The following is a 57671-nucleotide window of genomic DNA, read 5'->3' on the forward strand; positions in this document are numbered from 1 at the left end:
AACAAATTATTCTTCACTGAAGATGAGTCTTTGGTAGCTGAGGTTATTGATAACACAACTTCAAGAGGAAGAACATTAAGATTCTTATTCGACGGTTCTTACGACGAATTCAGAACGAAATTAAAAGAATTGGGAGAAACTCCACTTCCAAAATATATCAAAAGAGCAGTAGAGCCGGAAGATGCAGAAAGATATCAGACAATCTATGCAAAAGTAGAAGGAGCAGTGGCTGCCCCTACAGCAGGTCTTCACTTCTCTAAGCATTTGATGAAGAGATTGGAGATCAAAGGAATCAATTTTGCTGAAGTTACCCTTCACGTAGGATTGGGAACATTCAACCCGATTGAGGTAGAAGATCTTTCTAAGCACAAAATGGAGTCTGAAGAAATTATCATTGATGAGAAAAATGCTGCGATCATTAATAAAGCAGTTGAATCTCACAGAAGAGTATGCGCAGTAGGTACTACTACCATGAGAGCATTGGAAACTTCTGTTTCTTCAAACAAAAAAATCTCTGCTTTCAACGGATGGACAAACAAATTCATTTATCCTCCTCACGATTTTGGAGTAGCGAACTCAATGATCACGAACTTCCACACACCGAAGTCTACTCTGATCATGATGATTGCTGCATTTGCCGGAAGAGATTTCGTAATGCACGCTTATGAAGAAGCCGTAAAAGAAAAGTATAAATTCTATTCTTATGGTGACGCAATGTTAATTCTATAAAAAAAAGTAAAAAGAGCCAAGTTAAAGGTAATAGAAGTAGAGATGAGACAAAATGATTTACTTATAAGAACTTTTACATTTGGAGTTGATTGTCTTAAGTTTTTAAGAACGCTTCCCAATGATTCTGAAAGTAAATTAATACGATTTCAGCTCGGAAAATCAGCTACTTCAATAGGCGCTAATTATGAAGAATCCCAGGCAGGATCTTCTAAGGCAGATTTTAAAAATAAAGTAAAAATTGCTTTGAGAGAAGCCAGAGAAAGTCATTTTTGGCTTAGAGTTTTAGAAGAATTAGATGGTTATGATTCTGAGGAATTTAAAGCTTTATTGAATGAAAGTAACGAATTGAAAAACATTTTGGCTGCAATAGTTAACAATACTAAACTTTAAACCTTTTACTTTTAACTTGGCTCTTTAATATTATGAAAGATATCCGTACATTATCACTAGACCAGCTTAAAGAATACTTTGTGTCTTTAGGAGAAAAGCCGTTTCGTGCGAAACAGGTCTATGACTGGCTATGGAGTAAAAACCTCCATTCGATTGACGAAATGACGAATCTTTCAAAATCACTTCGTGAGAGAATTTCGGAAGAATATACCATTAATCCTGTTTCCGTAGACCTTCTTCAGAAAAGCTCTGACGGAACCATCAAAAACGGAGTGAAACTTCACGACGGGCTGATGGTGGAATCTGTTCTTATTCCTACAGAAACAAGAACTACAGCCTGTGTATCTTCACAGGTAGGATGCTCATTAAACTGCGAATTCTGTGCTACGGCAAGGCTGAAAAGGATGAGAAACCTTGAAGTTGCTGAAATTGTAGATCAGGTAGCTCTGATTGACAGCCAGAGTAGAATGTATTTCGACAGACCGCTTTCCAATATCGTATTTATGGGAATGGGAGAGCCAATGATGAATTACAAAAACGTAGTGGAAGCCATCAAAAAAATTACCCAGCCGGAAGGTTTGGGAATGTCTCCAAGAAGAATTACCGTTTCTACATCCGGTATTCCTAAGATGATCAAAATGCTTGCAGATGACGAACTGCGTGTGAAGCTAGCTTTATCCCTTCACTCTGCTATCGAATCCAAGCGTAATGAGATCATGCCTTTCTCTGATAAATTCCCGTTAACGGATATTATGGAGGCTCTTCAGTACTGGTATCAGAAGACCGGTTCTGTTATTACATTTGAATACTGTGTATGGAAAGGAATCAATGACGGTGATGAGGACATTAAAGCTTTAATCAAATACTGCAAACAGGTTCCTTCAAAAGTAAATCTGATTCAATACAATCCGATCGGGGACGGAAAATATGACCAGTGCAACAAACAGGCAGAAGAAAATTACATCCGTCAGCTTGAAAATGCAGGGATTACTGTAATGGTCAGAAGAAGCCGTGGAGGTGATATTGATGCCGCTTGCGGACAGTTAGCCAACAAAACAACAGATTAAAATTTCCTTAAAAAAAGCCTAAAACTTTCTTAAAAAATAGCTTAAAACCCTACCTTTGCACAAATTATTTTGTGATGATGGATTTTCTTATGAGCGAGGACGGGCTGGAAAATGTGTATGCATGGGCAATCCCATTGCATGCCACTGTTATTTTAGCTGAAATGATTTACAGCCACGTTTCAGAAGCTAAGTTATATAGTGGAAAAGATCTTGCCACCAATGTTTATCTTGCATTGATGAACTTTGGTCTTGACCTTATCATGAAGGCATTTGCCATGGGCGTAATGTTCTTCTTTTACCATCACAGGCTTTTCTCTTGGGACCTTAGCGTATGGTACTTGCTGGCATGTTTTATCATCACAGACTTTGCCTATTATGTGCTGCATTATGTGGACCACCGTTCCAGAGCATTCTGGGCAGTACATATTACGCATCACAGTTCAGAATATTTTAATCTGACAACAGGATTCAGAAGCCCTGTATTACAGCCGCTTTACAGATATTTGTATTTTTCACCGCTTGCATTTTTAGGATTCAATCCCTGGCACATCATGGTGGCATACGCCATCGGACAAGTGTATGGGACATGGGTGCATACGCAGACTGTGAAGAGTATGGGATTTCTGGAATATATTCTGGTAACGCCTTCTCATCACCGTGTACACCATGCTTGTAACGTAAAATACCTGGATAAAAATATGGGAATGTGTCTCATTATCTGGGATAAAATATTTGGAACCTTCCAAAAAGAAGATCCGAATGTACCCGTGAAATATGGAATCTATCCAAAAATGCCGGATAACAGACCGGATACGGTATTATTTTATGAATGGAGAAAAATCTGGAAAGATCTTAAGCAGCCAGGACTAAAATTTACAGATAGAATCAATTATATCTTTAATTCTCCGGGATGGAGACATGACGGAACAGGAAAAACCGTAAGGCAGTACCAGAAAGAGTATTTTGCAAGACAGGCACAAAAGAAAGAACAACAGCAAAATCAGAAAGAGCAGAAAACTGCTTAACTTTTGATTTAAAATCAATAGAAATCTAAGTGAAAAACGGGCTATTTTAGTCCGTTTTTCTATTTTTAGAATTGACATTTTTCAAAGGCTATACAGTATTTATATTCCGCAGGAATCCACACTCTCCTCTCAAACCCGCATCCCACATCCCGATACCCGTATCTCGCATCACATGCAAACCCTCCAACTCTCTAACTCACAATAAAACCTTATTTTTGTCTTATGAAAAAACTCCTTCTGATTGTTGCTCTTTTCGTTGGCCAATCTGCATTTTCCCAGCGGACTAATTTTCTGAAAATAAAAAAATACAGAATAAACTACCTGGATGATAAAATTCAGGAAACTTCAGGACTGAATATTTTAAACGGAAGATTGTATACATTCAATGACAGTGGAAATCCTGCCGAACTTTTTGAATTGGATAAAAAAAGTGGCGAAATTATCAGGATACTGAAAACCAACTTAATCAATACAGATTGGGAAGCGTTAGCCAATGACGGAGAAAATTTTTATATCGGGGATTTCGGAAACAATACCGGAACAAGAAAGGATCTGACGATTTACAAAGTTCCATACGAACGTCTCGATGAGTCTAATGCCATTAAAATTCCAGGTTCGGAAAGGGCCTTAGATGGAACGAAAATTTTGTTTTATTATCCTGAACAGACCGAATTTATTGCTAAAAACACAAAGAACGATTTCGATGCAGAAGCTATGATTTATCTGAATGGAAAATTGCACCTATTTACCAAAGGATGGACTTCAAAAGCAACCTCGCACTATATTGTAGATCCTGAACTCTCAGAACTGCAAAAAGCAAAAAAAATAGAAACCTATAAAACAGGTTTTGTAGTTACAGATGCCTCTTATTTTGATAAAAAGCTTTATTTGATAGGATATACAAAGAAAACAGAAGTCTTTTTAGATATTTTTACAGAAACAGAACCCGGAATATTTTTTAAAGAAAAACCAAAGCACTATTACCTCGGGACTGCGCTTTCATTAGCACAGATTGAGGGAATAAGTGCAGATGAAACGGGAATTTATATTTCAGGGGAAAAGTTCAGATCTCCGTTGGGAACTACAAAACCTTCATTTTATTTTATCCCGAAAGAACAACTCAAAGATTAATTTGTCTTAAAATTGAGCGAAAAAAATTATCTTTGTGAGAATTAATAATTATTCACCCAGCATCGCAGATTGTGGCAAACATTGTAGAAGAGATTAAACAACCGATCAATGATGAAATGAAACTTTTTGAACAGAAGTTTTATGAGTCAATGCAGAGTAAAGTAGCTTTATTGGATAAAGTAACCCGTTTTATTGTTACCACCAAAGGAAAGCAGATGCGTCCTATGTTTGTCTTTCTTTGTGCCAAACTGGTGGGTGAGGTGACGGAAAAAACGTACCGCGGTGCTTCTATGATCGAACTGATTCACACCGCTACTCTGGTACATGATGATGTGGTGGATGAAAGTTTTAAACGTCGTAATTTCTTTTCAATCAATGCATTGTGGAAAAATAAAATTGCGGTTTTGGTGGGGGATTACCTTTTATCAAAATCAGTTTTACTATCTACAGATCACAAAGATTATGATCTGCTTGGGGTTATTTCCAGAACCATCCGTGAAATGTCTGAAGGAGAACTTCTGCAACTGGAAAAAGCAAGAAAACTGGATATCACAGAAGAGGTTTATTATGAAATTATCCGGCAGAAAACAGCAACTCTGATTGCTGCATGCTGTGAAATAGGAGTTCTTTCCAATAATGCAAACGAAGCTCTTGCCAAGAAGATGATGGATTTCGGTACTTTTACCGGAATGGCATTTCAGATCAAAGATGATCTTTTCGATTATTTAAGTTCAAACGTCATCGGTAAGCCTGTAGGAATTGATATTAAAGAACAGAAAATGACCCTGCCTTTAATTCATACCTTGAAAATAGCGTCTGAAAAAGATAGAAAGTATTATTTCGATACCATAAAACGATATAATAACAATCCCAAACGTGTAAAGGAGCTTATAGAATTTGTTAAAAGTTCAGGTGGATTGGATTATGCCATTACAGTGATGAAAGAATTTCAGCAGAAAGCAAAAGATATCCTGAATGAATTTCCGGATTCTGAAGCAAGGAAATCGCTGCATATTATGCTTGATTATGTTATTGAGCGAAAATTCTGACATTAATATTTTATCCGTTCTGATTTTTTTATTCATTTATTTTCTTCCCGTATGGTACGTAAATTTTATTGAAATAAATAGAGCTATCTTTCAATAATTCAATCAGTTGTGATTATCTGTGTGTTTTTATGATATTAAATTGCTGTAAACTAGCATTTTGCATAATTCACATAAAGTGCTTGTTAACAATTCATTGATGTTCCATATAATTTTTGTTAATTTGTCGTAAGAAAAAACAACAAATAATGAAAAAAATTCAGACAATGATGATAGCGTGTGCTATCAGCTCAAGCTTTATCACGTACGCACAAGTGGGAATAGGTACTCAAAATCCCCAAACAACTTTTCATATTGACGGCTCTAAAGACAATCCTGCAACAGGAATTCCTTCTGTGGCTCAACAGGATAATGATTTCAGTGTAACGTCAGGTGCAAAAGTAGGGATTGGCACAGTTTCACCCACTGAAAAATTAGATGTGGCGTCCGGAAATGCCCGTATTCGTAATATTAATTCAAATATCGGGGTCGGAGGAACTGACAGGGTGGTTGTAGCTGATGCTACCGGAGTACTGAAGACTATAGACTTTACTGCTTATTCACTGTTTCATGCGCGTTTAGCAGCGAATCAGAACATCAGTTCTTCTACGATCACGACTTTATTATTCGCTGCACCAATAGCAACTTCTCCTTTCTATTCCTATAATACCGGAACAGGAGTGATGACTTTTAACCAGCCTGGAAATTATCTGGTAACGTTACAGGCAAGTTTTACCAATATGCCTGCAGATACTCAGTTGCTTATTGGTATCAGACCTGTACCGGATGCTAATTACCTGGGAAGAGGAAGCCATTATAATGCAGTTGCTGCTTCAGGAACTGTAGGTGAGCTGATGAATTATACGACTGTAGTGGTAGCTCCCACAGCCGGATACCAGATTCGTTTTACAGCAGCTCCGAATCAAAATGCTACGATCATTTCAACAGAAACAGGATCTACTGGAAGTGGTAATGTCACCAATGTAACTGTTCAGAAGATATAAATCTATCTTTTATATTCAGAATCTGATATGGATTCAGTGTAAAAAATGAGAAAGAGCTTTTTATTGAATTCTCAAATTTTTATATGATTGCCCTTATGTATTACTCTAAATTACGGTATTGAGCGAAATTTTTAAATTAAATAATTTTCAGAGTTACAATAATAACGGCTAGAACTATACAAAATAAAGCGATTAAAAATAAATAATCCGCAATGTTCTCAAACGTAGATTCCCGCTTTCTATTACGAGTTCTGATCGCCAGAAATGAAAAGAAACAGCTACAGGCAAAAAGAATACAGGCAAATCCCGCAAATTCGTCCAAATACGTATTCTGACTGATCTTAGAGATTTTCAGTGACGTAATAATGATTAATGAAAATCCTAAAAGATTGCTGGACGCATTCAAGATATGGGGTGATTTTTTTTCCATCTTTTACAATTTTTTTCAAAATAAAGCACAATTTTTTTTATTATCAAATTTTTAAAAAAGATTATTAAAAATTAAAATTAATTTAAAAAGTGTATATTAGCAAAATACTTGAAGATTAAAAAACTTTTTTACTTAGCTATGCAAACAACCTATATTGAAACACAGCAAATATCCTTTCAAGATTTTAAAAATCAGATACTTGGAGACTACAGGTTAGGAAGGATCTCTCGTGAAATGTCTTATCTCGGAAGGAGAGAAGTACTCACTGGAAAAGCTAAATTTGGAATTTTTGGGGATGGAAAAGAACTTCCTCAGCTTGCAATGGCGAAAGTTTTCAGAAATGGAGACTTCCGTTCAGGATATTACAGGGATCAGACTTTTGCATTGGCAATAGATGCCTTAACAGTAGAAAGTTTCTTTGCACAGATGTATGCAGATACCAGTGTGGAAAGAGAGCCTGCTTCAGCAGGAAGACAAATGAACGGGCATTTCGCAACAAGAAGTTTAAATGAAGACGGAAGCTGGAAAGATTTGACAGCTCAGAAAAATATTTCTTCCGATATTTCTCCTACAGCCGGACAAATGCCAAGATTATTGGGATTGGCTCAGGCTTCAACGATCTATAAAAGCGTAAAATTTGATGGTTCAGAAAAATTCTCAAGAGAAGGTAACGAAATTGCTTTTGGAACTATTGGGGATGCTTCTACAGCAGAAGGACACTTCTGGGAAACTCTGAATGCAGCATGTGCTCTTCAGGTTCCTATGATCGTTTCTATCTGGGATGACGGATATGGAATTTCAGTTCCTACGAAAAATCAGAGAGCAAAAGCTGATATCAGTGAAATGCTAAGTGGTTTCCAGAGAAAAGAAGGAGAAAACCAGGGATGTGAGATTATCCAGGTAAGAGCCTGGGATTATCCTGCATTATTAGATGCCTATGCTAAGGCAGAACATTTTGCAAGAACAGAAAGTGTACCGGTGGTAGTGCACGTGGTAGACGTTACTCAGCCTCAGGGACACTCTACATCAGGATCTCATGAAAGATATAAAAACGAAGAACGTCTGGCTTGGGAAGCAGAGTATGACGGACTGGCAAAATTCAAAGAGTGGATTCTGAACTATTCTATCGAAATTGATGGAAAAGAAGAAGTAATTGCTACTGCTGAAGAATTGGAGGCGATAGATGAAGAAGCGAAAAAAGCAGCAAAAACAGGACAAAAAGTAGCTTGGGAAAACTATCAGAAAGCTATTTCAGAACTTATTCAGTCTATTTTACCTTTAGTAGAAAATCTTAAAGGACAAAATGCTGAAGTGGAAACTTATATTGCTCATTTCAACAAATTAGTTTCAAAAGCTAAGAAAGATATTTTCCATTTGGTAAGACAGACTTTACTGGCGACAAGAGGAACAAATTCTGCGGAAAGAAATCAGCTGATGCAGAAATACAATGAAGTATCTGCTGTTGAAAAAGACAACTATTCTTCTCACTTATATTCTCAGTCTGAATGGAAGGCTGAAAACGTACAGGAAATCAAGCCTGTATATTCTGACAGCTCTGAGGATGTAGACGGAAGAGTGGTGATCAGAAACAATTTTGACAAAATTTTTGAAAAATATCCTGAAACTTTAATCTTTGGAGAAGATACCGGAAACATTGGTGACGTGAACCAGGGATTGGAAGGAATGCAGGAAAAATACGGTGCTCTACGTATCGCTGATACAGGAATCCGTGAAGCAACAATTCTTGGACAGGGAATTGGGATGGCGATGAGAGGTTTAAGACCAATCGCTGAAATCCAATACTTAGACTATGTTCTTTACTGTTTACAGGGAATGAGTGATGACCTGGCAACGGTACATTACAGAACAAAAGGAGGTCAGAAAGCTCCGTTGATTATCAGAACGAGAGGGCACAGATTAGAAGGAATCTGGCATTCAGGTTCTCCAATGGCTGGTATTCTGAACCTTTCAAAAGGTATTTTGGTATTGGTTCCTAGAAACCTTACGAAAGCAGCAGGATTCTACAACACAATGCTTCAGGCTGACGAACCTGCGATCATCGTAGAATGTCTGAACGGATACAGATTGAAAGAAAAGCAACCGGATAACTTAGGCGAATTCACTGTTCCTGTAGGGAAAATTGAAGTAACAAAAGAAGGAAAAGATGTTACTTTGGTCACTTATGGATCTACATGGAGGATTGTAACGGAAGCAGCTAATGAATTGGAAAAATTAGGAATTTCTGCTGAAGTAATTGATATCCAGTCGTTAATCCCTTTCGATTTATCTCACGAAATTGCTGAAAGTGTTAAGAAAACCAACAGATTAGTCGTGATTGACGAAGATGTGGAAGGGGGAACTACAGGATTCATCCTACAGCAGATCCTTGAAAAGCAGAAAGCATTCAGATATCTTGATTCAGATCCGTTGACGATCTCTGCCAATGATCACAGACCAGCATATGCAAGTGATGGTGATTATTTCAGTAAGCCGTCTGCAGACGATATGGTAGAAAAAATCTACGCAATGTTTAATGAAACAAATCCTCAGAAATATCCAGCGATATTCTAATCGGGATTTTAGATAAATTTTAAACCGCTTCCTTTTTGGGAGCGGTTTTTGTTTGCTAATCTTCTTCCGCCAAAACAATTCTCAATTTATTCAAAGTATTCATCAAAGTTATACTTGCGGTAAGCTCTACAATCTCTCGTTCTGAAAATTGGTCTATCAGCTTTGCTTTGGTGCTTTCCAAATTATCTTTGCTGTAAATGACAGCTTCTGCCCATTCTAAAACAAGCTTTTGTTGGTCATTAAAGACATTGGTGTGTTTCCAGCCCGAAAGTCTGTTGATGACATCTTGTTCAAAGCCAAAATCAGAGAGCTCTTTAGCATGATAACTACAGCAATAGGCACAGCCATTGATCTGAGATACCCGAAGCTCCACCAATGCAATCAGTTTTTCATCAATACCGGATTTTCTAATGCTGTTATGGGCTCTGTACAGATTTCCAACCGTTTCTTTTGCAATTTCTTTGTAATTCATAATGCAATTTTTTCTGCAAATTTGAATCAGAAATGGTTTTGAAACTATATACTTACATTTTGGTGATATACTTACCTTTTTGAAAGTGTTATCCAAGATAAAAGGCTATCACACATTGACAGCCTTTTTATTTTTTACATCTTCATTCAGAAAAGCACAATCTTTATCTTCATGCTGTCCTTTCACCTGATATTTTGCTTCCCACTCTTCCAGCAAATATAAAATCGGCAGCAGAGCCAATCCTTTTTCTGTAAGAGAATATTCCACTCTTGGAGGAAGTTCTTTAAACTCTTCACGAATAACCAATCCATCGGTTTCCATTTCTCTAAGCTGATCAGTCAGTACCTTTCTGGAAATAATATTAATACGTACTGCCAGTTCCCCGAAACGTAACTTCCGGTCCTTGATAACAAGAACTATAATGGGTTTCCATTTGCTTCCCAAAGCGGCCATTGCCTTACCCAGAGGGCAGCTGTATTGCATTAATTCATTCTTTTTCATAGAGAGATCTTTATTTTAATATCATATGAAACTGCAGTTTCATATGTTACTTTGATGTTACTAATGTAAGTTACTGCGAAGTTACCACTATTTTTATATAAAAGATACAAAAGTGAACTATTATTAGTTACTTTGTGTAACAATTATAAAATATAAATTTAAATATGAGCACATCATCATTATTTAAACCGTTTCAATACAAGAATTTACAGCTTAAAAATAGAATTGTAATGGCTCCAATGACCAGAGCACAGTCTGACAATGGAGTTCCTACACAGAACATCGCAGATTATTATGGAAGAAGAGCCGCTTCAGAAGTAGGATTGATTCTTTCTGAAGGAACTGTGATCAACAGACCGGGATCAAAAAATATGCAGAATATTCCTGATTTCTATGGTACAGAAGCTTTAAACGGCTGGAAAAATGTTATTGATACTGTACATCAGAATGGAGGTAAAATGGGACCTCAGATCTGGCACGTAGGAGATACGAGAATGTCTGAAGACTATCCGTTGGTTCCAATGGAAAAGGCTTCAACAATGACTATTGAAGATATTCAGGATACCATTGCGCAGTTTGCAGCATCTGCAAAATCAGCAAAAGACCTTGGTTTCGACTGTATTGAAATTCATGGTGCACACGGATACCTTATCGACCAGTTTTTCTGGGAAGTAACCAATACCAGAACCGATGAATATGGCGGTAAAACATTGAAAGAAAGAAGCAGATTTGCTGTAGAAGTAGTAAAAGCGATCAGAGCAGCAGTGGGAGAGGATTTTACCATTATTATCCGCCTTTCACAATGGAAACAACAAGATTATAAAACCAGACTGGCATTTACTCCTAATGAAATGGAAGAGTGGTTATTACCATTAAAAGAAGCTGGAGTAGATATTTTCCATTGTTCACAGCGTCGTTTCTGGGAACCGGAATTTGAAGGTTCTGACTTAAACTTTGCAGGATGGGCAAAAAAAATTACCGGGCAGCCAACTATTACCGTAGGTTCTGTAGGCTTGAACGGAGATTTCCTTAATGCTTTTGCAGGGCAGGGAACAGAAAAAAGAGATCTTACGGAACTAATCAGAAGACTTGACAATGAGGAATTTGATCTTGTTGCAGTAGGAAGAGCTATTTTGCAGGATCACCAGTGGGTACAGAAGATCAAAGACGGCAATACAGAAGCCCTTCTTGATTTTTCAGCAGAAAGTATGGGCGTTTTATTTTAATATCAATAATGAATTGTGAATTTGTTTCGCAGTGGTTTTTTAACAGCATAATTTATTCACTTGGGAAGAGGAATTGACGATTCAATATGGTCATAAATTAGCGTAATTCACTTTATTTTATATTTAATTTTCACCTATTTATTAAAGAACCCGATTTCAGAATTTCTGAAATCGGGTTTTTATTTGCTTCTTTTCTAAAAGCTTAAATTCATTTTATAAGAATCTGCATCCTGTTGCAGCGGGTTCACATGACCAATAGGCAGGAACACCATTTTCAGCTTTATGTCGGCATGCAACAGTATCGCCTTCGCATTGTGGAGCATTTCCTCCAATGATGTTCTTTAATGTCGATTTTGTTAATTTCTTTAGATTTTTCATGTTAATTAGTTTGTTGATTTATACAAATATAATATTTTTTGTAAATCAAACAATATTTTGCGCAAAAATGGGAATATATTCTTTCAAATAACATATTCTAAAAATAAACCCGCTTCCGGAATTTCCAGAAGCGGGTTTTAACAGATTTAAATATCTAAAACTACCTTTTAATTAAATGGCAGAAATGATTTCTTTATCTTATAAACCAATATTCTTAGTTGGTTTCAATTGCTTTAAGATGCTTTTGGGAATTGCATTTTTGTGAACAAGTATGGCTGTTGATTTATATTCAACATAAGGTCTTGTTACATACAGATATCCGGCAAAGTCATTGGTTACTCCCCATGAGTTTTTCACCATATAATATTCTTTACCCGTTTGATCTTTAGCCAAACCTACGATGTGCATCCCATGGTCATCCGTTGTAGAAAGGTTGTTAAGTGCTTTCTGACGCATGTCTTCAGTGATGGTTTTATCTTTTTTAGGCTCTGTAAACAAAGTCTGCTTGTTCTCTGCAGTAATTTGGTCAAGATCCATATCCGGAACGTATGCTACCCCGTTTTTGTAAGAGAAATAAGGCTCAGAAACATCCGTTGCCCAACCTACAGAATATCCTTTATTTACAGCGTTATCAATAATTGCAGTAAGATCTTTCATCGGAACATTCCAATCAGAATCGTGGCTCCAGTTATCAGGAATCGGAACTACAAATTTCTGAAAATATGGATAATCTTTATAAGAAGATAATTCCACATAATCTTCAGGGTTGATTCCTACTACTTCTTTAGCAAATGTTTTCGGAGTGTAGTTTTTCCCTTCATATGTAAAGTTAGAAGGTACTTTGCCTAAATATTCATCAAGAATAGCATCTACAGAATCCATCCAGTTATCTGTCAGTTTTCCTTTTGAAGAAGCCTGAACAAGGCTGTCAAGAACTGGTTTCAGTTTGCCCTGCATTTCCTTGAAGTTATTGGTAGTCTGTCCAGCTTTTAATCCTGTGTAAACATCCTGAGGAACTGCTCCGTATTTTTTGTACATATTGATTACGTCGTGAAGTTCTCCTCCGTCACCCCAGCTGATAGCGCCATTATTCAAAACATATAATTTTGCTTTATCGTGGTAAGAATTTCTTGCAGTAAAGATTTCAGCAAGATCTACAGGTTTTTTGCCCATTCTCTGCATTTCAGATTCAAGGAAAGAGTTTCCGGAGTAGCTCCAGCAAGTTCCTGATGAACCCTGGTTCTTTACAGAAGTTGCACCCACGTCTTTTAACGTTGTGAACTGAAAATTAGCATTTTGTGATTGGTTGTTTTTTAACTTGTTGATTAAGTCATCTTGGGCAAACATCATACTTCCTGCAGACAAAACAAAAAGTAATGATGCAATTTTGGCATTTTTCATTACTATAAAAAGATTATTTATATTAAAAGTCGTTGATAATAGAGATTTGTTACAGATGGAAAAGTTAAATTTGAAATTAAAAAAATTACAAAAAGGGTGAAATAATATAGGCATATCAGCTCATTTGCCCCTTTGCTTAAAAATGTTGATCATGTTTCCAACCCTCACAAATGTTTCTGCATCTATAATAGTATAACTCCTGACTATGGAACAAGAATTATTATTGGAATGCCAGCGTAACAACCGCAATGCCCAGCGGATAGTTTACGAGAAAATGGCGGGCAGGCTTTACTCAGTCTGCAAACGCTATTTGAAAAACGATGAAGATATCGAAGAAGTATTGGCCGATACATTCTACAAAATCTTCACGAAAATCACCCAGCTTCAGAATGCCGATACCTTTGAAGCATGGGCAAGAAAAATTGCGGTAAATGAATGCCTGCAGAAACTAAGATCCAGCAAAGGACTGTTTATTTCCCTGGAAGAAAATTTCACCGATCATTCTGAAGGAACAACGGAAAACCTTTCCCTGGAAAAAGATATTCTGAGCTTACTGAATTTTCTCCCGGAAGGCTGCAGAGCTATCTTTAATCTTTTTGCTATTGAAGGATATCCTCATAAGGAAATAGCCACCATGCTTTCCATCAGCGAAGGAACATCAAAATCCCAGCTCAATTTTGCACGAAAAAAGCTGCAGGAACTTCTAGTGAATCAAAACATTTAAACTTTTACAACAATGGAAAATAATCATATAGATCAACAATTCAATGAAGCTTCCAGACTTTCAGAAGAGCCAGCTGTTTTTCCTGGTTTTGAGAAGGTATGGGGTAAAGTTGAAGAGAAATTAGATACAAAAGAAGAGAAAAAGAGAATCATTCCTCTTTGGCTGCCCTATGGTATTGCAGCAAGTTTGATGATTGGTCTTGGGGCTTTTTACTTTATGAATAAAAAAGAGACTGCAGAACCTTTACAGCCTGTAATAGCAGTGAATACAAGCTCAGGTGGCCCGATTAATAAAACAGATATTGCAAAGATAGACAGGACCATCAAGGAGAATATCAGAAAAGAAGAATTGCCTGTAACAGTACCTCTTCCCACAGAATCTAAATCTTCATCATTTGCAGGAATAGATCCTTATAAATCTCATCCTATCTGTAATATACCGCCATTGGAAGCTTCTGAGAGAGTAACAGCATCTCTGCCTCAGATATACAGTGATACCTTAAAAACACAAGAAATTGATGAAGTTGTTGTCACGGCGTATGGGATTAAAAAGAGTTATAAATCTGTTACCGCTTCCTCAACGGTTATGATTGCTTCTACAGACAAAACTCCTGTGCATGCTCCGGCTGCCGTTTCTTCACTGGCTGGAAGAGTTGCCGGGTTAGAAGTGTCAACCGGAATTAAAAAGCATGATGCAATATTAATAAGGGGTTCAAGAAGTATAGATGGTCGCTCGACGGCTCCTTTATATATTGTTGATGGAGTTGTTTTAGGCAGAGAATCTGGATTTTTAAATACTCTGGATCCAAAAAAAATAAAAGAATTAAAAGTACTGAAAGGGCTTGAAGCTACTGCCCTGTATGGAAGCAAAGCTAATAACGGAGTTGTTATAATGACCACAAAAGGCTTATCTAACGATGAAATAGAAAAACTCAAAAAGTTATCTTCAGATAATGCTGAGAAAATACTAAAAGAAGCTGAAGAACCTGAAAAAGAACTTCCCAAAGCAGGCCAGCTCACAGCAGGAGAAGTTAACGATTTTTCTAAGTGGGATTATTGGAAAGATATTGCAGTTCCTACACTGGATCAGTATAAAAATACATGGAAATTCTTTCCTGATAAAAGGATTTCAGTTCAGTTGGTCAATAAAGACAGAAAACCGGTAATAGGGGAGAAAATAAAACTATTGGATGATAAGAAAAATATTATCTGGGAAGCCGTTTCAGATAATCTGGGCAATGTGGAATTATGGATATCACCGATGACTGATGAGAAACCTGACTCAGAGAAATATTATTTATCTGATGGTTCAGGGCAGATCATCAGTAGTAATCTCAGAACCTTTAAAAATGGACAAAACCTGATTATTCTTGATAAACACTGTCTGCAAAAGCGTGTATTGGATCTTGCTTTTGTAGTTGATGCTACAGGTTCTATGGGGGATGAAATTTCTTATCTCCAGTCTGAACTTTTGGATGTATTGAAAAAGATTGAAGGACAGCTTAAAAATACAACGGTAAGATATGGATCAGTTTTTTACAGAGATCAGGGAGATGAATATGTGACCCGAAAATTTGACTTTTCTGATAATGCAGAAGATCTTGTTGGGTTTATTAAAAAACAGAACGCTGGGGGTGGCGGAGATACACCGGAAGCGGTTGTTGAAGCATTGGAAGTTTCTGTTGATGAGCTGAAGTGGAGTGATGAAAATTCAACGAAAATTATGTTTTTAATTCTGGATGCTCCTCCACACCATTCGGAGCAGAATATAAAGGATTTATACAGAGCAATAAAGACTGCGACAAAGAAAGGGATTACCATTATACCATTGGCAGCCAGTGATACCGATAAACAAACAGAATATCTGATGCGTACATTTGCTTTACTCACCAATGGAACCTATACGTTCCTTTCAGATGACAGTGGAATAGGAAACAGCCATATTAAACCTACCATAGATTCTTATGAAGTTGAAAAACTGAATGATTTATTATTAAGATTAATCCTTCAGAGAGCTGTTTTGCCAGAATGCAGCGCAGGAATTTCAAATGATAACATCAACAAAAAAATGGAAAAAGAAATTGACAGTCAGATTGATATTAAAACTGTGCTATTTCCAAATCCTACAAAAGGTCAGCTGCAGATTAAAACAAGAAAACCAATTGAAGAACTGTTTGTGTATGATCTTGCCGGAAAGATTATTATGAGAAAAGAAAAACTTCCGGAAGGTAAAAATACAATTGATTTAACTTCTTATCCTCAAGGGATTTATCTTGTCCGTATTCATACTAATGATCAATGGGAAACATTTAAGGTCATTAAAAATTAATTATCTTAAAAAAAGAAATTTCCCCGGAAATTTCTTTTTTTATATTTTTAAGCATACTAATAACTGATGAAAAAGAATTATTTGCTGTTGCTGCCATTTACGATTACTTTGTTACAGGCACAAAATTCACAATTGTACTATTCTGGAAAATTTTTAACATCTAAGGATAAAGAACAGAATTTTTTAAAGGTTTATAATAAGAACAGCGGTATCTATGAACTGACTGATGAGAAAGGGTTTGCCATCATCGCTGCCAAGCCTTATGATACCCTTGTATGGAACCAAGGGAAAAATACCCATGTTATTTCTTCTTATGAACTCAGGGAATTAAAAACGATTCTGGAAAATCAGACAGGAAATAAAAGTGTAGATAATATTTACAGTAAAGCCTATGACAGTCTTGTTTCAAAGGAGATTAAAGACGATTTCAGTATTGAAAAAACTAAAACCCAACTCAGTAAAAGATCACATTCTTATTTTGATAAAATAAGAAAATTAAAGCAGAAGAATGATAGTGTTTATGTTTTAAAAAGGATCAATAAGACAACTTTGCTTTTTAACGGAAGCTTTACCATGTATTTTGATATTAAAAGCAGGAATGCTGTTCCGGAGACTCAAAATAACTATGTTCAGGGAAGATCTGAAAATGGAAATCTTGCTTGGAAAGGTCCTGAAACGTATGAAATGTTCAGTTTTGGACCAGATCTATCTACACTTGGGTTTAATGGATTGCCTTATGAGTACGATCAGAATGGAAAACTGATTCCATGGATTGATGGACTTCAGCGTGCAAAAAGATATAATAATAACCTTTTTAAAACCACAATAGGATATAATAACCAGTTGAATGTAAATGCTTTTATACAACAGGGTAACAATGAAAAACTCCGTCTTGCACTGAATCTGGGGCAGCAAAAGAATCAGATGTATTTTATTGACCAGTTTGATATTACCAATACCCTTAAAGCAAAACTGAATGCAGATTTGGGTAGGTATTACATTAATCTGGCTTTTAATTACGAAGAAGATAAAGCTACGAATACCAATAGAACAGGCCTGTTCAACAGAGCTTACCAAAACTCATTGTTAACACCGGTTTCTTTTTCAAATGAACAAAATACTTTGCTGAATAACGGTTTACAGAGAAGCTACAGCAAATATGCAGACAATCCTTCATTCCTTTTTGCACAGGATAGCAAATACCGCTATAAGAATCGGGACAGAAAGTTGAGTCTCAACGTAGCGAAAGACTGGGATCAATTTAAATGGAATATTACTCAGTCCTATGAAAGTATTACGATCTGGAATCAGGATCAATATAAACCTTCTACTTATGGTTTCATCAGCGGTGTATCGAATGAAAGGATTCAAAACAACAGCTCTTATCATTCCAATATACAGGGCTCTTATTCATTGGGAGACTATGACTTTAGAAATACTTTCAGCCTGAATTTTATTTTAAATGATAAAAAATCCGACATTTATAACAGCCTGACTTATCAAAAATATTTCTATCAGAGAACTTCACAGGATCATATTTTTAATTATAATATGAACATCCGCGATTATGATTTTGAAGCAGGTTTTAATCTTGGGAATTCATTTTATATTTCCAATACTTCACTTAAAAATAATTATTGGCTTCCAAAAGCTAACTTTTATTTGAAGTTCAATGGCATCTTCAATTGGTATAATTACAATTTTAAATTATTGGGAAGCTACACGCAATTAAGCTCTGAGCCGGAAATTACAAGATCCTATGCTTCGTATTCTACTACTTTGCTGAAAGCAGAGAATTACAATCAATACTTTCCGGTGCAGGAAGTAGAAAGCTTCCGGGGTTTATCTAATATTAATACACAGGAATGGAAAATTGGAGCCAGGCTGAATCTTGGGTATAAAATAAGTGTAGATGGAGAATATTTTAATAAAAAGAATACTGACGATATATTTCCTGTCTTTGAAAACAATCAGCTGAGGTTAAAGAATGCAGCAGATCATACCTACAGCGGATATGAATTCAATTTTGCTTACGAAAAGTTGCAGCTTGGATATGATTTGTATATCACCAATAAAGTTTCATTCTTTAAATACAAAGATATTGTAGACCGCACGGCTCCCGGATATCAGAACCTTGCCGTTTCGGGATTTAAAGACATTTATAAAACACTATCGGAAGGTCAGGCTTTGGGTGCTGTGATGGGCAGTTACTTTGAAAGAAATGCAGCCGGACAATTGGTCATTGATGAGTTTGGATTTCCTAAAAAAGCAGACGGAATGAAAATTATTGCAAATCCTACACCGGATTTTGTGATGAAATTCAACCACAGTTTTGCCTATAAAAACTGGTCTTTAGATATCAATTGGGAATGGAAAAAAGGAGGGCATCTTTGGAACGGAACCCAGGCTGTCCTTGATTATTACGGACGTTCTTATGGCTCGGGAGAAGAAAGGAATATCAAAAATTATATTTTTGAAGGCGTACAGGCCAATGGAACTGTCAACCAGATTCCTGTGGATTTCTATGATCCCAACAAGGATGTTATGGAAAACAGATGGTCGAGGTACGGTTATTTAGGGGTGGCTGAAAATTATGTTCAAAAAGCAGATTATATAAGAATCAATACTATATCCCTTTCCTCAGATTTCCCGATTAACCATAATAAACAGGCTCTCAGACTGACTTTTTATGTAAATAATATCATGCTTTGGCAGGCTAATAAAGGCGCAGATCCTAATCAGAACTTCTACGATATGAATAATGGAAGAGGACTGGATTTTTTTAATCTTCCCTCTTTTAAAACATTTGGCTGTATTGTTTCACTTAAATTTTAACTCATGAATCTCAAGTTTATATCCATCTATATCATCCTGCTGTGCTTATTGTTTTCAGCCTTTTCTGTGAAAGGACAGCAACCATTTCAGGATTTTGAAAAAGAAAAGACCTACATTCAGACCAATCATGTTTTTTATAAACCTGGGGAGCAAATGTATTTTAAAATATATGTTGTAAAAGGAAACAATAATTTACCGGTCGAAGAAAGCAGGGTCGTAAATTTCGAAATAACAGATCCTGCAGGAAGTGTTGTGAGAAAATTGAAATACGAAATTACCAATGGATATGCCTAGGGAGACTTCTATTTTGCTGAAGACATGAAGGGGGGATCTATAAAATCAGAGCTTTTACCAACTGGATGCAGAATGAAGAAGGAAAAAATACCTTCGAAAAAGAAATTACCCTCCAGAAAATTGTATCACCAAGAATTTTAATGAAGCTTGATTTTCCTAAAAAAGGATATGGCCCGGGAGATGAGGTAAGTGCAGATTTTTCAATGAGAAGTCTTAGCAATCTTCCGATTCCTTTTTATGAAGCTGATTATACCATAATGCACAACGGAGAAACTATTTCAGAAGGAAAACTCATTACCGATAAAGAAGGTAAAAAACTGTTGACCTTTAAGCTTCCTGAAGTTTTGAAATCCTCTGATGCTCTTTTGAATATCAAAGTGAATTTTGATGGATTTACAGAATCTATCTCCAGAAATATTCCTATTGTTCTGAATAATCTGGATGTGAAATTCTTACCGGAAGGCGGAACTTTTATCAATGGAATAGAACAGAATATCGCCTTTAAAATTCTGGATGAGTTTGAAAAGCCTGTAGATGCTGTCTTGGCTGTTTACAATCAGAATCATGAAAAAATAAAAGAAATTTCAGCCTATAATTTTGGAATGGGAAGCTTTCTTTTTACCCCGAAAAATGGAGAAAATTACTATGCAAAAGTGCTGAAACCGGAAAATATTACCCAGACTTTTGATCTCCCGGCAGCAAAAAATGAAGGACTGGTTTTAAATATTCGGAATGAAAATAAAAACCTGAATTTTACGATATTTTCTACCCAGGAAAAAACAATTACCCTGTTGGGAAGTTTCCGCGGAAAAGACGTTTACAGCAAAATCATTTCGCTGAAAAAAGGAATGAATTCTTTGGAAACTGCAGAAAAGAATTTCCCCACAGGAATCTGTAGGTTTACCATTCTGGAAAATAATATGCCGCTTGCAGAAAGGATTGTTTTTACCAATAAAGTAAACCATCTGAATATAAAAGTTACCCCTGTAAAGCAACATTATCTACCAAGAGAAAAGGTGGTTCTGGACATTGAAACCACGGATGAGAATAACAAACCTGTTCCTGCTAATCTTGGAGTAAGCGTAGTAGATGATAAACTATGGACCTATGCTGACGACAAACAGAATCATATTATTTCCTGGCTTTTGATGGATTCTGAGCTCAAAGGGAAAATTGAAAGGCCTCAGTTTTATTTCGATAAAAAAGAAGAAAAAGCAGATAAAAGCTTAGATCTTGTGATGCTGACAAACGGTTACCGATATTTTGAGCCTATTCCGGAAATTCTGAAGACCAATAAATACAAATACCTTCCTGAAAAGAAAAACACAATCTATGGCGTGGTAGAAGATGAAAACAAAAAACCGGTGAAAGCAGATGTTTTTCTTTTGGATATCTATAATAAAAAGATTCTCAAGCAGGCCGTTGCAGAAAATGGAAAGTTCTATTTTTCGGATTTAAATGCAAATAATTCTTATAAAATTATTGCAAAGTCCTTTCAGCCTAAACATCAGCTGAAAATCAAAATTCTGTCTTACAATCTGGATATTAATCCTTTAGTAAAACAGAAACTTACCAACATAGACGTAGAAGAAATTGTAAAGGAAGCTGAAAGAAAAGAAGAAATAAAAACAGAAAATAAAAACAATACCACTCAGTTAAATCAATCACGAAGATCAAAAACTGATACAATCAGAAAGAATACAAGTATTGAAGAAGTAGTTGTTGTGGGCTACAGTGTAAAGAATGATAAAGCAGCAGTGGCTTCTACAACAATAACATCTTCTATGGAGATGCAGAATGCCAGCGTAACTTCTTTGTTGAGTGGAAAAGTTGCGGGATTAATGGTAACAAGTGCCGGGCAGCCGGGAGCAGGAGAGCAGATCAATATCAGAGGAACGGCCTCCATTACCAATAAAAACCCTTTATTCATTGTGGATGGTATTCCTGTCGAAAATTTTAATACGACGATTAATCCAAATGATATCAACAGTATTACCGTTTTGAAAGATGCTGCTGCTACCGCTATTTACGGAAGCAGAGCTGTGAATGGAGTGGTGATCGTCAACTCAGCTAAAAATAGAAAATCAGAAATAAGTATTGATATTACCCCGAAATCTTACCTCGCCATACAAACTGTGCCCTATGGAAAGCTTATTTCATATGCCGGAGCAAGAGAATTTGTTTATCCCGAATATAAAACAACCAATACCTCTTACCGTTTTGACTATAGAGAAGCGCTTTACTGGAATCCGGTAGTAGAAACGGATAAAAATGGGAAGGCCAGAGTGGAGTTTTATAATTCGGATGCGAATTCCACTTTCAGAATTATAACAGAAGGAATTTCTGCATCAGGACTTTTGGGAAGAGATGAAACGACGTATGCTGCCCAGAGCCTGATTTCGATAGATACTAAAATTCCTCAGTACCTGACGAGAACAGATCAAATGACAATTCCTGTGGTAGTTAAAAATAATTCTCCAGAAACCCGCAAAATGACCATGGATGTCATTGTTCCCAACCATGTAAAACTCATCAGTTCTGATAGTCTGATTACCCTGAAACCCCTAGAATCAGGAAGATTATTGGTAAGAATACAGACTGATGAGATTGTGAATTCTGATATTCAGTTTTCGGTGAGATCAGGAGAGTTCAGAGAAACGATGATTCTTCCGTTTAAAGTAGAAGAAAAAGGATTTCTCCATCAGTTTTCCATCATTAATAGTAAAACAGAAGATCTCAAAATCAATATTCCGGAGTATATTAATGGAAGCCTGTATTCATCCTATTATGTATTTGAAAATACAGCTCTGAAGATGTTTGGAGACATAGAACAACTGAAAAAAGAACCTCATGGATGTTTTGAACAGCTTTCCTCAACAGTATATCCTAACATTTTTATTCTTGACTATTTAAAATCAAGTAAAAAAATAAACACCGCAACTGAAAATCTGGTGATAAAAAATCTGAAAAAAGGCTTCCAGAAGCTGCTGAGTTATAAAAATAAGGACGGAGGTTTCGGATATTTCAGCTCCGCAGAATCAGATGTCGCCCTTTCAGCATTTGCGTTATTGGAATTTATGGAATTAAAGAAGTACGTGAATCCGGATGCTAAGCTCATCCAGGAACTTTCCTCATTTATTTTGTCAAAAAAGAATGCAAACGGATTATTCGAAGTAAGAAAACCCTATGAATCCAAAAAAGACTTTTCTGAATTTTCCTGGTCGAGAAATATGTATGTTGTATATGCTCTGTCCAAACTTGGGTTTAAAAATGAAATTGAAGATTCCTTTCAGGTAATGCTGAAAAGAGCTTTGGCTACAAAAGATTCTTATCAATTGGCTTTACTTGCTAATGCAGCAGCATATCTTGGGAAACAAAAAGAATATGATGATATGATAAAAATTCTGGACAAACAATATGAAACAAAGAAGGTAAAATCTGAAGTTACTTTTACGGGTTCATGGGGAATGTCTGCGGATGCGGAGACACTTTCATTATATATTATGGCCCTTCAGAAAGATGAGAAACTCAACCAGTTGAAAATTGCTGAAGCAGCTGATCAGCTTATTGGTTTGAATGGTTATTTCGGATTCGGCTCTACACAGGCCACAACACTGGCAATCCAGGCATTATCTGATTTTTTCTCTAAAAATGAGAAATTGTATGGAACTGAAAAACCGGTTATTAAGATTAACAAAGCGAATACTTACCCTAATATAAGTCTGTCATCAGCATATAAAACAGGGGAAAATGATATCACTATTCATTATCCATCACAAAAAGGACTTCCTTATAAGCTGGAATATCAATATTACACGCTGCAAGCTCCGGAAAGCAAGGATATTCCACTTACCATGGAGACCAGATTAAAATCCGGAACGTCAAAAATAGGGGAGACCAAGAGAATGACCATTACCGTAAAAAACAAAATAAACGGTGAGCTGCCAATGACCATAGCAAAAATTGGTATCCCGGCAGGATTGACGCTGCAAAATGCCTTGCTGAAAGATATGGTGGACAAAAAACAGGTTTCTTACTATGAGATTTTTGACAACTATCTGGTTTTATACTGGGAACATTTCAATGCAGAGGAAACAAAGACTATTAATCTTGATCTCAAAGTGGAATTTGCAGGAACGTATACAGGAAAATCAAGTAATGTTTACCTCTATTATATGCCGGAAGCTAAGTATTGGAACCAAGGAATTACAACCAGTATTGAACCTTAATTTTTTATAAACAGAAACAGACATCCATTGATCCTTGTGATAAGTTTGGAACCTTGACAAGGATCATAGAAAATCTTTCTAAAATTAATTTTCAATAATTATTGAAAATTCAAAAAATATAATTACATTTGTTACAGAAATTAAAAAGGAAACAAAATGCAACTTTCAGAAGCAAAAGAAAAATACATTCAGACCTGGGGAACCTTTGCTACCAATTGGGGAATCAACCGTACGATGGCACAGGTGCATGCATTGCTTCTGGCGAGCGGAAAACCTCTTTCTACGGATGAAGTTATGGAACAGCTGGAGATTTCAAGAGGAAATGCCAATATGAACCTTCGTGCTCTGATAGACTGGGGAATCGTGAAGAAAGAATTTGTAAAAGGCGACCGTAAAGAATATTTTGTAGCAGAAAAAGATGTATGGTATTTGTTCAAGCAAATTACCAAAGAAAGAAGAAAAAGAGAAATAGAGCCTGTCATTTCCTTTCTTGAAGAGTTAAAAAATATTGAGGATAAAGATTCAGAAGAAGCTCAGGAATTTATCAAGCTGATGAATGATTTCAGTTCTGTCACCGGAAAAATCAATAACATCATGGATCTGGCGATAAAAAGTGATGACCACTGGCTGGTAGGAAAAATTACCAATCTGTTGAAATAAATTTTCAAGAAATGAGAGGCCTTTTATTACTATGTCTTTTAACTCTGATGATGAGCTGTCAGAAAAATGTAATGGCAAATTTCGATATTCATATAGAAAACTCTGATAAATATGATAATGGGCGTCACGATTTGTACAAAATTGAAATCTATAAGGATGGGAAGATTTTCAAAATTCTAGAACCTGAAGGGTCTGCTCTTTTCTTAAATTCCAATATAAAATTTGACAGTTTAAAAGAAGGAAAGTATTCATTTGTTTATGAAAATCTTTTTGGAGAAACCATAAAAAAAGAAATAAAAGTTGATGAATCTAAAACATACAGAGTTAGTATTAATCCTGATTATTTATTAAAAAAAAATAAAAAAGCTGTTTTTGAAAATCTAAAAGACTCGGAAGCAAAATTGGTATTTCAATCAAGAGGATGTTTTCATCAGGGTAAAGATTCAATAATCATCATTAATAAGGGAAAGAATTACTTAATAAGGGAAAGAATTACTTTCTCCGCCTGAAAAATGGTAGTTTGAAAATTTTGGATAAAGAAGCATGGGCGTATTTGGTAAAAACGGAAAATATAATAAGAGAAATTCCTGAAGATGGAGAGTGTACCACAAGAGATGAATATATTTTCTATCATAAAGGAAAATCGGATACCATTAATGACACTACATGTAGATTTTCTACTTGGTATACGCTGAAAGACTATTTAAAAAAGAATAAGCTACAATAAAATAAATCTGGATGAAAATCCTTTTTTATTTCAAATTAATTTTCAAAAATTACTGAAAATATAAAACTTATAATATAATGAAGAATTTTTTTAAACGTTATCTCTATTTAAGTCTCTTTCTGACTGTTGTTTTAATTGTTGCCGTATGGTTTTTTCTGGTTGCCAAAGGTGAATATGGAGTGACACTGTTCTTCACCATTCCGGTTTCTATTGGATTTATCATTGGCTATGTAAAGTATTTTAAAAACATTGGATTAATAAACGTTTTAAAGACAATCTTAAAAATAGTCTTGGGATTAGTCATTTTCTCTCTTATTTTAATAGGAGCTGGCGTTGAAGGAGCTATTTGTATTATTATGGCTATTCCATTTATTGGCTTTGCGATGTTCGTGGGCTTCAATATTGGATTTATTATTGGAGTATTTGACGAAAAACGACATACCGGAAGTGTTATAGTATTTATTCTTTTTATCAATCCCGCATCTTATATTTTCGATACCTATACAAAACCCATTGAGGAAACTATTACAACAGAAATGATTGTGAATTCTTCCAATGAAAAAGTTTGGAAACTTTTAAATACACAAATCAATTTCAATACTCCTGATTTTATCCTGTTTGAAAAAGGAGTCAGTTATCCAAAGAATATAAAACTTGTTAATGAAAACGGAAAATTGGGCTATAGCTGTCAGACCAATAATGATGATTTACATCTTAGCATCAATGAATTTATTGAAAATAAGAAAGTGAAATTCTCCTTGGAAAATCAGACTGTTCCAATGAAAGAAGTAACACCTTATAAAGATATTGATGCAAAACATTTACATGATTATTTTATTGTAAAATATGGTGAAATTACTTTAGAAAAGCTATCAGAAAATAGAACAAAGATAATTGCAAAAACAAAATACAGTTACAAAATTGCCCCTACCTGGTATTGGAAAAAATGGTCCGGCTATATCATTGATAAAATGCAAAGCCATGTATTACAATCTATAAAAAAACAATCTGAAAATGAATGATCTGCAAGAATATTTTGACAATCTGCAACCCAGATATTATATTAATGAAATTGCATCTTTAGGGTTTACCAGACTGTTTAGGAAAATGGCTGTTCAAAAGGTGAAAAGCTACGGGAATAAAAGAGTTTTGGACTTGATGAGCGGGCAGGGAGAAAATTTAGAATTTATACAGGAACACAATGATAATACAGAAATTGTAGCACTGGATTTCTCATCAGCAATGCATATGAAACTGGCTTCAACATTCAAAAATAAATTGTCAATACAACAGATCCGGAATGATTTTTTCGAAAGCCAAATTCCTGACCATTCTATGGATATTATCCTTTGCTCTTACGGGACAAAGACGATAGAAGAAGACCAGAAGCCAATTTTTGCGGATAAACTATCAAATATCATTAATGAGAAAGGTGAAATTATCATTGTAGAATTTGTTAAACCCAAAATAAAGTGGAGATTCAATTGTGTGAAATGGTATATAGAGGTTCTTGTGACAAAGGTTTTTGGGAATGAATTTGGAAAATTGTTCCATTATATCAATAAAAATGAAAGCCTGGAAGATCTTAAAAATCAGTTTATCAAAAACGGACTCTCCATCATATCGCACAAAAGATATCTGGATCTGGTTGAAATTCTTCATGTGAAAAGAAACTAGTTTTTATTTGAACATATGTTTCAAAAATTACTGAAAATTTTAAATGAATAATAATTATGAAAAATTTAATCATTCACTTATTCCTGATTATTTATTTCAGAAGAAAAGGATCACTTTAAAACCATTGCTGCCATGAAAACATTTGTAAAATATGATTATTACATTCAGTTATTCTTTATAATAATTGGGCCTCAGGCTTTTATATTTGATGGTTTGTCTGGATTTGTTCTGTTTTATTTTATAGTAGGAATTCCTCAATTGGTAAGTTTCCTGATCAAACTGTTTTTCAAAACAAAAAAGTCAGCATTGTATATCGCGTATGGAATTGTAATAGTACCGATCTGGATTATTGTAACCATCTTGTTTATAGAGAAACACATCAATGATTTTTTTGGATATGTTTTAATGGCCGCTCTTTTATATAGCCCTGTGATGGCAGCGGCGTATGTTTATGACTGTTACACTACTTATGAACCTTATAAATCACAATTATGAAAACGCTCAAAAACCACACATTAATCTACGACGATGAATGTCCTATGTGTAATCTCTACTCCAAAGGTTTTACTAAATGCGGAATGCTGGATGAAGATGGAAGAGAAGCCTTTACAGAAATCACATTGAGAAATAAAACCCTGATCGATTTCAACCGGGCAAAGAATGAGATTGCATTGATAGATCATAACAGAAACGAAGTTGTATATGGATTAGACAGTCTGCTTCTCATCATTGGAAACTCTTTTCCATTGTTAGAGAAAATAGCAAGAATGAAGCCTTTGTATTGGTTTTTCAAAAAGTTGTATTCCTTAATTTCTTATAACCGGAAACAGATCATTCCTTCTCAAAAAGACTATACAGAACAATCCTGTGCTCCGGATTTTAACCTGAAATACAGAGTTGCATACATCAGTCTTGTTGTTATTTTTTCGGCATATATCTTAAGTGTATTTTCCGGTAAACTGAACTTGAATTTAGAGCGAAATTTCGTGAGAGAATTTGCCGTTTGTCTTGGCCAGATCCTTTGGCAGACTATCTTTTTAAAAACTTATCTCAAAGATAAAATCTGGGATTATCTCGGAAATATGATGACTGTTTCTTTAATCGGAACTTTACTGTTAATTCCTGCGCTGATGACCAGTTTTACTCCTGTTTTTTATATGATCTATTTTGGAATTGTAGTATTGATCATGTTTGTGGAACATATCAGGAGATGCAGAATTCTAAAGCTGAATTATCATCCCACCATTTCATGGATATTGTTTAGAATAACAGCATTAGTATTAATTATTCTGTCAACTATATAAATTAAAATGTAATCGCTAAAACCTATTAAAAAATGTCAACCATCTATTTAAACACAGTCATCAAAGCAGATATTTACTATGTTTTTGATCTGGCAAGAAATATTGATCTCCATCAGAAATCCACTTCTAAGTCTCATGAAAAAGCCATTGCAGGGCGTACTTCAGGATTGATTGAAAAAAATGAAACTGTAACCTGGCGTGCAAAACATCTTGGAATTTATCAAAATCTTACCACAAAAATTATCAGCATGGAAAAACCGTTTCAGTTTATTGATGTCATGCAGAAAGGAGCATTCAAATCTATGCGTCACCGACATATTTTTAAATCTGTAAACGGAAATACGTTGATGACAGATATTTTCGAATTTGAATCTCCGCTGGGCATTATTGGAAAACTGTTTAATGCTGTTTTCCTCAGAACGTATCTCAAAAACTTTCTGATCCGAAGAAATGAAATGATTAAAACTATTGCAGAATCTTCTGTCCGTGACGGAATTGCGATTTTTTAACCTAAAAAAACAGAGTTATGAACTTTTTAAAAGCAGAATGGCGAAAACTGGCCATCATCAATTACGAGATCAATCCTGAAATTTTGCAGCCCTATCTTCCAAAAGGAACAGAACTCGATTTTTATAAAAGCAAATGTTATGTAAGCCTGGTAGGATTCATGTTTTTAAATACCAGACTACTGGGACTGCCAATTCCCTTTCACCGGAATTTTGAAGAAGTGAATCTAAGATTTTATGTAAAGAAAAAAGAAAACGGAATCTGGAAAAGAGGAGTGGTGTTTATTAAAGAAATTGTCCCCAAACCTGCATTAAGCATGGTCGCCAATTCTATTTACAAAGAAAATTATCATACCATGCCCATGAAAAATCAGATGGAAAAAGGAGAGGATGAACTGCTGATCCGCTATTCATGGAAGGATAAAAACTGGCACTCCATTCAGATTATGGCTGAAAATGTAGCAAAACCTATGGAAGAAAATTCAGAATTTGAATTCATCACAGAACATTATTTTGGCTTTACCAAAAAAGAAAACACAACTTCTGAATATGAAGTCTGTCATCCGAAATGGGAATGGTATACTGTAAAAGAATATCAGTTAGAAGTAGATTTTCAAAAGATCTATGGAAATGATTTTGAATGCCTGAATCATCAGAAACCTCTTTCTGTAATGCTTGCCGAAGGTTCAGAAATTCAGGTCAAAACCAAAAAATACATTCATTAAAAAGTACAAGAGTAAAGAACATCTTTCTCTCTCCAGGATCATCTGTGCCAATCAGTGAAATCTGTGGGCAAACCATAAACCTTAAACTTTGAACCCAAAACATTAAATCTCAAACCATGAAAATAATCATAGCCGGAGGCTCCGGATTTCTCGGCGAAAACTTAGAAAAATACTTTACAGAAAAAGCAAATCAGGTTTACATCCTTACCCGCAATCCTCAACGTAAAAACGAAATCTATTGGGATGCTCAAACACTAGGTGAATGGAAAACCAGCCTTGAAAGCGCAGATGTTCTCGTCAACCTTACAGGGAAATCTGTGGATTGCCGCTATCATGAGAAAAATAAACAGGAGATCTATTCTTCAAGAATCAACAGCACAGGAATATTACAGAAAGCGGTGGATGAATGTTCTGAAAAGCCAAAAATATGGCTGAATGCCAGTTCTGCAACCATTTACGTTCATTCTGAAAAGCACCTCAATACAGAAGAAAACGGAATTGTAGGAGATGATTTTTCCATGAATATATGCAAAAGCTGGGAGAACGAATTTTTTGCAGTTAAAAATGAAGAAATACGGAAAGTTGCTCTCCGAACTTCTATTGTTCTGGGAAATACTGGCGGTGCTTTTCCCAAACTGAAAATGATTACAAAACTGGGTTTAGGAGGAAAACAGGGAGGGGGAAATCAGATGGTAAGTTGGATTCATGTTGATGATTTCTGTAGAGCCGTAAACTGTATTATTCAGAATGTGAATCTTTCGGGAACAGTAAATATAACCGCTCCGAACCCTCTTTCCAATCAAAGCATGATGAGAAAACTGAGAAATAAAATAAGAATTCCTTTTGGACTTAATGCTCCTGTATGGCAGCTCGAAATAGCCTCCATATTCCTGAATACAGAAACGGAATTATTATTAAAAAGCAGAAACGTCTATCCGGAAAAACTTATAAAAAACGGATTTAAGTTTTCATATTCTACATTTGATGAAGCGATTCTTAATCTCCTGGAATCCTAATGTTTGTGGGTTTCCCAAAGGATAATTAAATTAGCGGAAAACTATTCCATATGCTGGTTATATCCAAAATAAAACCCTTTTTTCTTTCATCCTTTTTAATAAGTTCAATCGCTTTTTCACAAGCTCATAATGTATCAGAAGGTTATCAGAAGCCTACAGACCCGTTGGTTGTCCAGAATCTGGAGCAGTGGCAGGATATGAAATTCGGGCTGTTTATGCATTGGGGAACCTACAGCCAGTGGGGAATCGTTGAAAGTTGGAGCTTATGCCCGGAAGATGAATCATGGACACAGAGAAAACCTGAACACGGGAAATCTTACTACGAATATGTGAAGAATTATGAAAATCTTCAGACAACTTTTAATCCAACCCAGTTCAATCCTCAGAAATGGGCAGATGCAGTAAAAAAGGCCGGAATGAAATATGTGGTTTTTACCACCAAGCATCATGATGGTTTTGCCATGTTTGATACCCGTCAGTCAGATTATAAAATCACTTCTCCTAAAACCCCTTTTTCAAAAAATCCAAAATCTGATGTGACGAGAGAAATTTTCAATACCTTCAGAAAAGAAGGATTTAAAATAGGAGCTTATTTTTCAAAACCAGACTGGCATTCCGATGATTATTGGTGGTCCTATTTTCCACCCAAAGACAGAAATGTCAACTATGATCCAAAAAATATCCGGAAAGATGGGAGAGTTTTAAAAAATTCACCTTCAATCAGCTGAACGAAATTACTTCCAATTATGGGAAAGTTGATATTCTCTGGCTGGATGGAGGCTGGGTACGTCCTTTTCATACCATAGATCCAAAAGTAGAATGGCAGCGCACGATCAAAGTAGAGCAGGACATCAATATGGACAAAATAGGCACGATGGCTAGAAAAAATCAGCCGGGAATCATCATTGTAGACCGCACCGTTCCGGGAAAATGGGAAAACTATGTTACTCCTGAGCAGGCAGTTCCGGAACATGCTCTTTCCATTCCCTGGGAAAGCTGCATCACCATGGGAGATTCCTTTTCTTATGTTCCCAATGACAACTATAAGACCTCCCAGAAGATCATTGAAACATTGGTGAAAATCATTTCAAAAGGTGGAAATTACCTTATGAATATTGCACCAGGACCTAACGGAGATTACGATCCCATTGTATATGAAAGGTTACAGCAAATTTCAGGCTGGATGGATAAAAATCATTCTGCGGTTTTTGCAACAAGAAGCATTGCGCCTTATCACGACGAAAATTTTATTATACACAAAGCAAAGATGGAAAAACATTGAATATTTTTCACTTGGATGACAAAACAAATTATGAGTCTCCATCAACATTAAGGTTTACCATTCCTGATCATTTTAAACCGAAATCTTTGAAAGTTTTAGGCTTATCAAACAAAATTCAATGGAAAAAATCAGGGAATTCAATTGAAATTAACTTGCCGAAAGAAAGAACTCAATTAAAATATTCAACTGTAATTCAAATCGTTCAATAATGAGATGTATTTGTTTTAAACTTGCCGGAGCCGCATTATTGTTGAATGTTGTGATTACTTTTGCTCAAAAACCTTTGTATAAAGATCCCAAGCAGCCCATTGAAAACAGAATTCAGGATCTGTTGAAGAGAATGACCCCAGAAGAAAAATTCTGGCAGTGTTTTATGATTCCCGGAGATTTGGATAACGTCCCGAAAGGACAATATTCACATGGAATTTTTGGACTTCAGGTGAGCGCAGGAAATCAGGGGGCGGAGCAGCAGGACAACTGCTAAAATACAATGCCAGCGAAGATGCAGAGAAATTGGTGAGAAAGATCAATGCCATTCAAAAATATTTCGTTGAAGAATCAAGATTGGGAATTCCCATCATTCCTTTTGATGAAGCCTTACACGGATTGGTTCGGGAAGGTGCTACCGCTTTTCCGCAGGCAATAGGTCTGGCAGCTACTTTTAATCCGGAATTAATGACCAATGTTTCAACAGCCATTGCAAGAGAATCAAAATTGAGAGGAATCCGCCAGATTCTGACCCCTGTAGTAAACCTTGCCAGCGATGTGAGATGGGGAAGAACAGAAGAGACCTATGGTGAAGATCCATTTTTGACCTCCGTAATAGGAGCCAGCTTTGTCAATTCATTTGAGAATATGGGAATTATTACCACACCTAAACACTTTTTAGCGAATGTAGGAGAAGGAGGAAGAGATTCTTACCCTATTCATTGGAGCAAAAGATATCTGGAAGAAACCCATTTAATTCCTTTTCACAATACTTTTACAAAAGGAAAAAGCCGTTCTGTGATGACTTCTTATAATTTGCTTGATGGAAAACCTTCAACCGCCAATCATTGGTTATTGACTGAAAAACTAAAAAAAGACTGGAATTTCAAAGGATTTGTTATCAGTGATGCAAGTGCGGTAGGAGGAGCCAATGTTCTCCATTTTACAGCAAAAGATTATGATGATGCTTCTGCACAGGCTATCAATGCCGGGCTTGATGTGATTTTTCAGACGGAATATAAACATTATCAACTGTTTATTCCTCCTTTTTTGGATGGAAGAATCTCAAAAGAAAGAATTGATGATGCTGTTTCACGAGTATTAAGAGCGAAATTTGAACTTGGATTATTTGAAAACCCCTATGTTTCTGTTAAGGAAACTGAAGAATTAAAAAAACTCAATCACAAACCTTTGGCAGAAAAAGCAGCTGCAGAGTCTTTTGTTTTGCTTCAGAATAATAATCATACGCTTCCTATTCCTGGAAATGTTAAAAAAATTCTTGTAGTGGGAACAGATGCTGTGGATGCAAGATTAGGAGGGTATTCAGGGCCTGGAAACAAAAAAGTAAATATCCTGGATGGTCTTAAAAGTTATGTGAAAAATACAGACCTTGAAGTTATATATTCGAAGGGAATTGATTGGAATGTAAAAGACTTTACCTCTATTTCAAATGAATATTTATCCTCCGAAAACAAAAAAGGATTAAAAGGAAGCTATTTTTCCAATACGGATTTAAAAGGCAATCCGGTCTTTGAAAAGCAGGATGAACAGTTCAATTTTAAATGGACTTTGTATTCTCCTGATCCGGAAAAATTGCAGCCGGATAATTATAGTATCCGGTGGACCGGAAAACTGGAAGCTCCCAATTCCGGAAAATATCAGATAGGCTTACGTGGAAATGACGGCTTCAGATTATACCTGGATGGGAAATTGGTGATTGATCAATGGGAAAAGCTGAGCTATTCTACAAAAACAGTGGATGTAGATTTTATAAAAGGGAAAAAATATGATATTAAGATTGAATTTCATGAAAATCGTGGCGAAGCCAATTTAGAATTGATCTGGAACTATAGTTTATATGATTATCAGAAAGATTTTAAGGAAGCTTTAGATCTTGCCCAAAAAGCAGACTATATTCTTGTTACGGCTGGAATTCATGAAGGTGAATTTCAGGACCGATCATCATTAAGTTTGCCTGGAAATCAGGAAGCGTTTATTCATGAGGTTTCAAAACTGAAGAAACCTGTAACAGTTCTTCTGGTAGGCGGCTCTGCCATAAAAACAACAGCGTGGAAAGATAAAGTAGGAGCCATCTTAGACATTTGGTATCCGGGAGAAGAAGGCGGAAATGCGGTAGCAAAAACGCTTTTCGGAGCTGAAAATCCATCCGGAAAACTACCGGTCACTTTTCCGGTTCAGGAAGGGCAGTTACCTTTAACTTACAATCACCATCCAACAGGAAGAGGAAATGATTATTATGATCTGAGTGGAGAACCACTATATCCGTTTGGCTTCGGACTCAGTTATACCTCTTTTGAAATTTCTGACCTGCAATTGAGCAAAGCCCAATATTCAGAAAATGACACTGTGATTGCTAAAGTCAAAGTACAAAATACAGGTTCAAAAGCTGGGAGTGAAGTCGTTCAGCTATATGTAAGAGATGTATTGGCTTCAGTGTCAAGACCAATTATTGAGCTCAAAGGCTTTCAGAAAGTCGAATTACAACCGGGAGAATCAAAAACGGTCACTATAGAAGTTCCGGTAAAACAACTACAGTTTTTAAATGAAAACATGGACTGGACTGTAGAAAAGGGAACGTACAGAATTATGATCGGTAATTCATCGAAGAACCTTCCTTTAAAACAAAATATTGAAGTTTTATAACCATAAAAAAGAGCAGAAAAGTCTGCTCTTTTTACATATTATATTGAAGATATTTAATACTTTCTTGCCAGCAGCACGTTCAGTAGGAATGTTCCTGCCCAGTTACTGTTATTGGTCGTGGCACCATTTGTACCGATAAAGTCTACACGGGCAACAGATACAGTAAGCCTGGTTCTACCACCTGTACCATTATTGGCCAGACTTACAAAAGATGCTGTAAACACATCCGGGAAACTTGAGTTGTTTCCTGCAGTAAGAATAGGATACATATTGGTAACATTGAAAGGAGTTCCCTGATATTCATAAACAAGGGTCATTCTGCTGGCATTGGAGTAGGAAGCAGTTTGGGCTCTGTCCACAGATGTTTTACTCACGATCCACCATCTGTCTGTTGCAGTACCTGAATCGTAACCTGCATTAGCGTGATTGGTCCAGTCAGCAAGAGCCGCCGTTCCAAGGGCATGAGGAGGAATGAAAAGCTGTGTACCGTAAATCTCTACATTGCTTGGTTTAGGCAGAACTGTGAAAGACAGGTCCCATGTTCCTCCGGAAGTATTGCTGTTGTTTACTACCTCAGCATATGCTCCTGTAGGAATTACAAAAGATGCCACCGGTGTGTTGTCTATTCTTAAGGTATTTCCACTGGAAGCCTGCAGTGTAATAGCATTTGCTGAAATGTTCTTGATCTTATAAATTCTTCCTGTAAAACTGGTGGTCCCTGTTCCTATGACGGGAAGAGTAAACGTGGCATCCGCAGTTCCATTATAAGTAATATAATGATCAGTAGCCAGAATATTATACGTTGTAGCAGTAATCTGAGTGTAACCAGCCCTTAAAGAACCGTTTACGGCAAGCGTACTGTTAGGTGTTGTTGTATTAATACCTACTTGTGCGGTTAAGGGAACAGCAGCCAATAAAAAAATCGAAATGTATTTTTTCATATTGTATAATTTAATTAAGACAAAAATATAAAAAAAGTAGCTAAAAATCACTCAGAAATGAATATTTAAGATGATTTTAATAAAAATCACTCGTTGGTGATAGGAGTTATTCTTTGAAAATTAATTAAATCAATCTGCAAGGGACTTCCAAGTCTTCAGTAAGATAATAGCTGGAACACAGGCGATGATAACCATCCGCAATGATCAGCTCATTTTGCCCTCTGACAAGCAATATCGGGGAAAGTTTTTTGTTTTTCTCTACTTTTTTAAGGTTTTCTTTCACATGAATATTGGTTTCCGGTAACAAGGTAAGTTTACTGGCTCTTAAAATGTCTTTCGACTTCTTTATAATAGTAGGAGCAGCCTTTAATTTTTCAACCATTTTTTCAACTTCATCAGGTTGAAAAAGCAATTCCAGATAGTCCTGAGCTGCCGGAAAATCATGATCTTCCGGTTCTTTCAGCCAGATATTGTCTCTGGTAAGATGAGTTTTTTTGGGAAAACTCTTCATAAGTGCTTATTTAAAAGATGAATAAATGTATGAAAAATAGATCGTCCTTTAATAAATAACCATGAATACATTCCCCTTTTTATTTCTTATGAAAATCTTGGTATGATATATGCAAGATTTATCATGAACCGGAATGAATTTCATTAATAATATTGAATTAATTGAAATCATTCAAAAATATGAGCATTATGAAAAAGTTATTAATTTCAACAGTACTGTTATTAGGTTTATCCATGAGTGTTTCTGCACAGAAACATCCACCAGTTCCCCCACATCCTTCAAAAAGCGAGTTGGAGAATATTAAAATGCAGGAGCTTACTAAAAATACAATCTTGAGAAAAAGCTGATCCTTAATCATCCGCTTGCTACCAAACAGATGAAGAGAGACCAGATGAAAGCCTTAAATCAAAGATATGCGACTGAAAAGCGATTACTTAGACAGGCGAAATAATACAGAATTTTTACAGTTATTAAAATAAAAAAAGCTGTTTTTTATATTTTGGAATTTAAGAAGTTTTCAATGTAAAGGAAAATTTATTGAAAGAGAATGCGTTTTGTGTTCTCTTTCTTTATTTGGAATTGAATAAAAATGGCTTTATTGATGCATTTTAAGATCGGTCTGAAGAAACATGAAACATCCAATATTTTTCCTTAAATTCGCATAAAAATTTTTAAAGTAATGAATTACGATATTATTGTCATTGGAAGTGGTCCTGGTGGATATGTTACTGCGATCAGAGCAGCGCAATTAGGTTTCAAAACCGCAATTATCGAGAAAGAAAATTTAGGAGGAATTTGCCTTAACTGGGGATGTATTCCAACTAAAGCTTTATTGAAATCTGCTCAGGTTTTTCATTATATCAACCATGCTGAAGATTATGGTTTGAATAAAGTGGAGGCAAGCTTTGAATTCCCGAATGTAATTCAGAGAAGCCGTGGTGTTGCCAGCAAAATGAGCAAAGGAATCGAATTCTTGATGAAAAAGAATAAGATTGACGTAATTCTTGGTACTGCAAAAGTACAGAAAGGTAAAAAAGTTTCTGTTACAGATAAAGAAGGAAAAGTAACTGAATATACAGGTACTCACATTATTATCGCTACAGGAGCTCGTTCAAGAGAATTACCAAACTTACCGCAGGATGGTAAAAAAGTAATCGGATACAGACAGGCATTATCTCTTCCTGAGCAGCCGAAATCTATGATCGTTGTAGGTTCTGGAGCTATCGGGGTAGAATTTGCAGATTTCTATAACACAATGGGAACTAAAGTAACTGTTGTTGAATTCATGCCAAACATCGTCCCTGTAGAAGACGAAGAAATCTCTAAACACTTAGAGAAATCTCTTAAAAAGACAGGAATCGAGATCATGACAAACGCTTCTGTAGAAAGTGTTGATACAAGCGGAGAAGGAGTAAAAGCTACAGTGAAAACAGCTAACGGAAACATTACCCTTGAAGCTGATATTTTATTATCTGCTGTAGGTATTGCTGCTAATATCGAGAACATCGGATTAGAGGAAGTAGGAATCCAGACAGACAAAGGAAGAGTATTGGTAAACGAATGGTATGAAACTTCAGTACCTGGTTACTATGCGATCGGTGATATCATCCCAACTCAGGCATTGGCTCACGTGGCTTCTGCAGAAGGAATTACTTGTGTTGAGAAAATCAAAGGAATGCACGTTGAGAAAATCGACTATGGCAATATCCCTGGATGTACTTACTGCCACCCTGAAGTAGCATCTGTAGGTCTTACTGAAAAGCAGGCTAAAGAAAAAGGATACGAAATCAAAGTAGGTAAATTCCCTCTTTCTGCAAGTGGTAAAGCTACTGCAAACGGAAACACAGACGGATTTATCAAAGTGATTTTTGATGCTAAATATGGTGAGTGGTTAGGATGCCACATGATCGGTGAAGGAGTAACTGATATGGTTGCTGAAGCTGTTGTAGCCAGAAAACTAGAGACTACAGGTCACGAGATCATCAAGTCTATCCACCCGCATCCAACAGTTTCTGAAGCGATTATGGAAGCTGCTGCTGCTGCTTATGGTGAGGTAATTCACATTTAATATAGTATTGGCTGTCATCGATTGACATCAATTAAATAATAAGGAGACCGGAGAAACAATAGTTTTTCCGGTTTTTTAGTAATTATAATTATCCCTGCGCATGTATTGAGGTGGTTTTTTTATGGAAAATGTTTACTGTTTATTCCATATTCACGTCAGAAAATATAACAAATAACCCAGTAACGCTCCTCCAATAACTACAAAAGCACTATTTATTTTTTTTAATCCGAATACAACAGCTATACTTATACAGGCGATAAGGATTGTTTTCCAGTCGGTAATGCTGTCAATTCCCATCGTGATGCATACAGACAGAATGAGAGCTACAGAAGCCACATTTACACCGTTAAGAAAAGAAGAAAATGTTGCAGAATTTCTCATTTTATTTACGAAAGGACCAGATAAAGCAACAAATATAAAAGAAGGAAGGAATATGGCTAAAGTAGATACCAAAGCCCCCGAAAGTCCATTGATCTGATATCCGATAAATGTCACCGAAGAAAACACAGGCCCCGGAGTAAACTGGCCTACGGCGACTGCATCTATAAGTTCCTGACGGGTAATAATCCCTCTTGAAACAAGCTCTGTATCCAGAAAGGCGAATAAAACATATCCGCTTCCGTATAATATGGCTCCGATTTTCAGAAAGATCCAGAATAATTTTAAATTAAGCAGAGAAGAAGCATCGGATAGTAAAAACTGAAGTGGGCTAATAAAAATAAAATTGTTCAGTTTTTTATTTCTTTGATACTCTATTATCAATATTAAAAGTCCGGCTCCGAACATTAATACTATCTCATTGATTTTAAAAAAAGAACATAGGAGAACAATTCCTCCCACAGCTGCTAATGGGAAAGTTTTTACTGATTTTTTTGCCAATGGGAAGGCAGCACCTATTATAATCGCTATAATGGCAGGTTTTATTCCATAAATAAAAGGAGAAACTTCAGGAAGTTGGCCATATTCTTTGTATAGCCATGCAAAAATACCGGTAATAATAACCGCAGGAAATATAAAACAAAGCCCGGCAACTATAAGTCCTTTCCAGCCTGCTCTTTCACGTCCTACATGTATTGCCATTTCAGTACTGTTAGGACCAGGAATAAGATTGGTAGCTCCAATAAGATCCAGAAATTCCTGATCTGTCAGCCACTTCTTTTCAGCTACCACTTCTTTTTGCATCATTGCAATATGGGCTGCAGGGCCTCCAAATCCAATGATTCCCAGCTTCAGAAATAATTTGGCAAGGTCTTTTAAGTCATTATTATTGTTCACTTTAAATGATTTGTTTTACAAGGCTCATTCTTAAAAATTGATTTGATAAAAGTAAAAAACTACAGTATATATTTTAATATCTGAATGATCATTTTTACATTAATTTGAAAAGTATGGGTTTTAATAGCAGATAGAAGGACATGCTGCTTAAGGAGTTAGAATTATTTTGATTGAATTTTGATGTGATTATAATGATTTTTCTTAAAATAATTTTAAAATCAGCATATTTATAAAAATTAACTTAATTATTTCAGCCTGTTTTCTTACATTTATTCAATGAATTTTGAGAGAGTAGGACTTGTTTTATCAGGAGGCGGTACCAAAGGAATCGCTCATGCAGGAGTATTAAAATTCTTACAGGAAAAAAGAATTGAAGTCGATATCCTTTCCTGCTGTAGCGCAGGTTCTATTGTAGGATGTCTGCACGCTATAGGAAAAACTCCGGAAGAAATCCTGGAATTTTTCAATTCCGTCTATTTTTTCAACTGGAAGCACTTTACCTTCAATCAGCCGGGCTTGGTTTCTTCAGTGATCTTCAGAAACTATCTGAAACCTATTTTCCATGATATGAAATTGGGAGATCTTGATATCGAGGTGAAAATTGTAGCCACAGAGCTTGTCGCCGGAACTCAGAAGATTTTTGATAAAGACTTTGAGATTGTTGATGCCATTATTGCTTCATGCTCTATTCCGGGAATTACCACTCCTTATATCATCGGTGATGAAATGTATTGTGATGGAGGAGTACTGAATAACTTTCCGGCAGATATCATCAGAGAAGACTGTGATAAGCTGATCGGTGTATTTGTATCTCCACCCAATGAAGCAAAGATTAAGGATCTAAACTCTATTAAAGCTATTGTTTCCCGCTCTTACGACCTTCTGTCCTACAGGATCGAAAAAATAAAATTTGATTACTGCGACTGGTTCATTTCTTCCCAAAAATTATCTTCCTACGGAACTTTCGAACGGAGAAAAGACAGACTGGAAGAGATTTTCAATATCGGTTACAAAGCAGCAAAAGAAAGCTATGAAGAAAGTACTTTTTTCACAGAATTAAAACAATCCGGAACATAAAAAAATCCTGCATTAATCAATACAGGACTTTTATTTTATAAGAAAGGAAAACAATCTTGGGTTCTAAAAGAGAAGTTATAGGCAGACTATAACAACTTTTCAGCCTCATTCTTTCAGCTTCCCTCTTTTATAATTCTAATTTTTCACGACATATCCGTCCTGGCGAACGATTTCACGGTCATCCGCATCATTTACAACTAATGTATAAGGTGCTTTTTTCGGAGAATCTGTAAGATAATTTCTCCAGATCTGATAACTGTGCCCCTCATTATTGAAGTTGATATAATAGTTGCCTCCTGTACCATCAGGAATCAACTCTCCGTCACTGATGATCATGCTTGGTTTTGCCGTAATCTTTGCGTTGGCATTCCACGACTGGTAAAGGTACTTGCCATTCGGTTGTTTGTCGATTCTGATCTTGAACTTTTTGGTTTTAATAATAACAGTTTTCGGTACCTGCTGAAGGGCAGAAGAAGTTATAAAACCGTCTGTCTTCGGAGCGGGAACTTCTTTAGCATGAACAAAAGAAAACTGAGCTAAGCAGAAAGTCCCTAATAAAATATGCTTTATCATATTGAGTGGTTATTGGTTAACATTTCAGACTCTATCAAATATAGAGCCAATTTTCATTAAATAGGCCGGGTATCGTTCTGAAAAAGAAGTTCTTAGGACTTTTATTTATGGGTTCTTGAAAATAATATTGTTGATTTTCAGTTGATTACTATTTTGTTGGCGAAATAGTATCAAATTCTGAAACAACTGAATACTTTTCTTATGTACATTTGTATCATCAAAGGATCTCGTTCCTTTATTATCAAAATGAAACTAATTAACTTTAAGTTTTTTCTATTAAAAGTATCAGAAATCATCTTCACGATTTTTAATACATCTCCTCCTGTAATTTCTTAATTTTTTCGAAAGAATTATCACATAATTCGTACTCTGTTTTTTCGTATTCTGAAGAATCAGAGCGCAATCCCCGTTTTAAAATTTAACTAAAAAACAAAAACAAACTATGGAATTAGGTTTTCATGGCTGGATGATTCCGGCCGTAATGGCGCTTTTGTGCGTACTTTTTTACAAATTCATTTTAAGAATTTTCTTTGGATTGATTATTGTTCCCCAGGACAAAATCGGTTTGGTGACCAAAAAATTTGTGTTGGTAGGAAAACAGGAACTTCCGGAAGGCAGAATTATTGCCACCAACGGAGAAGCAGGTTTTCAGGCTCAAACATTGGCTCCGGGAGTATATTTTGGAAAATGGATCTGGCAGTATTCTATCGATTTTCAATCTTTTACAGTGATTCCGACGGGTAAAATAGGGTTACTGCTGGCAAAAGACGGTATAGAACTGGAAACGGGAAGGATCTTAGCCAGAAAAGTAGACTGCGATTCTTTTCAGGATGCTGAAGCCTTTTTAAAAAACGGAGGAAGAAAAGGCCGCCAGACTGCGATTATTGCACCGGGATCATACAGGATCAATACATTATTATTTGAAGTAGAATTAACGGAGATGACTCAAATTCCTGACAATGCGGTGGGAATTATCACAACAATGGAAGGAAGTCCTTTAGAAGAAGGTCAGATTGCCGGTAAAATTATCAATGATCATAATAAGTTCCAGGATGTAGACACTTTTTTAAGTAACGGAGGATATAAAGGCCTTCAGGAGCAGGTAATCCTGGCTGGTTCCTATTTTCTGAATCCCTGGTTTACAAAAGTTGAAATGGTAAAAATGACGGAAATTCCGATCGGTCATGTCGGAGTAATCATCAGCTATGTAGGTGAAGAAGGAAAAGACCTCAGCGGAGTCGATTTTAAACATGGAAATATCGTAGAGAAAGGCTATAAAGGTGTATGGGCAGAACCCATTGGTCCGGGAAAATATCCTATTAATCCTTATATTATGAAGGTTGAGCTTGTTCCTACCACCAACTTAGTTTTGAACTGGGCTTATGAAAGAAGCGAATCTCATCAACTTGATAAAAATCTTTCAACGATTACCGTTCGAAGTAAAGACGGTTTCCCTTTTAATCTTGATGTTTCCCAGATCATTCATATTCCAACTTATGAAGCTCCAAAAGTAATTGCCCGTTTCGGGAATATGATCAATCTTGTAAGTCAGGTTTTAGAGCCTACGATTGGGAATTATTTCAGAAACTCAGCGCAGGACAGTGATGTGATTGCATTTTTAGGGACACGAAAAGAAAGACAACAGTCGGCAAAAGACCACATCAGCAGTGTTTTGGAACAATATAACGTGAATGCTGTTGATACTTTGATTGGAGCTATTGTTCCACCGGAAAGTTTAATGAAAACTCTAACAGACAGAAAACTGGCGGAAGAGCAGAAAATAACTTATGAAACTGAAATGCTGGCTCAGGAAAGCCGTCAGGCGCTGGAAAAAGAAACGGCTGTTGCGGATATGCAGAAAGAAATTGTAAAAGCAGATCAGGGGGTTGTGATTGCAGAAAGGATTGCAGATGCATCGGTGAAAAAAGCAACCGGAGACGCCAATTCTGTAAGACTGCAGGCAAACGCGGAAGGAGACCGATTGAAACTGCTGGCAACCGGAGAAGCTGAGAAAACTAGACTTCTCGCAAAAGCCGAAGCAGAAAAAATAGAGTTGCTGGCCAAAGCAAGTGCTGAGCAGATTTCGTTGACCGGTAATGCTGAAGCAGAAAAAATTCTGGCTATCGGTAAATCTAATGCAGAATCTTACAAACTGTCTGTGGAAGCAATGGGCGGCAATAATTTTACCCAATTAAAAATCATGGAAAATATAGCGAATCAGAATGTAAGAATAATGCCTGAAGTGTTAATCGGAGGAAGCGGAGATTCTGCGAATGGAGGAATCAGCGGGCTTTTAGGACTTCAGCTGTTGGAACAGGTTCAGAAGAAAAATGGAGAGACTGTTTCTACTTCTGAAGAAAAGCCTGATAACAATTCTTAACTCAATTGATAAATAATTTAAACTTAACTCAAATTTTGAATTTTTAAAATGATTTATATCGTTCAGCTCATTATAACATTACTGATTATTAGTTTTTTTGTTTTCTCTATTATTGAAATCTATTGTGAAATTGTGAAAAAAAGTTCTTGGGCCTTTTTGGGTATGCTTATCAGCTTGATTTTATTTTTTTTAATGATTACAGTACGCAATCATATGGTTAAAAATGAACTTGTAAAAAATATAAATGCTTCAAAAATAGAACAGAAAAATTCACTTTTTTCAAAAAGAGAATTGTCGGATATTCATCTTGTAAGCGAGAAAATGAGAGTTGTTGATAAAGATATTTATGTTGTGCTTATGCCTCAAAAAGATACACTTTACATGAATCAGGATTTTAATAACAAGAATAAATTCTGGATCCACTATAAAAAGTATGAGATTTTAAAATTTACAGCACCTGTAGGATATATCATTAAAAACTAAAAAATCGCCCGAAAAACTTTCGGGCGATCTCATACTTTTATGCGGTATAACTTGCAAAAGCATCTTCCAGGCTTTCAAATTTACCTTTAAACTCATCAATAGGGCAGTCCTGAAGAATATTTCCTTTATGGATCAGAATGACTCTAGAGCAAAGCGCCTCCACTTCCTGCATGATGTGGGTAGAAAGTAAAACAGTCTTTTGCTGTCCGATTTCTTTTACCACATTACGGATTTCAATGATTTGGTTAGGATCAAGACCGTTGGTAGGCTCATCCAGAATCAGTAAATCCGGTTGATGAATAATGGCCTGTGCAAGCCCTACACGCTGTTTATATCCTTTAGATAACTGGCCGATCTTTTTAGATTTTTCGGGAGTAATTCCTACCAGTTCGATCACCTCATCTACCCTGGATTCAGAAATTTTGTGGATGTTGGCAACAAACTGAAGGTATTCTTTCACATACATCTCCAGATAAAGCGGATTATTTTCAGGAAGAAAACCGATTTTCTTTTTGCTTTCGATCTCATGGTCTGAGATATTCATTCCATTGAAAATAATTTCTCCCTGATCAATTTTCAGTGCACCGACAATAGATTTCATCAGGGTAGATTTTCCGGCACCGTTTGGGCCAAGAAGACCGATGATCTCATTTTTATCAATAGAAATGTTGATGTTGTCAAGGGCAGTCTGTTCACCAAATTTTTTGGTTAAATTGATTATCTGAAGCGGCATAAGTTTTACTATCTTTCTGCAAAAATAAAATAAAAAAACTCATCCGATAGAATGAGTTTCGCAATATTTATAAAATATAATTATTTTCTTGATTTTTTCTTGGCTCCGCCTGATGCCGGAGTTGCTGTAGAGGCTGTATTTGTGGTTCCCTTATTACCCGTTGGGTTTATCGTGGCCGGTTTGTCATACATCGCATACTTTCCATTGGTTCTTCCAAAAATTTTTTCCACCTGTTTTTGGGTTAAAAACTGTGATTTTCCAATGTACTTTCTGTTTTTGTTGATCACCTGGATAAACTGCATGGTTTGTTGACCATAGTTTTTTTCATAATGAAGTTCTATGATGTCATTGGGAAGTTCCAATACAACATTTTCTTCTGGAGTGGTAACAAAACCATCCATAATAAGCTTATATAATCCGGCCACATCACCATTAAGATTCTGGAATGAAAAAGAGCGGATTGTGTTCAGGTTGCTGGTGTTCAGATCCTGGTAGTTGACTGTAAATTTATCTTCCTTTTTATAGAGACCAACGGAATTATCTTTACCAATTTCCACCAAACTTTCATTTTTCAACACTTTGATCTGTGAGAAAACTGAAATACCGAACATACATGTAATAAGTAGAATTATTTTTCTCATGGAATGAATTTTAATGTTTTATAACTTGGTGCACATAAATTTACTCATAAAAAAGCTAAAAAACAATTTTATTCGTTAAAGCAAAAGTAACACTTTTTTTTAATATTGATACGTGATCATCTGCTGATGCTATGGATTTCATGGTTTATATAAAAGTTTGGTAACCATGAGATTAATTCTTTTTTATTAAAGTGCTGCGATGCTTGTTTGCGATAGGTTTTTGATCGTTGGAAGGATGTAATGTATTGAAAAACAGTTTGAAAAACCTTTACGTAAGATTTAATTACAAAATTAATTTAAAATAAATAGTAAAATTGAAATTTTGTGAAATAAAATTAGAGAAATTATAACAGTTTGTTTTTAGAAACAGTGTCTACAAAAGCATCAAACTCTTGTTTGTAGCTTCTCCCAACAGAGATCTGGTGTTTGTTGACAATCAGTTTATTATTGTTGAAAGCAGTATTTAATTTTATCGCAGATAAAATTAAATACTGTGTGTTTTAAAAGCCTTTGGTGGATATTTTTTAAAAGCTTTTTGTGGTTTACTTAGAAGTTATTGCCTTCAGAACAGCATTTTTTATTGCAGCTTCTTTGAAACTCCAGTATTCACGGTTTTCAGGCATCTGATTTTCAAGGATGATCAATGTTGTATCTGTGGAAGGAAAGTAGGTGTTAAGACAGGTGAAGCCATCGCCAAGACCAGTCACGGCAAAATAATCCAGACCTGATTCTTTGATGAACCTTATATTGTACCCGAATCCCATGCTTTCTTTTCCAAATACATCATGCTGAGAACGTGTGGAAGGGGTCATCATTAATTTCTGAAATCCCGGGGAGAGAAGTTTACCTTTAAATAATGCCTGATCCCATTTTGCCAGATCCTGTACGGTGGAAATGATTCCTGCGGCAGGAGCGATGTCATCATTCAGAAAAGACTCTTTTACTTTCTCAAACTGATTGTTTTCATTCATATAACCGGGAACGAGAGATTGATTATTCTTTGGGTTATAAACAAAAGTTTGATCCATTCTTAGTTTTTTAAAAAGAGAACCGGCAAGTTCTGTGAAACTTTTTCCTGTGGTATTTTTAAGAATTTCTCCAAGCATCATATAAGAGAGATTTCCATATTTAAACTGTGAACCGGCTTTGAAAGCTGAGGGTTTTTCCAGTTTGGTAATTCCGTGAGTATGGTTCAGGAGATGATGGATTGTTACTGTATCTGCCCAGGTTTGTGTAAGAGTGGGAAGATATTTTTTGATAGGAGTATGAAGATCCAGTTTTCCCTGTTCGGCAGCCTGTAGAACCAAAACAGCGGTCACCTGCTTGGAGTTTGACATGATTTCAAACTGATCATCTGTTTTCAAAGGAATTTTTTTTTCAAAATCCTTGTAACCGTTGGATTTCAGATATTGTATATTTCCTTTTTGAGTGACCAGAACAACGCCATTGAACTGTATTGGGCTGGAAGCTGTGATAATGCTGTCAATTTTATGGGCATAAATGTCTTTTCTCTGAGCTGTCGCGTTAATAGATAGCAGGGTAGAAATTGCACCTGTGAAGAGTAATTTTGTTATGGTCATCATTTATTTTTTGTTGTAATATTCATAGGCCGCTTTGGAGATATCAGCAATAATAGCTTCCGCATCACCGAATTTTTCATAAGTATCATGAATAAAAACAGCGATGTAGAACTTTTTCTTACCGGAAATTTCTATAATACCAAAATCATTAACAGCGCCCGTCATTCCTTCTTTATTTGTAAAGGAAGTTCCTGTTCTATGGGCTGTTTTTACATGTTGTGGCAAATTGCCCTTCAGCCTTTTTGTTCCTGTAGTGTTGTTAAGCATGGCGTTATAAAGCCACAATGTATGTTTTTTGTTGAGAATTTTTCCATTGTTGAATGCCTCAAGCAGTTTGGTAGTCTCATTGGGTGTTATTTTGTTTACAAATTGAGATTCCCAGTCTTTATGCATATCTTCTTCATTGTTCCTAATTATGAAATCTTTACTATTGATGAATTGTTGTACAGGCTCAGGCCCGCCAATTAACCTTAGCAAAATATCAGTTAAATTATTGTCACTGTAAGAAACCATCCATTTTATAGCTTCTTCCAAACTGATTTCTATATTACCATCAGGATATTCTTTCCTGAATGGGCTCCAGGTATCTTCCAATAATTCCTCTTTTTTAATGAGCAGTTTTTGCTGTAAAGAAAGTTCACCTTTTTCTATTTTGTTCAGAACCGTTAATGCAATTGGAAACTTTACGGTACTGAGCATTGGATAAAGCTTATTGCCATTAATCTGTATTCTTTCTTTGTGGTAAGGATCAATAATTGAAACTCCTACATCTGCCTTTTTATTGGAGAGAATGGATTCAATTGTTTTTTTTAGATCCGGAAGTTTAGAACCCTGAGAGAAAAGAGATAAGTGGAATAACAGAGCGAAGAATGTGAAAATAATTCCTTTTTTCATGTGAGTTTGGTCTTAATTTTTAGGTTTCCAAATATATTTTTTTTTGATTACACAATAAAATATTTTCGTCAATTATTATGAGTATAAGCATAAACCTGTCAGATAAATAGTATTATTTTTATCACAAGTTTTTGAATTATATAATTATTTACAGTGCCCTCTCTTATGGAAATTATGAAGCATAAAAATGAAGTCTCTTCTTTAAAAGAAGATAAAAAACATTCAATTAATTCTTCTGTAATGTACAGCCGATTTGTACTTATGGCTTTGATGATGTTCTGTTTTATGTACATCATTATGTACACGATGATAGACAACCCGAGAAATTTTATTTCAAATATTAATAATTTATACATGACTCTCATGATGGTTTCAGCCATGTTACTTATTGAATTATGGGTTATGCGAAAGAGGTATAGAAACAGAAAACTCAATTGTATCATTGTAAGTATTGGAGTGATGACAAGTCTTTTTTCCTGGTTTGGAATCAGAGAACAGGTGAATGTGGATGACAGGCAGTTTGTAAAAAGTATGATTCCTCATCATGCAGCTGCCCTTTTGATATCTGAAAAAGTACACCTCAGCGATCCACAACTGATTATTCTTCAGAGAAATATTTTTAAAACCCAATCTGCAGAAATTAAGCTGATGAAAAGAAAACTTAAGGAGTTGGAAAGAAGGTAGAGTAGGAGACAGAAAATAACAAGAATGGGATCTACTGTTATTTTATTCAGGATATTTTAATAATTTAGTTCGTATGAAAATTAAAATTATCTGCTTTTTTGTACTTCTTTTCTCCGTTATTTCCTGTAAAAAAGATAAAGAATACCCTAAATATGTTGAATTGGAATCGGGAAATGGAAGCTATTCACTTTATATAAGAGATGGAAATTTTGAGTTTTTAAAAACAGAACTTGTAAGCTATGATCAAATCTTAACAGCACCTTTTTCAGAAGGTAAATATAAGATATCAGGTGATGAACTGATTTTGAATAGTGATAAAGGGAAAAAATATATTTTCAAAATCGGGAATGACTCTGAACTGATCCCTGAAAAAGTGGATTTCCTGAAAGACCTGAAAGGATTGTATCCTGTTAAGATTCTTCATAACAACAAAATGCCGAAAGAAATGGGACGTCTGGATTCTTTAGGAAGAAAAAATGCGTTGTGGCTTTATTTTAATGAAAAGGGAAAAGTGGTTAACCAGAGATTGTATAAAAATGGTGAACTCGTAAAAGATCATTACAAGTCTGATATTATTATAAAATAAAGAATCTGCAAGAGACTTTGAAATAACAGTATTCAATTTTATCGCAGATAAAATTCTTGCGCCTTATAGCAGTCTTCTTAATAGAATTTTGCGTTTTTACGTTTTTCAATTATACCTTTCTTATTTGTGTTTTTGAAAACGCCAAGACGCAAAGCTTTTTAATTCTATGCATAATTTTAAGGCACGAAAAAATCAAAGATTTTTAGCAAGTGAAAGTCAAAAATATATCAGCAACTTACCTTAGTCAATAAAAAAGGCGCCACTTACAAGTAAATGGCGCCTCGTCACTGAATATATTTGAATGTAAAATTGTTTCTGTTTATCTACTCATTCTGTTTGATTTGTGGGTTATTATTAATCTCTTTATTAGGAATCTGGAATCTGAATTTATCAGGAGTCAGGTTGAATCTTCCAAAAGTATGATTCGTTCCGGTGTATACTCTTTCTAAAGGAGTATTAAGTCTTTTCATATCAAACCAGGCATAGCCTTCACCCCAAAGTTCTATTCTCTTTTGCAGGACAATTTCATTAATCAGCTCGCTGCCTGATTTCGTAGATAATGTGTAAGCCTGATCTCTTTTGGAGGTAATGTCAAATAATACCTGTCTTGCTTCTGCTTCTCTTCCTTGTCTGGCAAGAGCTTCCGCTTGTATATAATATAGTGAAGATGCTCTGATGTAAATATAATCTCCTTCAAAAAGCGTAGGATCTTTAAATTTCCAGCTTACATAAGGCGGATAATTCTTCGTTTTTCCGTTGAATGTATATGCAGCATTCTGGTTTCCATTGAATACTTTTTTACGGTAATCCGTTGCCGGAATGGCTTCATAAAGGCGCTTGTCTATAAGCTTACGGATTTGTGCGGCTCCGGCATATCCTTCATTCGTATTATCAAACATGGAGAAGAAAGAAGCATAATAATTTCCGATGCTCATTGTGGAGATCGTATTATGAAAACCCCATATTACCTCAGGATTATTGATATTGGAAAATCCGGTATTGGTATAATCATCCTCGGTCATCAGGGCAATTCCCTGTTTACTTTCCTGAGCATATTGGGCTGCCTTGATATAATCCCGTGTTTCCAGAAATACTTCTGCGGCAATAGCTTTAGCAGTTCTTTGGTCTATCTGGGCTCTGGAAGGTCTGGTGTAAGTATCCAAAAGCGTTACAGATTCTTCTATATCTTTTTTGATTTGCGTATATACCTCAGCAACTGTTGATCTCGGAAGTCCCTGACTTGGATTAGCTGCGGTAAGAACCAATGGAAGGCTGGGCTCAGACTGATGTCCGTTATAATCATTGGCATAAAAACGCACCAGATAAAAGTAGGAATAAGCTCTTAAAGCGAGCAGCTGTCCTGCAATGGCTCTGTTTTTTGCATTGGCATTTTTATCCAGACCATCCAGCAGCTTGTTGATTACGAATATTCTTGCATAAAAAGTAGTCCATACAATCTCAGAAGCAATATTACTGGCATTAGTGGCTTCATAATTATAAAACATTCCTAAATGCTGGTTGGTAGACTGGATCACATCATTAGACATCAGATCAGCACCTGCTTTAATTCCCATGATTCCGAAATCTGAGTGAACGGTGGTACCGCCTGCACCATTGCTTCGAAGATCAAGATAGATTCCACCCAGAATTTTTTCCGGACTGTTTGCATCGTTATTGAGCTGCTCTCCGGAAATATCCCCTTCCGGTAACGTATTGAGATCATTAGCACAGCTGGTAACCAAAAAACTTAGGGTTACAGCTGTTATAAAGTATTGTATTGTGTTCATTCCTGTTCTTTTAAAAGTTAAGTTTAAAGCCTAAAGAGACGCTTGACAACAGAGAATACCGGTACGAATCTGAAACTCCCGTCAGCGAAGCTCTCGGATCATAACCTTTTCTCTTGGACCATAGGTACAGGTTGTTTCCTGTCACATAGATTTTCAAACCTGATAAGCCTGCCTGTTGTGCAAAACCATCGGGAAGCTGATAGGAGAGGGTTACGTCCTGAAGGCTGATATAATCCGATTTGATCAGATACAGCGTTGAATTTCCGTTCTGGTTTGTAGCGGTAAGATCTACTCTCGGTAAGGCAGCCGTTGGATTTTCCGGAGTCCAGGTTTTATCCAGATCTGTTGAATAGTTGGAACCATAGCTGTCAGAATGGAATAAGCTTCTGTAAATATCATCATAGCCATAGCCTCCGAACTGGTAAGCGAAATTCACTGCAAGATTAAATCTTTTAAAGCTGAAATCTGTTCCGAATCCTCCATATACCTTTGGAATAGCAGACTTTCCGGTGTTATAGTCGGTGGCTTCCTTATAATTATTGGTCACTGTTCTTTCTTCCTTTTGGGTAGTTGGGTTGATGGTTGTGCGATACCATAAAGCATCACCGTTCTCAGGATTTACTCCGGCAAATTCTTTTAGGAAATAGGTGTAACGGTCTCCACCTTCTGTCAGGATAAATAAACCTGAAACAAGTCCTGTATTTCTTTGCTCAGCCGGTAATCTGGTAATCTTATTTTTATAGTGAGTGGCATTCGCATAAAAACTCCACTGGAACTCATCACCGCGAAGGATATCTACATTGACATTCGCCTGAACACCTCTGTTGGTCATATCTCCGATATTTCCATACTTCACATAGGAGCCTGCATTGGAGGGAGGAAGAGGAAGCGTGTAAATCATATCCGACACTTTCCTTTCAAAATAATCAGCATTCAGGTTGATTCTGTTTTTTAAAAGTGAAATTTCAAAACCGGCATTCAGGTTTTTGGAGGTTTCCCATTTTAAATCCTTATTTCCTTGTTTTTTAAGCGACAGAACAGGTTTGTCGTCCCCGAAGTTGTTGATTCCGTAGATATCCTGATACGCATAATAATCTCTGCTGGAACTTCCTAAAAGAATGTTGTCATTTCCCTGCTGGCCGTAAGAAGCTTTTAATTTTAAAGAATTAATCACACTGTTGTCCTTAAGGAAATTCTCTTTTGCGATATTCCATGCCAGTCCCAGTCCATAGAAATTTCCCCATCTGCTTTCCGGAGAAAATACAGAGGAACCGTCTCTACGGATATTGGCATTGAAGAAATATTTTCCGTCATAATTATAGAGTAACCTTGTGAAATAGCCTTCTACCGCATATTCATAACCGCTTCCTGATAAACCGGTAATTTTCACAGCATTATCAAAAGCTTGTGAGTCAGGTAATAAAAGCTGCTGTTTTGATCCTGAAAAGCCATCATCTTTTATTTTATTCAGTTCATGTCCTACAAGGAGGTTGAAGCTGTGATTTCCCAGTTTTTTCTGGTAGGTAAGCAACTGCTGATGGTTCAGTGTATATTTAAAGTTTGAACTCTGCGAAATAGTTCCTCCCACAGAAGATGAAGTTCCTCCTTCCGTATTTCCAAACTGAAGGTTTCTTGTATTTTCAAGATAGGCACCAAAATTATAAGTAAAATCCAGTCCTCTGATGATTTCATAATTTAACCCAAGATTAAGATTGGTCACATTACTTACGATTTGTGATTTATTCTTCTGAAGATTCCCTACAGGATTTTCAAACACCGCATAAGATCTTGTGGCTCCGTTGGGACCCTGGCCGTCTCCGTAATCATATAGAGCATTTCCATAACTATCATAAAGCCTCTGGTAATTGTTATCTCTCAGGAAAACAGGATAGAAAGGAGCAATATTTCTGGCAAACTGGAAAGGGTTGGAAAAACCTCCGGTCTCCCCGAAATCCTGCTTGCTGTAAGTGTAAGATAAAGCACTGGTCAGCTTCAGTTTAGAGGTGATAGAGTAGTCCACATTAGACCTGATCCCGAATCTTTCGAAACCTGAAGAAATCAGATATCCTTTATCATCCAGATAATTAAGAGAAGTATAAGATTTTATCTGATCCCCATTGGCATTGATTCCCACTGTTGCTTCTCTTCGCAAAGCAGGTCTGAAAAGCAGTTTCTTCCAATCGTCCTGATACAATAATTTTGCATCAGAATTAAAAGAACCATCCTTTGATATCAGCTGATTAAAAGGAACATTGTATACATTATATCCCAGTTTTGTCAGTGCTGAAAGTCCCACATCATGAGGAGAAGGGCCGGAAGGAACAGCTCCCGGCTGTTTCAGTCTTGCAATTTCACCAATTCTTGCTCTGTTGTAATAAGCTGTGTAATAATCCTGAGGAGAAGTATAAACCGAATAATCTTCAATAGACCTGAAGTTGACTCCTGTTTTTACATCGGCCTCAATACTTACACCTTTACTTTTTCCTCTTTTGGTGTTCACAATAATAACACCATTAGCCCCTCTGGAACCGTATAAAGCATTCGAAGAAGCATCTTCAAGAAAAGAGATACTTTCAATATCCGATGCGGCAATACTGTTCAGGTTTCCGCTGTATGGAATGCCATCGAGTACAATTAACGGATCACTGGACGCGTTGATAGAGCCTATTCCTCTCATTCTGATGGTCGGCTGGGAGCCCGGCTGTCCTGAGGAAATCACCTGTACTCCCGCTACTTTTCCTCCAATTCCCTGAAGAATATTTCCGTTTTGAAGATTAGAAAGATCTTTAGCCTTCAGCGACTGTACAGATCCCGTAATTTCTTCTTTTTTCTGCTTCCCAAAAGCTACCACCACCACTTCTTTGATGGAAGTTTCTTTGGAAAGACTGTCTTTGCTTTGTGCAAAACCATATTCCGCGAACAGGAGTAAGGCCAATACACCAAGCTTGCATTGTTTCTTTTTCATTATATTAATCTAGGTTTAAAACTGAATTGTGTATTACTGCTGATCTCCCGTTAAAAAATGTGACTTTCCGCCTCCTTTTTTCAGGGAGGTTATAAAACGAATAGTAAAATTACAGGAGAGGTACCCGGATGAAAGAAGCCTTGAACTCTTTGGCTTTAATTCCTACAGTAATGAATGTATCTCTTAAAAAGTTAGCACATCATCATCATGCACATCATATCAAAGCACATGTTTTGAGAAATGCAGTTGTGCTGTGAAAGGGCAGACATTCCACAACAATTTTGCTGTGCAGAAGCTGCCACCGTAATGGTGCATAGGTAAGAATTAAAGGTATTCTTATTCATGAGAATAAAGTTTATGATTTTTTTAACTGGGTCAAAATTATCTAATAAATGACGAACCCAGATAAAACAAGAGCATGAGATAAATCATATTAGTCTACTAAATTAGTAGGTTAATTGATTTGAATTAAATTTATGAATCGTAAATATTTGATTTTTAATTAATTAATTCCATGTTTGAAAATGTTAAAAAATGATAAAAAAGTTAATTTTTCAAGTGTGAATTAAATTTAAAATAAAAAGTCTATTTATTTTGTAGACTTTTTATTTATTTTATAGCTGTATTTTCATGAGAATAAGGATCAGGAGCTTCATCCTGCTATCCGCTCATACTCCTCGCACCTGGCTGAATCCACTTTCTGCTGCGGGGTAACCGCTGCTATCAGGGCTAAAGATGATTTGAATTATAAGTGATAAATGATCAATTATCAATCATAATATAAAATTATCCCAAACCTCTGTGTCAATCTGTGAGATCTGCGGTGATAACAAAAAAAGAAGTCCATCTTTCGATAGACTTCTTATGAAAACAAGATTAAAATATGGATTTATTCTTTCTTAATATCCGGAACTGCCAACGGAGCCTGATCCCAACCACCGCCAAGCGCTCTGTAAACAGCAACACTCGCTTTAAGTTGGTTCACTTTCTTCTCTACCAGCTCAAACCTGGATTCCAGGGCATCCCTTTGAGTCAGTAAAACTTCCATGTAATCAGCACGGGCATATTTGAACAGGTCGTTGGAAATATCTATAGACTTTGTTAAAGCATTTACTTCCTTCGTTTTGATATTCACACTGCTTTCCAGATTATGAATTTTAGCCAATTGATTGGCTACCTCAATATAAGCTCCCAAAACAGTCTGCTCATAATGATACACTGCCTGAATCTGTTTGGCGTTGGCATTATTGTAAGCGGCCTTAATCGCCCTTCTGTTGATCAGAGGTGCTGTAAGTTCTCCTGCAAGAGAAAACAGAAACGACTGAGGTTTGATGATATACAGTGGATTAAAAGCCTGTAACCCGACTCCTGCAGAAAGATCAAGAGAAGGGTAGAACCTTGCTTTGGCCACTTTAATGTCAAGCTTGGCAGCAGCCAGTTCATATTCAGCCTGTTTGATATCCGGACGGTTTTCCAATAGTTCGGAAGGCATTCCTCCATACACAGCTTGCGGAATAACAGAATCAAAAGAATCCTGACTTCTTTCCACGGGTTGTGGAAATCTTCCCACCAGATAATTAATCCTGTTCTCCGTTTCAACTATCTTCTGCTGAATGTCATACTGCATTCCCTGAGTTTTCAGAACCTGGGCTTCAAATCTCTGTACTGCCAGTTCATTGGATCGCGCATTCTTCTTTAATTCTTTGATAATATCCAGCGCATCATTCTGAATTTTGATATTCTGATTCAGGATTACCAGCTCATTATCCAATGCCAGGAGCTCATAATAAGAATCTGCAATCTCAGAAATAAGATGAGTGGTCATGAAGTTCTTTCCTTCAATGCTGGCAAGATATCGCTGTACCTGTGCTTTTGTCGCATTATGCAGCTTTCCCCAGATATCCGTTTCCCACTGTGCCTGAACACCTGCTCCAAAATCAAATAAAGGTTCCGGCATTTCTCTGCCGGGCTCTATTTCGGTATTGGCCTCCATAGCTCCGATATTGGTGTATCGGCTTACTTTGTCTACACCAGCTCCGGCTTTTAAACCTACAGAAGGAAGATATTCCCCTTTTCTGGCTTTGATTTCATTTTTAGACATTTCAATTTCCTGAAGGACAATATTCAGTTCCTGATTATTCTGAAGGGCCTGGGTAATCAGTTCCTGAAGATGCGGATCACTGAAATATTCATTCCACTTCATTTTTCCGGTATTGATAGTGTCGTTTTCTGCTGAACCGTATTTTTCAGGGACAGTTTTGTTCTCAGTACGTTGTGCTATTTCTATAGGTTTACAGGCAGTAAGGCTTAATAAGACGACTGCCAGACCTGCATATTGATATATTTTTCTTTTATTCATAATGGATCATGTCTTCGCTTAATGGAGATTCATCTTCGTCTTTGATCATTTTTTTACCATCAGACCACTTGGCAAATATGTAGTAAAGCCCCGGAATTACAATCACTCCGAACAGTGTTCCTATCAGCATTCCTCCCAGTGAAGATGCCCCAATGGTATGGTTTCCGATCGCTCCCGCACCTCTTGCAAAAACAAGCGGAACCAATCCTGCAATAAAGGCAAAAGAAGTCATCAGAATCGGTCTGAAACGGGCTTTGGAGCCTTCTACGGCAGCTTCGAGAATAGAATCTCCTGCCTGACGCCTTTTCACGGCAAATTCTACAATAAGTACTGCGTTTTTACCCAGTAATCCGATAATCATGATCAATCCTACCTGTGCATAGATGTCATTTTCAAGTCCCATTGCTTTTAATAATAAGAAAGACCCGAAAACTCCCACCGGTAAAGAGCAAAGTACCGCAAACGGAATCAGGAAACTTTCATACTGAGCCGCCAGAACCAGATACACGAATACCAAAACAACAAGGAAGACATAGATCGCTTCATTACCACGTTGTGCCTCATCATAAGACAATCCTTCCCACGCCACTTTATATCCGTGAGGAAGTGTTTTGGCCGCGGTTTCATTGATGGCCTGAATAGCATCTGCCGTTGTATATCCTGCAGCCGGAAGACCACGGATGGCAGCGGAATTGTACATGTTATAGCGGGTAATTTCATTAGGTCCCTGTGTCTTTTTCATCGTCATAAATGCTGAATAAGGAACCATTTCATCACGGTCATTTTTCACATACAGATTCATAATATCTGTCGGAAGTCTTCTGAATTCCGGAGAAGACTGTACATACACCTTGAAGAACTGCCCGAAACGGATAAAGCCCTGTTCATAGGTACTACCGATAAGAATGTTGAGGTTGTCCATCGCTTTTCCGATAGAAACTCCTTTCTGCATGGCTGCATTATTATCAAATACCAGCTCATACTGAGGATAATTAGCCGCAAAAAAGGTGAAGACTCCTGAAAGCTCCTTACGCTTTTTAAGCTGTGCGATGAAATCTTTATTGGCTTTATCAAATTCCTGATAATCTGTCGTTCTGTTCAGATCCAGAAGTCTCATAGAGAAACCTCCCGAAGATCCGAATCCCGGTACAGCTGGTGGTTCAAAGAACTCAATGGTAGCTCCAAGATCTTTTGATTTTTCTTCCAGTTCTTCCATGATCTCCTTCACAGAATGATCACGGTCGTTCCAGCTTTTAAGGTTAATCAGACAGGTTCCTGCATTCGAACCACGGCCTTCCGTCATGATTTCGTATCCTGCCAGAGATGATACAGATTCCACACCGTCTACACCCATACAGATTTTCTGCAATGTTCTGGAAACCTTATTCGTCTGTTCAAGGGTAGAACCCGGAGGAGTCTGGATAATAGCATAGATAGTTCCCTGGTCTTCATTCGGGATAAACCCGCCCGGAAGTACTTTATTGATCATCACAATTCCGGCACAGAAAGCAATCAGAATTCCCCATGTTACCACCTTTCGGCTTAC

52 protein-coding genes (2 of these 52 cut by a window edge) are annotated in these 57671 nt (G+C 36.3%); 35 read left to right on the forward strand and 17 right to left on the reverse strand.

From position 1 onward, the window contains the following. From queA to KBP46_RS22560, 8 genes are all read left to right on the forward strand, one after another. Positions 1–729, forward strand: the 3' portion of a protein-coding gene (gene queA, locus KBP46_RS22525; RefSeq protein WP_034696367.1) for a tRNA preQ1(34) S-adenosylmethionine ribosyltransferase-isomerase QueA. 321 nt of this gene lie to the left of the window's left edge; 729 of the gene's 1050 nt are visible here — the last part of the coding sequence; its start codon lies beyond the left edge, outside the window; it ends in the stop codon at positions 727–729. Between the two features lie 42 nt (positions 730–771). After that, positions 772–1119, forward strand: coding sequence for a four helix bundle protein (locus KBP46_RS22530; protein WP_062672053.1), 348 nt, complete (start codon positions 772–774; stop codon positions 1117–1119). Positions 1120–1151: 32 nt separating this feature from the next. After that, on the forward strand, positions 1152–2186 hold the full coding sequence (gene rlmN / locus KBP46_RS22535) for a 23S rRNA (adenine(2503)-C(2))-methyltransferase RlmN (protein WP_062672050.1): 1035 nt from the start codon (positions 1152–1154) through the stop codon (positions 2184–2186). 74 nt (positions 2187–2260) lie between these two features. Then, the gene (locus tag KBP46_RS22540; RefSeq protein WP_062672048.1) at positions 2261–3211 is read left to right on the forward strand and encodes a sterol desaturase family protein; all 951 of its coding nucleotides are present in this window, start codon (positions 2261–2263) and stop codon (positions 3209–3211) included. A 222-nt stretch (positions 3212–3433) separates the two neighbouring features. After that, positions 3434–4342, forward strand: coding sequence for a hypothetical protein (locus KBP46_RS22545; RefSeq protein WP_216444240.1), 909 nt, complete (start codon positions 3434–3436; stop codon positions 4340–4342). 71 nt (positions 4343–4413) lie between these two features. Continuing rightward, on the forward strand, positions 4414–5391 hold the full coding sequence (locus KBP46_RS22550) for a polyprenyl synthetase family protein (protein WP_216444241.1): 978 nt from the start codon (positions 4414–4416) through the stop codon (positions 5389–5391). A 245-nt stretch (positions 5392–5636) separates the two neighbouring features. Next, positions 5637–6431, forward strand: a complete 795-nt coding sequence (locus KBP46_RS22555) for a hypothetical protein (protein ID WP_062672043.1) — start codon at positions 5637–5639, stop codon at positions 6429–6431. Between the two features lie 568 nt (positions 6432–6999). Then, complete coding sequence (locus KBP46_RS22560) at positions 7000–9432, forward strand: thiamine pyrophosphate-dependent enzyme (RefSeq protein WP_216444242.1); 2433 nt, start codon at positions 7000–7002, stop codon at positions 9430–9432. A 55-nt stretch (positions 9433–9487) separates the two neighbouring features. Here KBP46_RS22560 and KBP46_RS22565 read toward each other — a convergent pair whose 3' ends face one another. Further along, a complete protein-coding gene (locus KBP46_RS22565; RefSeq protein ID WP_216444243.1) occupies positions 9488–9904 on the reverse strand; it encodes a carboxymuconolactone decarboxylase family protein in 417 nt (138 codons plus the stop codon). 108 nt (positions 9905–10012) lie between these two features. Continuing rightward, positions 10013–10405 carry a helix-turn-helix domain-containing protein gene (locus tag KBP46_RS22570; protein WP_216444244.1) on the reverse strand — a complete coding sequence of 131 codons (393 nt, stop codon included), beginning with the start codon at positions 10403–10405 and terminating at the stop codon, positions 10013–10015. Positions 10406–10569: 164 nt separating this feature from the next. Between KBP46_RS22570 and KBP46_RS22575 the strand changes: the two genes are divergently transcribed. Then, positions 10570–11631 carry an NADH:flavin oxidoreductase gene (locus KBP46_RS22575; RefSeq protein WP_062672031.1) on the forward strand — a complete coding sequence of 354 codons (1062 nt, stop codon included), beginning with the start codon at positions 10570–10572 and terminating at the stop codon, positions 11629–11631. Between the two features lie 213 nt (positions 11632–11844). On the opposite strand, the gene KBP46_RS22580 is transcribed toward KBP46_RS22575, so the two are convergent. Further along, positions 11845–12009, reverse strand: coding sequence for a hypothetical protein (locus KBP46_RS22580; protein WP_157885757.1), 165 nt, complete (start codon positions 12007–12009; stop codon positions 11845–11847). 198 nt (positions 12010–12207) lie between these two features. Next, entirely contained in the window at positions 12208–13410 is a 1203-nt protein-coding gene (locus KBP46_RS22585) for an aminopeptidase C (RefSeq protein WP_120231761.1), read from the reverse strand. A 205-nt stretch (positions 13411–13615) separates the two neighbouring features. On the opposite strand from KBP46_RS22585, the gene KBP46_RS22590 reads away from it, so the two are divergent. The 19 genes from KBP46_RS22590 to KBP46_RS22670 all read left to right on the forward strand — a co-directional run bounded on the left by KBP46_RS22590 (position 13616) and on the right by KBP46_RS22670 (position 34588). After that, complete coding sequence (locus tag KBP46_RS22590; RefSeq protein ID WP_123279649.1) at positions 13616–14134, forward strand: RNA polymerase sigma factor; 519 nt, start codon at positions 13616–13618, stop codon at positions 14132–14134. A gap of 12 nt (positions 14135–14146) precedes the next feature. Beyond that, the gene (locus KBP46_RS22595; RefSeq protein WP_216444245.1) at positions 14147–16462 is read left to right on the forward strand and encodes a T9SS type A sorting domain-containing protein; all 2316 of its coding nucleotides are present in this window, start codon (positions 14147–14149) and stop codon (positions 16460–16462) included. A 66-nt stretch (positions 16463–16528) separates the two neighbouring features. Continuing rightward, entirely contained in the window at positions 16529–19297 is a 2769-nt protein-coding gene (locus tag KBP46_RS22600; protein ID WP_216444246.1) for a hypothetical protein, read from the forward strand. A gap of 3 nt (positions 19298–19300) precedes the next feature. Then, on the forward strand, positions 19301–19591 hold the full coding sequence (locus KBP46_RS22605) for a hypothetical protein (protein WP_216444247.1): 291 nt from the start codon (positions 19301–19303) through the stop codon (positions 19589–19591). A gap of 65 nt (positions 19592–19656) precedes the next feature. Next, the gene (locus KBP46_RS22610; protein ID WP_216444248.1) at positions 19657–23820 is read left to right on the forward strand and encodes a TonB-dependent receptor plug domain-containing protein; all 4164 of its coding nucleotides are present in this window, start codon (positions 19657–19659) and stop codon (positions 23818–23820) included. Between the two features lie 156 nt (positions 23821–23976). Then, entirely contained in the window at positions 23977–24480 is a 504-nt protein-coding gene (locus tag KBP46_RS22615) for a GbsR/MarR family transcriptional regulator (protein ID WP_034696386.1), read from the forward strand. 71 nt (positions 24481–24551) lie between these two features. After that, positions 24552–24989, forward strand: a complete 438-nt coding sequence (locus KBP46_RS22620) for a hypothetical protein (protein ID WP_216444249.1) — start codon at positions 24552–24554, stop codon at positions 24987–24989. Between the two features lie 11 nt (positions 24990–25000). Then, complete coding sequence (locus KBP46_RS22625; RefSeq protein WP_216444250.1) at positions 25001–25207, forward strand: hypothetical protein; 207 nt, start codon at positions 25001–25003, stop codon at positions 25205–25207. A gap of 77 nt (positions 25208–25284) precedes the next feature. Further along, positions 25285–26229 (forward strand): hypothetical protein, encoded by a 945-nt coding sequence (locus KBP46_RS22630; protein WP_062672017.1) that lies wholly within the window; start codon positions 25285–25287, stop codon positions 26227–26229. Next, positions 26222–26884: a class I SAM-dependent methyltransferase gene (locus tag KBP46_RS22635; RefSeq protein ID WP_216444251.1), complete on the forward strand. Its 663-nt coding sequence runs from the start codon at positions 26222–26224 to the stop codon at positions 26882–26884. Before KBP46_RS22630 ends, KBP46_RS22635 begins: the two co-directional genes overlap by 8 nt. Positions 26885–27016: 132 nt before the next feature. Continuing rightward, positions 27017–27379 (forward strand): hypothetical protein, encoded by a 363-nt coding sequence (locus KBP46_RS22640; RefSeq protein WP_216444252.1) that lies wholly within the window; start codon positions 27017–27019, stop codon positions 27377–27379. Further along, positions 27376–28188: a DUF393 domain-containing protein gene (locus KBP46_RS22645; RefSeq protein WP_216444253.1), complete on the forward strand. Its 813-nt coding sequence runs from the start codon at positions 27376–27378 to the stop codon at positions 28186–28188. The genes KBP46_RS22640 and KBP46_RS22645 overlap by 4 nt, the downstream gene beginning before the upstream one ends. Before the next feature lie 32 nt (positions 28189–28220). Next, positions 28221–28697, forward strand: a complete 477-nt coding sequence (locus KBP46_RS22650) for an SRPBCC family protein (protein WP_123279642.1) — start codon at positions 28221–28223, stop codon at positions 28695–28697. A 17-nt stretch (positions 28698–28714) separates the two neighbouring features. Continuing rightward, positions 28715–29419: a YqjF family protein gene (locus KBP46_RS22655; protein WP_123279641.1), complete on the forward strand. Its 705-nt coding sequence runs from the start codon at positions 28715–28717 to the stop codon at positions 29417–29419. A gap of 116 nt (positions 29420–29535) precedes the next feature. Continuing rightward, positions 29536–30435: a TIGR01777 family oxidoreductase gene (locus tag KBP46_RS22660; protein WP_216444254.1), complete on the forward strand. Its 900-nt coding sequence runs from the start codon at positions 29536–29538 to the stop codon at positions 30433–30435. 50 nt (positions 30436–30485) lie between these two features. Beyond that, positions 30486–31163 carry an alpha-L-fucosidase gene (locus KBP46_RS23955; RefSeq protein ID WP_253297115.1) on the forward strand — a complete coding sequence of 226 codons (678 nt, stop codon included), beginning with the start codon at positions 30486–30488 and terminating at the stop codon, positions 31161–31163. A 5-nt stretch (positions 31164–31168) separates the two neighbouring features. Then, positions 31169–31717, forward strand: coding sequence for an alpha-L-fucosidase (locus KBP46_RS23960; protein ID WP_253297301.1), 549 nt, complete (start codon positions 31169–31171; stop codon positions 31715–31717). A 208-nt stretch (positions 31718–31925) separates the two neighbouring features. After that, positions 31926–32201 carry a hypothetical protein gene (locus KBP46_RS23970; RefSeq protein ID WP_253297117.1) on the forward strand — a complete coding sequence of 92 codons (276 nt, stop codon included), beginning with the start codon at positions 31926–31928 and terminating at the stop codon, positions 32199–32201. 32 nt (positions 32202–32233) lie between these two features. Continuing rightward, complete coding sequence (locus tag KBP46_RS22670; protein WP_253297118.1) at positions 32234–34588, forward strand: beta-glucosidase; 2355 nt, start codon at positions 32234–32236, stop codon at positions 34586–34588. A gap of 53 nt (positions 34589–34641) precedes the next feature. Here KBP46_RS22670 and KBP46_RS22675 read toward each other — a convergent pair whose 3' ends face one another. Then, a complete protein-coding gene (locus tag KBP46_RS22675) occupies positions 34642–35529 on the reverse strand; it encodes a hypothetical protein (RefSeq protein ID WP_062672003.1) in 888 nt (295 codons plus the stop codon). Positions 35530–35653: 124 nt separating this feature from the next. Further along, on the reverse strand, positions 35654–36040 hold the full coding sequence (locus tag KBP46_RS22680) for a hypothetical protein (RefSeq protein ID WP_216444255.1): 387 nt from the start codon (positions 36038–36040) through the stop codon (positions 35654–35656). 188 nt (positions 36041–36228) lie between these two features. Here KBP46_RS22680 and KBP46_RS23975 point away from each other — a divergent pair, with 188 nt between their 5' ends. Next, positions 36229–36387, forward strand: coding sequence for a hypothetical protein (locus tag KBP46_RS23975; protein WP_253297119.1), 159 nt, complete (start codon positions 36229–36231; stop codon positions 36385–36387). A gap of 332 nt (positions 36388–36719) precedes the next feature. After that, a complete protein-coding gene (gene lpdA, locus KBP46_RS22690; RefSeq protein ID WP_047378183.1) occupies positions 36720–38108 on the forward strand; it encodes a dihydrolipoyl dehydrogenase in 1389 nt (462 codons plus the stop codon). A gap of 150 nt (positions 38109–38258) precedes the next feature. Here lpdA and chrA read toward each other — a convergent pair whose 3' ends face one another. Then, positions 38259–39383, reverse strand: a complete 1125-nt coding sequence (gene chrA / locus KBP46_RS22695) for a chromate efflux transporter (protein WP_216444256.1) — start codon at positions 39381–39383, stop codon at positions 38259–38261. 276 nt (positions 39384–39659) lie between these two features. On the opposite strand from chrA, the gene KBP46_RS22700 reads away from it, so the two are divergent. Continuing rightward, positions 39660–40460 (forward strand): patatin-like phospholipase family protein, encoded by an 801-nt coding sequence (locus KBP46_RS22700; RefSeq protein ID WP_120231744.1) that lies wholly within the window; start codon positions 39660–39662, stop codon positions 40458–40460. Positions 40461–40595: 135 nt separating this feature from the next. Here the strand turns inward: KBP46_RS22700 and KBP46_RS22705 are convergent, their stop codons facing one another. Then, complete coding sequence (locus tag KBP46_RS22705; protein WP_120231743.1) at positions 40596–41033, reverse strand: hypothetical protein; 438 nt, start codon at positions 41031–41033, stop codon at positions 40596–40598. A 442-nt stretch (positions 41034–41475) separates the two neighbouring features. Here KBP46_RS22705 and KBP46_RS22710 point away from each other — a divergent pair, with 442 nt between their 5' ends. Continuing rightward, a complete protein-coding gene (locus KBP46_RS22710; RefSeq protein ID WP_216444257.1) occupies positions 41476–43413 on the forward strand; it encodes an SPFH domain-containing protein in 1938 nt (645 codons plus the stop codon). Positions 43414–43461: 48 nt separating this feature from the next. Further along, positions 43462–43896, forward strand: a complete 435-nt coding sequence (locus KBP46_RS22715) for a hypothetical protein (RefSeq protein WP_062671990.1) — start codon at positions 43462–43464, stop codon at positions 43894–43896. A gap of 37 nt (positions 43897–43933) precedes the next feature. Here KBP46_RS22715 and KBP46_RS22720 read toward each other — a convergent pair whose 3' ends face one another. From KBP46_RS22720 to bla, 4 genes are all read right to left on the reverse strand, one after another. Then, positions 43934–44629 carry an ABC transporter ATP-binding protein gene (locus KBP46_RS22720; RefSeq protein WP_114821775.1) on the reverse strand — a complete coding sequence of 232 codons (696 nt, stop codon included), beginning with the start codon at positions 44627–44629 and terminating at the stop codon, positions 43934–43936. Positions 44630–44709: 80 nt separating this feature from the next. Then, positions 44710–45270, reverse strand: a complete 561-nt coding sequence (locus tag KBP46_RS22725) for a hypothetical protein (protein WP_062671985.1) — start codon at positions 45268–45270, stop codon at positions 44710–44712. 542 nt (positions 45271–45812) lie between these two features. After that, on the reverse strand, positions 45813–46853 hold the full coding sequence (locus tag KBP46_RS22730) for a serine hydrolase (protein ID WP_216444258.1): 1041 nt from the start codon (positions 46851–46853) through the stop codon (positions 45813–45815). Further along, the gene (gene bla, locus KBP46_RS22735) at positions 46854–47744 is read right to left on the reverse strand and encodes a class A beta-lactamase (RefSeq protein WP_123279632.1); all 891 of its coding nucleotides are present in this window, start codon (positions 47742–47744) and stop codon (positions 46854–46856) included. A 174-nt stretch (positions 47745–47918) separates the two neighbouring features. Here bla and KBP46_RS22740 point away from each other — a divergent pair, with 174 nt between their 5' ends. Beyond that, complete coding sequence (locus KBP46_RS22740; RefSeq protein ID WP_228432473.1) at positions 47919–48428, forward strand: DUF305 domain-containing protein; 510 nt, start codon at positions 47919–47921, stop codon at positions 48426–48428. A gap of 73 nt (positions 48429–48501) precedes the next feature. Next, positions 48502–49014, forward strand: coding sequence for a hypothetical protein (locus KBP46_RS22745; RefSeq protein WP_123279631.1), 513 nt, complete (start codon positions 48502–48504; stop codon positions 49012–49014). A 323-nt stretch (positions 49015–49337) separates the two neighbouring features. Here the strand turns inward: KBP46_RS22745 and KBP46_RS22750 are convergent, their stop codons facing one another. From KBP46_RS22750 to KBP46_RS22770, 5 genes are all read right to left on the reverse strand, one after another. After that, positions 49338–50801, reverse strand: a complete 1464-nt coding sequence (locus tag KBP46_RS22750; protein ID WP_216444259.1) for a RagB/SusD family nutrient uptake outer membrane protein — start codon at positions 50799–50801, stop codon at positions 49338–49340. A 10-nt stretch (positions 50802–50811) separates the two neighbouring features. Continuing rightward, positions 50812–53766: a SusC/RagA family TonB-linked outer membrane protein gene (locus tag KBP46_RS22755; protein ID WP_216444260.1), complete on the reverse strand. Its 2955-nt coding sequence runs from the start codon at positions 53764–53766 to the stop codon at positions 50812–50814. Between the two features lie 191 nt (positions 53767–53957). Then, on the reverse strand, positions 53958–54110 hold the full coding sequence (locus KBP46_RS22760; RefSeq protein ID WP_157885756.1) for a hypothetical protein: 153 nt from the start codon (positions 54108–54110) through the stop codon (positions 53958–53960). Positions 54111–54655: 545 nt separating this feature from the next. Then, positions 54656–56125: a TolC family protein gene (locus tag KBP46_RS22765; protein WP_216444261.1), complete on the reverse strand. Its 1470-nt coding sequence runs from the start codon at positions 56123–56125 to the stop codon at positions 54656–54658. Then, positions 56118–57671, reverse strand: partial view of an efflux RND transporter permease subunit gene (locus tag KBP46_RS22770; RefSeq protein ID WP_062671968.1) — the 3' portion only. 1608 nt of this gene lie beyond the right edge of the window; the window shows 1554 of its 3162 coding nt (coding positions 1609–3162); the start codon falls outside the window, past its right edge; the stop codon is at positions 56118–56120. The genes KBP46_RS22765 and KBP46_RS22770 overlap by 8 nt, the downstream gene beginning before the upstream one ends.

This window comes from Chryseobacterium sp. PCH239, assembly GCF_018924625.1.
Taxonomy (GTDB): Bacteria; Bacteroidota; Bacteroidia; order Flavobacteriales; family Weeksellaceae; genus Chryseobacterium; species Chryseobacterium cucumeris.

Excerpts from the sequence above, each read along its gene's own strand:
- KBP46_RS22530 (WP_062672053.1), top strand. The coding sequence starts at position 772 with ATGAGACAAAATGATTTACTTATAAGAACTTTTACATTTGGAGTTGAT.
- rlmN (WP_062672050.1), top strand. The coding sequence starts at position 1,152 with ATGAAAGATATCCGTACATTATCACTAGACCAGCTTAAAGAATACTTT.
- KBP46_RS22540 (WP_062672048.1), top strand. The coding sequence starts at position 2,261 with ATGATGGATTTTCTTATGAGCGAGGACGGGCTGGAAAATGTGTATGCA.
- KBP46_RS22545 (WP_216444240.1), top strand. The coding sequence starts at position 3,434 with ATGAAAAAACTCCTTCTGATTGTTGCTCTTTTCGTTGGCCAATCTGCA.
- KBP46_RS22555 (WP_062672043.1), top strand. The coding sequence starts at position 5,637 with ATGAAAAAAATTCAGACAATGATGATAGCGTGTGCTATCAGCTCAAGC.
- KBP46_RS22560 (WP_216444242.1), top strand. The coding sequence starts at position 7,000 with ATGCAAACAACCTATATTGAAACACAGCAAATATCCTTTCAAGATTTT.
- KBP46_RS22565 (WP_216444243.1), bottom strand. The coding sequence starts at position 9,904 with ATGAATTACAAAGAAATTGCAAAAGAAACGGTTGGAAATCTGTACAGA.
- KBP46_RS22570 (WP_216444244.1), bottom strand. The coding sequence starts at position 10,405 with ATGAAAAAGAATGAATTAATGCAATACAGCTGCCCTCTGGGTAAGGCA.
- KBP46_RS22575 (WP_062672031.1), top strand. The coding sequence starts at position 10,570 with ATGAGCACATCATCATTATTTAAACCGTTTCAATACAAGAATTTACAG.
- KBP46_RS22580 (WP_157885757.1), bottom strand. The coding sequence starts at position 12,009 with ATGAAAAATCTAAAGAAATTAACAAAATCGACATTAAAGAACATCATT.
- KBP46_RS22585 (WP_120231761.1), bottom strand. The coding sequence starts at position 13,410 with ATGAAAAATGCCAAAATTGCATCATTACTTTTTGTTTTGTCTGCAGGA.
- KBP46_RS22590 (WP_123279649.1), top strand. The coding sequence starts at position 13,616 with ATGGAACAAGAATTATTATTGGAATGCCAGCGTAACAACCGCAATGCC.
- KBP46_RS22595 (WP_216444245.1), top strand. The coding sequence starts at position 14,147 with ATGGAAAATAATCATATAGATCAACAATTCAATGAAGCTTCCAGACTT.
- KBP46_RS22600 (WP_216444246.1), top strand. The coding sequence starts at position 16,529 with ATGAAAAAGAATTATTTGCTGTTGCTGCCATTTACGATTACTTTGTTA.
- KBP46_RS22605 (WP_216444247.1), top strand. The coding sequence starts at position 19,301 with ATGAATCTCAAGTTTATATCCATCTATATCATCCTGCTGTGCTTATTG.
- KBP46_RS22610 (WP_216444248.1), top strand. The coding sequence starts at position 19,657 with ATGCAGAATGAAGAAGGAAAAAATACCTTCGAAAAAGAAATTACCCTC.
- KBP46_RS22615 (WP_034696386.1), top strand. The coding sequence starts at position 23,977 with ATGCAACTTTCAGAAGCAAAAGAAAAATACATTCAGACCTGGGGAACC.
- KBP46_RS22620 (WP_216444249.1), top strand. The coding sequence starts at position 24,552 with ATGGCAAATTTCGATATTCATATAGAAAACTCTGATAAATATGATAAT.
- KBP46_RS22630 (WP_062672017.1), top strand. The coding sequence starts at position 25,285 with ATGAAGAATTTTTTTAAACGTTATCTCTATTTAAGTCTCTTTCTGACT.
- KBP46_RS22635 (WP_216444251.1), top strand. The coding sequence starts at position 26,222 with ATGAATGATCTGCAAGAATATTTTGACAATCTGCAACCCAGATATTAT.
- KBP46_RS22640 (WP_216444252.1), top strand. The coding sequence starts at position 27,017 with ATGAAAACATTTGTAAAATATGATTATTACATTCAGTTATTCTTTATA.
- KBP46_RS22645 (WP_216444253.1), top strand. The coding sequence starts at position 27,376 with ATGAAAACGCTCAAAAACCACACATTAATCTACGACGATGAATGTCCT.
- KBP46_RS22650 (WP_123279642.1), top strand. The coding sequence starts at position 28,221 with ATGTCAACCATCTATTTAAACACAGTCATCAAAGCAGATATTTACTAT.
- KBP46_RS22655 (WP_123279641.1), top strand. The coding sequence starts at position 28,715 with ATGAACTTTTTAAAAGCAGAATGGCGAAAACTGGCCATCATCAATTAC.
- KBP46_RS22660 (WP_216444254.1), top strand. The coding sequence starts at position 29,536 with ATGAAAATAATCATAGCCGGAGGCTCCGGATTTCTCGGCGAAAACTTA.
- KBP46_RS23955 (WP_253297115.1), top strand. The coding sequence starts at position 30,486 with ATGCTGGTTATATCCAAAATAAAACCCTTTTTTCTTTCATCCTTTTTA.
- KBP46_RS23970 (WP_253297117.1), top strand. The coding sequence starts at position 31,926 with ATGAGATGTATTTGTTTTAAACTTGCCGGAGCCGCATTATTGTTGAAT.
- KBP46_RS22675 (WP_062672003.1), bottom strand. The coding sequence starts at position 35,529 with ATGAAAAAATACATTTCGATTTTTTTATTGGCTGCTGTTCCCTTAACC.
- KBP46_RS22680 (WP_216444255.1), bottom strand. The coding sequence starts at position 36,040 with ATGAAGAGTTTTCCCAAAAAAACTCATCTTACCAGAGACAATATCTGG.
- KBP46_RS23975 (WP_253297119.1), top strand. The coding sequence starts at position 36,229 with ATGAAAAAGTTATTAATTTCAACAGTACTGTTATTAGGTTTATCCATG.
- lpdA (WP_047378183.1), top strand. The coding sequence starts at position 36,720 with ATGAATTACGATATTATTGTCATTGGAAGTGGTCCTGGTGGATATGTT.
- KBP46_RS22700 (WP_120231744.1), top strand. The coding sequence starts at position 39,660 with ATGAATTTTGAGAGAGTAGGACTTGTTTTATCAGGAGGCGGTACCAAA.
- KBP46_RS22705 (WP_120231743.1), bottom strand. The coding sequence starts at position 41,033 with ATGATAAAGCATATTTTATTAGGGACTTTCTGCTTAGCTCAGTTTTCT.
- KBP46_RS22710 (WP_216444257.1), top strand. The coding sequence starts at position 41,476 with ATGGAATTAGGTTTTCATGGCTGGATGATTCCGGCCGTAATGGCGCTT.
- KBP46_RS22715 (WP_062671990.1), top strand. The coding sequence starts at position 43,462 with ATGATTTATATCGTTCAGCTCATTATAACATTACTGATTATTAGTTTT.
- KBP46_RS22720 (WP_114821775.1), bottom strand. The coding sequence starts at position 44,629 with ATGCCGCTTCAGATAATCAATTTAACCAAAAAATTTGGTGAACAGACT.
- KBP46_RS22725 (WP_062671985.1), bottom strand. The coding sequence starts at position 45,270 with ATGAGAAAAATAATTCTACTTATTACATGTATGTTCGGTATTTCAGTT.
- KBP46_RS22730 (WP_216444258.1), bottom strand. The coding sequence starts at position 46,853 with ATGATGACCATAACAAAATTACTCTTCACAGGTGCAATTTCTACCCTG.
- bla (WP_123279632.1), bottom strand. The coding sequence starts at position 47,744 with ATGAAAAAAGGAATTATTTTCACATTCTTCGCTCTGTTATTCCACTTA.
- KBP46_RS22740 (WP_228432473.1), top strand. The coding sequence starts at position 47,919 with ATGAAGCATAAAAATGAAGTCTCTTCTTTAAAAGAAGATAAAAAACAT.
- KBP46_RS22745 (WP_123279631.1), top strand. The coding sequence starts at position 48,502 with ATGAAAATTAAAATTATCTGCTTTTTTGTACTTCTTTTCTCCGTTATT.
- KBP46_RS22750 (WP_216444259.1), bottom strand. The coding sequence starts at position 50,801 with ATGAACACAATACAATACTTTATAACAGCTGTAACCCTAAGTTTTTTG.
- KBP46_RS22755 (WP_216444260.1), bottom strand. The coding sequence starts at position 53,766 with ATGAAAAAGAAACAATGCAAGCTTGGTGTATTGGCCTTACTCCTGTTC.
- KBP46_RS22760 (WP_157885756.1), bottom strand. The coding sequence starts at position 54,110 with ATGAATAAGAATACCTTTAATTCTTACCTATGCACCATTACGGTGGCA.
- KBP46_RS22765 (WP_216444261.1), bottom strand. The coding sequence starts at position 56,125 with ATGAATAAAAGAAAAATATATCAATATGCAGGTCTGGCAGTCGTCTTA.